Below are 47,961 nucleotides of genomic sequence, written 5' to 3'. Positions count from 1 at the left end.
CAAGAGTGAACCACCTGATCCCTTCCCGAACTCAGAAGTGAAACCTCTTAGCGCTGATGGTAGTGTGGGGTTACCCATGTGAGAGTAAGTCATCGCCAGCTCATTATTCTAAACACCCCCTTCAATACAAGGGGGTGTTTTTTTATATATAAAAATCGAATTTGAAAATTATTTGAGTAGATATCGCGAAATTTTTGGATTCATACTGATGTTTAGTGTACTGCTGAAATTTTCTCTAAAAAATATTTTGTCCTTTCATGTCGCTCTAGTGGCTTATTAAAGAAGTCATCAGTCGGGCAATCCTCTAGAATTTTGCCTTGATCCATAAATATCACTCGATCTGAAACTTTTTTTGCAAATCCCATTTCATGGGTAACACACATCATCGTCATGCCTTCTTTTGCAAGTTGGCTCATGACTTCAAGCACTTCACCCACCATTTCAGGATCTAATGCAGAAGTGGGTTCATCAAAAAGCATACAGACTGGGTCCATACAAAGACCACGTGCAATCGCGACACGTTGTTGTTGACCACCTGATAATTGTCCTGGAAATTTATCTTTGTGTGCTGTCAAACCTACTCGATCCAAATATTGTAAGGCCTTTATTTTAGCGTCTTCAGTTGAGCGATTAAGTACTTTGATTTGTCCTATTGTTAGGTTATCTAACACAGTCATATGAGGAAAAAGTTCAAAATGTTGAAATACCATACCTACTCTAGATCTGAATTTTGCTAGATTCGTTTTAGAGTCTTTTAAAGCGGTACCATCAACGAAAATATTACCTTGTTGAAAAGGTTCTAAAGCATTTACTGTCTTAATAAGTGTAGATTTACCTGAGCCAGATGGACCGCATACAACGACAACTTCACCTTTGTTGATAGTGGTTGAGCATTCGCTAAGTACCTGAAAATCTCCATACCATTTGGATACATCTTGAATTTCAATCATTGGCATTTTGATTCTCCTTATCGAATAATGGCTATTTTTTGATGTAAGCGTTTAACTAGTCGTGAAAGTGCAAATGAAATGACAAAATAGACGACAGCAACAACTAGATAGAAAACGGCTTTGGTTTCCGAACCATAGGTATTAGCTAAAGTATTTGCATTGCCTAAGAAATCTGGTGCACTGATGACATAAACCAAAGACACATCTTGAAAAAGAACAATGGATTGCGTCAATATCACGGGTAACATATTTCTAAAAGCTTGGGGTAAAACTACGTATGACATCGTCTGGCGATAATTAAACCCCAAGGCGTAACCTGCATTCACTTGTCCTTTAGAAACTGATTGAATGCCAGAACGGACAATTTCTGAAAAAAAAGCAGCCTCAAAAATGGCGAAGGTTACTACACTTGAAAATAAAGGTCCCCAATAGGTGTGATATTGGAAATCGAAAAACTTAGGAAGTAAAAAGTAAAAGATAAAAATAACTTGAATGAGGGGAACACCTCGAAAAAAGTCGACATAAAATTTTGCAAATCCACTGGCAATTTTATTATTTGATAGACGCATCATCGCGATTGGTGTACCAAGAAGAATCCCACCAATAATCGAAAGAATGGTTACTGTAACTGTAAATTTAAAACCAGCGATCAAACTTGCAACGACATCGGGATGAGTTAGAACACTAAAGTCCATTTTATTTACCTCCCGAACCTAGACCTGGTACAGCCATCCGTTTCTCAATCCATGCCATCAGGTATTTAATTGAATAAGTGATGATGAGATAAACAGGTGTTGAAAGAATTAAAATGACCACGTCTTGAGAGGTTTCTTCTCGCATTGTTTTGGTATATGCAAAAAAATTCAAAACACTTAAGGCAAAAAGTACGGCTGAATTTTTAAATACATTCATTGCTTCTGATGTCAGTGTTGGCCAAACGATTCGATAAGCCACTGGCAGAATGACATAACGATAACTTTGGTTTAAATTTAAACCAATCGCATAAGCTGCATTTTTTTGACCTTGTGAAACGGTATTAATACCTGCTCGAACCTGCTCAGCAATCCTTGCAGCGGTATATAGACCCAGTGCAAATACACCAATAATTGCTGGATTATTATTTAAAGTATTTTGCCACCATCCGCCAGGAACCATTTCACCACTTCCAGTACTCATACTTAATGGCAGGAGTTGAGGAAAAACGAATGCCCAGAAAAATAATTGAACGATTAAGGGTATATTTCTGAATAACTCTACATAACAAGTCCCAATGAATGAAAGTAACTTATTGGGTAATGTACGCATAATGCCAATAAGTGAACCAAGTAAAAATGCGATGAAAAAGGCAATGACAGCAGTCCAGATCATGGTCCAAATACCTGATCCAAGTATTTGTAACCAGGTCGGTGCATCAGCAACAGCTGAATAACTTGAACCTCCAATCGCACTACAGATAGATTCAGCCCAATCTTTTTTATCAACGCCATATTCGTTGGATGCCAAGCAAAATGACGTCCAATTTAAAGAACCAACAGCCATTGAAATTTCCTGCAATGGTTACGAGAAAAAAGGGCTTAAGTGTTTTTATTTAAGCCCTCATAATTTTTGTTATTTAATCCCTGCATCATTCGGAGATGCTTTTAATTTTTTAAATGAGCTACTCATAGGCATGTTTAGATTGATATTGCGTGGTGGAATAGGTGATAAGAACCATTTTTTATAAAGGGTATCCATTTGACCATTTTTCCACATTCCAGTTACCACACGATCTGCAATCGCTTTAAACTTGGCATCCCCTTTAGGCAGCATAATTCCGTAAGGTTCTGACGAAAGGACTGGACCTACAATTTTAAAATCTTGAGGTTTTGATGATTTGGCAATGAGCCCTGCAAGAATATTGTCATCCATAACAAATGCAGCTGCACGTCCCGAAGCGACCATTGCAAAAGAATCAGCATGATCTTTACCATAGACATTGGTAACTTTTATTTTTTCTCCTCGTGCACCCATTTTAATATATTTATCCGAGGTTGTTCCTTGCGTTGTGGCAACGGCTTTACCATTTAAATCACCTAAATCTTTGAAAGGCGCTGAAGCTTTGACTGCCATACGTACTTCAGTGGCAAAGTAATTTGTAGAGAAGTTGACTTGCTGTTGTCGCTGGACAGAGTTGGTTGTCGTCCCGCATTCCATATCAATGTTTCCAGCGAGCATTTCAGGAATTCGCGTGGAAGAAGTAACCGCTTTATATTCAACTTTTAAGTTGGGGAGTTTTAAGTCTTTTTTTAATTCGTTAGCTACGTTATTACAGATATCGATGGCATATCCCATAGGTTTACCACCCACGATATATGAGATTGGATCAGAAGATTCACGATACCCGATGATCACTTTTCCATTTTTTTTGATTTTCGCAATGGTGTCAGTGGCATTGGCTTGACTCATTGTTCCGCCAGCGATGATGAAGCCTAACGCGCTGAGAAGGACTTTACCAGATAGACTTTTCATCAAGAAATCTCCATGTCTTGTAGTGCATCGTTCTTATAATTTTGACAGTTCTCAAATTTGGTTGAAATCTATTCAAAATAAACTATTAATTATTTTTATACTTTCTATGAGAATAAGTAAAGAATAAAAAATACTCGAAATTCAAATGAATTTAGATTTTTTGATCAACGCGAAATAAATCATGAGCTTATAAAACCTTGATTATGAGTAAGTGGTTTATTTTTAATCAACCATAACTGCAGATAACGCTAAAAAATTATTTTTTTTAATTTAAGCTTGAGTGCTCATATTTTTGAATATTAATTAAAAAAAAGTGATTGAATTATAATGTATTTTATCTCTATTTTTTATTAACAATTAAGACTAATTGATTAACCTAACACTTGAAACTTATGTTATAAGAATTGTAGGCATGATTATTGCATGAATAATAACGATGTTAGGGGGGTAATGATTTATGAAATTAGCGTTAGGACTAAAAGTATCCAATTCTTTGTCTTTGACACCCCAGCTCCAACAAGCGATCCGACTTTTACAATTATCCAGCTTAGAGTTGGAGCAAGAAGTTCAATTGCAGTTGGATAGTAACCCCTTACTTGAAAAGGTGGATGATGATTCTCCAATGCAAAGTTTGGAGGACTTGAATCAGGAAAATTCTGCTAGTGATCTTACTCGAGAATTAAATGCAGATCATTTGCCAAATGATTTACCTGTAGATACGGAATGGGATGATGTATATACCCATCAATCATCATCAATGGAATTACCAGAATATGAAGAACGTGAGGATAATCGATCAATTCAAAATACACTGAAAGATCATATTTTACAGCAAGTTAATCTTCTAAATTTCTCCCAAACTGATCTTTTGATCGCTTATTGCATCGTAGATGGTTTGGATGAAAAAGGCTTTTTAGATGAGAGCGTTGAAGAAATTCACCACGCAGTGCTGACTTTACTCGCACAGATGGATATTGAAGAAGATGTTGAGATTGATGAAATTTTAGTGGTGTTGAAACATATTCAAAGACTAGAGCCGATTGGCGTTGGTTCACGCAATCTTGTGGAATGCTTATATGTTCAGCTTCAAGTTTTGCCTAATACCTTACCATGCCGTAATGACGCGTTATTGTTATTGCAGCATTATGAATTATTGATTGCCAATGACCTAAATAAATTACTGAAGCAAACAGGTTTTAAACTTGAACAGCTAAAAGCAGCGATACAACTTTTAAAATCATTACAACCCTATCCAGGGTTAATGTTTGAAAATAAAGAATCTGAATACCAGGTGCCTGATGTTGTGGTGGCAAAGAAAAATGACAGTTGGCATGTGCACTTAAATCCAGATATTTTGCCAAAATTACGTATCAACCCTTATTACGCAAATATGATTCGTCGAGCTGATCAAAGTGCAGATAATCAATACTTACGCAATCAAATGCTTGATGCTAAAAATTTTATTAAAAGTGTGGATGAGCGCCATAAAACGCTTTTAAAAGTAGCGACATGTATTGTTCAGCATCAACGAGATTTTTTAGAGTTGGGTGCTGAAGGAATGAAACCTTTGGTGTTGAGAGATGTGGCGGAGGAGGTTGAGTTACATGAATCAACAGTATCTCGTGTAACGACCAATAAATATTTGCTTACTCCGAGAGGGTTGTTTGAACTTAAATATTTTTTCTCAAGCCATGTTGGAACAACGTCAGGTGGTGAAGCGTCTTCAACTGCGATCCGAGCAAAAATTAAAAAGTTGATTGCTGAAGAGAACCCAAGAAAACCATTATCTGATAACAGTTTAGCTAAGTTGTTAAATGAGGATGGTATCGATGTTGCACGTCGTACAGTCGCAAAATATCGTGAATCGTTACATATTCCTGCATCATCCGATCGAAAAGTCTTGATCTGAAATTTGAAGTGTGATTATTCTAGAGGTTCATTATGACGAAATAATGAATCTCTTTTTTTTAGTTACACGAGGTTTAGCCAGCATGATTTCATGACTTAAATTTGCAGAATAATTCTATGTTGAATGTTCTGTCATGCAATCACATGGCTTAACTCAATCAAATCCTTTAGAAGGAGAGGGATAGGATTATGCAAATAACAATTCGTGGACATCATTTAAGTATTACTCCTGCAATAGAAGAGAATATTCGTTGTAAATTCGCCGAAATGACCAAGCACCTTGATCAGGTCAATAGTATGCAGGTGAAACTCACAAAGGATCACCAAGTCGATAAGCGTTCGAAAAAAGGAAGTTCGAATCATATCGCTGAAGCAATCGTGCGTTTACCAGGCGTCGAACTTTTTGCTCAGGCATCTGGCGATGATATGTATGCATCAATTAAAAAATTGACTGAGAAAATAAAAAGACAGTTAATGCGATATCGTAAAATGCAAATGGCTTTTCAGCCGCTGCCTATATGACGGTATGTGGCTGAAAATAAAAAAAGAGGTATATTGCCTCTTTTTTTTATAGATAAATTGTATAGCAGATGAATTCATTGAATGAGTTATAGTAAAATAATCCGTTTTTACACAATCGATCGTCCCATGAGAGGTCTTTGCAATGAATAGTGAACAGCTCACTGAAATCTTAAAAGCTGCTTTCCCTTCTGCTGATGTTGCTGTAAGTGGACAAGGTGGGAAATTTGACCTCCGTATTGTAGATGATCTGTTTGAAGGTAAAAGAACAGTTGCTCGTCAACAAGCAGTTTATGCTCCTCTTAACGAATATATTAAAAGTGGTGCAGTTCACGCTGTAACCATACGCGCAATGACAAAAGAAGAATGGCGCAAAGCTAGTCTTTTCGGAGCTTAAGGAATAAATGGATAAATTTCTAATCACTGGTGGTAAAAGACTAGAAGGCGAAGTTCGCATCTCTGGTGCAAAAAATGCTGCATTGCCACTTTTAGCAGCAATGATTCTTGCTGAAACACCAATTACGCTCAGAAATGTACCCAAGCTTAAAGATGTTCATACGCTTGTAAAATTAATTGCAGGTCTTGGGATTACCATGAAGTATGAAGGTGACACTGTTGTCGCTGATACTTCAACCCTTGATAATCAATTTGCACCATATGAACTCGTAAAGACTATGCGAGCGTCTATTTTGGTGCTTGGCCCATTACTGGCGCGCTACGGTAGTGCAAAAGTATCTTTACCTGGTGGTTGTGCTATTGGCTCACGTCCTGTTGACCAGCATTTAAAAGCATTAGAAGCTTTAGGTGCGGAAATTGAAGTCGAAGCAGGCTATGTCAATGCAAAAGTTGATGGTCGCTTAAAAGGCGGTGAAGTTGTTTTCGATATGGTCACTGTAGGTGGGACAGAAAATATCCTCATGGCTGCTGTTTTAGCAGAAGGTGTTACTACCATCCGTAATGCGGCTCGTGAACCTGAAATCACTGATCTTGCACAAATGCTCATTAAGATGGGTGCGAAGATTGAAGGTTTAGATACGGATACATTAATCGTCACTGGTGTAGAAAGTTTGCATGGTTGTGAGTATTCAGTTGTTGCTGACCGTATTGAAACAGGATCTTATTTAGCGGCTGCTGCTATTACGGGTGGACGAGTTAAAACGATACATACAGATCCATTGCTGATGGAATCAGTGTTGGATAAATTTGAAGAAATGGGTGCAGAAGTTACGCGCGGCGATGATTGGATCGAACTCGATATGATGGGTAAGCGTCCTAAGGCTGTTAGTTTCCGTACATTGCCTCATCCAGATTTTCCAACAGATATGCAAGCACAATTGATGGCGGTCAATGCAATCGGTCGTGGGTTTGCAACAATTTCAGAAACGATTTTTGAAAACCGTTTTATGCATGTACCTGAATTGTCACGTATGGGCGCTAATATTCAGGTTGAAGGTAATGATGCAGTTGTAACAGGAGTTGAAAAACTTTCAGCTGCACCTGTTATGGCAACAGATTTGCGTGCTTCATTTTCTTTAGTTTTGGCTGCTTTAGCTGCTGAAGGAGAGACTTTAATTGACCGTATTTATCACATTGATCGCGGTTATGAAGATGTTGAAGCAAAATTACAAGGTTTAGGTGCCCAAATTAAGCGAGTGAGCGAGTAAGTTAATGAGCGATATGAGAAACGATGATCCTAATTTTGACGTAATGGGCAATTTTGATCATGGTTTAACCTTAGCATTAAGTAAAGGTCGTATTTTAAAAGAGACATTGCCATTGCTAGAAACAGCAGGGATTAATCTTTTAGAAGACCCAGATAAATCGCGTAAATTAATTTTTCCTACGACGCATAAACATGTTCGAATTTTAATTTTACGTGCATCTGATGTACCAACTTATGTAGAAAATGGTGCGGCTGATATTGGTGTTGCAGGTAAAGATGTACTGATGGAACATGGTGCACAAAATGTCTATGAACCATTAGATCTTAAAATTGCAAACTGTAAGTTAATGACAGCGGGCAAAGTGGGTATGGAGCGTCCGAAAGGTCGTTTGAAGATCGCGACCAAGTACGTGAATTTGACGCGTCAATACTATGCGAGCTTAGGCGAGCAAGTAGATGTGATTAAACTTTACGGTTCGATGGAGCTTGCACCTTTGGTTGGTTTGGGTGATTACATCGTTGACGTCGTGGACACAGGTAATACACTTCGCGCGAATGGTTTAGAGCCTCTTGAAGAAATTTGCAAAGTGTCTTCAAGACTGATTGTGAACAAAGCGAGCTTTAAGCGTAAGCAAGCCTTACTTAATCCGATTCTTGCACAGCTTGAAAAAGCGGTGGACGAAAGAGAAAAAGCAAAGCAAGTTAAAGCTGTTTAAGTTTCTTTATTTTAAGAACCGCCTGATAGGGCGGTTTTTTTTTATTTGGGCTTGATGACATCCAGAAGTTTTTTAAAAAACTCCTCTAAAGATTCGTAATAATCATTTTTATATGTTTCAAAAGTTTTTTCAGTTGAATTGGTTTGTTTAATTAAGAGGTCAGTGATTTCGATTGTGATTGGTTTAATTGTCATTAAATCATATATATCAGATCTTATACGTAAGAATTCACCATTGGGAATTTTATTTATCGATTTGTTGATGGGATATTTTTTAAAATCTAAATCAACAATTAGAGAGTGTTTGGATTTTTTTAAATTATCGTTGATGAAATCATAATAGTTAGATAAGTAATCTAGTTCGACTTTATCAATAGCAGAAATAAAAAAGTTATAATTTAAAATAAACTTTTTGAAATCATAACCAATTTTTTTGTCTAAGATTTGATTTAAATGTTCGAATTCTGATTCTAATTCTAAGAGTAAGGGATTTTCTAACGAATGATTTGATGAGTTGTTAAGTTCATTGATTGCTATAAATTTTTCTTTAATTAAGTATAAGGGTTTTAATAATTTAAATTTTTGATCAACTTGATGTTTAATTTTATCTAGCAATTTTATTAATTTATCTGCATTAACAACTTCTAATTCATATTGTTTTATATCTCTCCAATCACTATATAAAGTTAACCCTAGAAGTCCAACATAAGCTGTCCCTCCAATAGAGAAAATATCTTTCACAAACGTAATATCTATATCTTCTTTAAAAAAGTATTTCAAAACAATTGAAAGTGCTAAGCAGCATGTAAAAACTATCGCAAATAAACAGATTGCGTTGACTACTCGGTCTTTAAAAATCCTCATATAATCTCCTCGAATAAAAACGAATAATTTTAAGAATATAGCTGGAAAGAAAATTCAATTTAATCAAAAGTTATTTTCAATGATCTCTATACGAGTTGGTTGAATGAAGATGCCCACAAATCAACAGAAAACAGGTAAACTAAAGCTTCCCTTTAATTTCATTGTGGATAAATTGATGCGACGTTTATCGACTCAAGATCAAAACTTCAAGCAAGACTTTGCTGACTTGCTCGCTTTTGAAACCGTGAGTGACCCAGAACTTTTAAAAACAGTAGACCAAATCATTGCCGATGTTCGTCAACATGGTGATGCTCATGTTCTTAAACTTACTCAGCAGTTCGATCGACATCCAGCGCATCAATTTTCAGATTTAGAACTGACACAAGAGCAACTTAAAGCTGCATTTGATCATTTAACGACTGAAGTTCGAGAAGCTTTAGAGTTGGCTGCAAATCGTGTCCGTGAATTCCATCAGGCACAAAAACAAGATGGTTGGACCTATGTTGATGCTTTGGGTAACACCTTAGGTCAAAAAGTGACGCCGCTTGACCGTGTTGGAATTTATGTGCCAGGTGGTTTGGCTTCATACCCATCATCAGTACTCATGAATGCTGTTCCTGCTCACGTCGCAGGCGTACCTGAAATTATTATGGTTGTGCCTGCACCAAATGGTGATTTAAATCCATTGGTGTTGGCAGCTGCGTATTTGGCAGGTGTCACTCGTGTATTTACGATTGGTGGTGCACAAGCGGTTGCAGCATTGGCCTATGGTACTGAAACCATTCCAGCAGTAGACAAAATCACTGGACCTGGCAATCGTTTTGTTGCAGCAGCAAAACGCGCCGTATTTGGTCAGGTAGGTATTGATATGATTGCAGGTCCTTCAGAAATTTTAGTGTATGCTGAAGGGGACAATAATGCAGAATGGCTTGCAATGGATCTTCTGTCTCAAGCGGAGCATGATACTGTTGCTCAAGCTGTATTTATTACGCCAGACGAGCAACTGCTTCATGATGTCGCGATTGCAATTGAAGAGCACTTAAAAGCACTTCCTAAAGCAGAAATCGCACGAACTTCTATTGCTAATCGTGGTGCGCTCGTTTTAGTTAAAGACCGTGCCGAAGGTGCAGAATTGATCAACCAAGTTGCCCCTGAACACTTGATGCTATGTTTAGATGAAGCGCAAGAAATGGCTGAAGGTATTCGCCATGCAGGTGCTATCTTCATGGGGCGTTATACGCCTGAAGCAATTGGTGATTACTGTGCAGGTCCGAATCATGTATTGCCAACCTCGGGTACGGCACGTTTTTCATCACCACTCGGGGTGTATGATTTCCAAAAGCGTTCAAGCCTAATCATGTGTTCGGAAGATGGCGTGAAAACTTTAGCGAAAACAGCAGATATTCTTGCACAGCAAGAAAACTTAGATGCTCACGCTCGTTCAGCGCGATATCGTTATCAGTAATTTAAACCATAAATTTGGTATGAATATTCCTCTCTAAATCTGTTTTTAAGCATTGCTGGAAATCGAAATGCAAGTGAGGTTAGGTGAGGGTAATTAAAAAATCTCTCCCTAACCTCCTTAGTCAGTGAGGGGAATTTAGAGAATTTAAAAATGAATATTACAGTAGAACAAATGCGTTTTTGGAGTCCCGAAGTACGTGAACTAGAGCCATATGTGCCTGGTGAACAACCCAAAATCCAAAATCTTTTAAAATTGAATACCAACGAGAACCCGTATCCACCATCTCCAAAAGTTGTAGAAGCGGTACAACAAGTTTTAGCAAATGGCGCGGATGTTTTACGTTTGTATCCTGACCCTGACGCATCGGAATTAAAGCAAGCAATTGCGAAACAGCAACATGTTCCAGTGGGACACGTGTTTGTTGGTAATGGTTCTGATGAGGTTTTAGCTCATATTTTTAAGGCATTTTTTGTTCAAGATTTGCCAATTCTTTATCCAGATATTACCTACAGTTTCTATCCTGTTTATAGCCAATTTTTTGGTGTGAAAACTCAAATTTTGCCTTTAAACGAAAAATTTGAAATTGTTGTGGATGACTATAAGCAACCAAATGGCGGCATCATTATCACCAATCCAAATGCCCCTACCAGTATTGCACTTGGTTTGTCTGCAATTGAGGAAGTACTTCAATCGAACCCAAATTCAGTGGTTGTGATTGATGAAGCATATGTAGACTTTGGTGCTGAATCTGCAGTGGCTCTCGTAGAAAAATATGACAACTTGGTGGTCTGTCAAACAACTTCGAAATCACGTTCGCTTGCGGGATTAAGGGTCGGGTTTGCGATTGCACAGCCGCATTTAATTGCAGCGTTAGAAGCGGTAAAAAATAGCTTCAATTCATATCCAATGGACCGTTTTGCGATTGCCGCTGCAGTGGCGTCTTTCGAGGATCAAGCCTATTTCGAAGCGCAAAATGCCAAAGTGATTGCTAGTCGTATAAAGTTAGTTGAGCAACTGAAATCCTTAGGGTTTGATGTGTTGCCTTCTGCCGCAAATTTTATATTTGCAACACTGCCTAGCAAAGATGCAGGTCAGCTTGCAAATGAATTGCGAGAGCGTGGCATTATCGTAAGATATTTTAATAAACCACGTATTAATCAGTATTTGCGTATCACCATTGGTACAGATGAGCAAAATCAACGTTTAGTAGACACCTTGAAGAATGACATTTTAAAAGTGTGAGTGCTGCAAATTTTTGTTGTTGAAAAAGCGACCAGATAGGTCGCTTTTTTATGATTCGTACCATTGATTCATCAGTTTTAGCATGGCTTCAACCTTATCAAAACATTCTTGATATTCTGCATCGCAATCTGAACTGATTGTGACACCACCACCAGCCCAAATAGACACATCTTGCTGATATTTTTGAATTGTTCGGATCAAAATATTCCAAGAACCAGTACCATCAAAATTGAAATAACCAATAGAGCCACAGTATGCACCGCGTGGGGACTCTTCAAGTTCTTCAATAATTTCCATCGCTCGAATTTTGGGTGCCCCCGTTATTGAACCGCCGGGGAGCGCTGCGTGTAAAACATCTAATTGATGAACATCGGATTTTAACGTCGCTTCAATTTCACTGACCATGTGGTGGACTTGATTAAAGCTTTCAATGTTAAATAATTTTTGTGTCTTGACAGTGCCAGTTTCTGCATAAATGCTTAAATCATTTCTGAGAAGGTCAACAATCATTAGATTTTCGGCTTTATCTTTCTCAGAGTTGATGAGTGTTTGTTTTGATTCTTGGTCTTTTTGAGGATCTTTAAAGCGTGGCATGGTGCCTTTGATCGGTTTAGTGATCATTTTTTTATTGGGTCTAAACTCGATAAATAACTCAGGTGAACAGCTCAAAAGTTCAAGGTTATCAATTTTAAGATAAGCAGCATAAGGAGCATTTGTGAGTGCCCAAAAAGGTTTAGCTATACTCAGTAGCTCACCTTCAGCTTGTGCTACAAATTCTTGAGTTAGGTTAATTTGGTAACAATCCCCAGCAACAATGTAATCTTGTACTCGTTGAAATGCAGTTCGATATTGTTGTTTAGTCCAACGTGCTTGCATGGGTGAACTGAGTTGAAATGATGATGGACTAGATTGCTGAAAACAGTCTAATAATCGTGTATAAAGGCACTCGGCATTATGTTCAGTGCTATAGAAAACCCAATCATTATTTTCATAAATCAAATAGCTTTCATACAAGCCAAAAAACAATTGTGGTTGTTTTTTTACCTTGGTGTTGATTTGAAAATTTGCTGCAAAATTATAATCATAGTAACCAATGTAACCGCCTCTGAAATAATGGCTTGCAGAATCTGGAAGTGAATTTTCGCTACATTGAACAAAATCTTTGAGTGAAGAAAATTGGCTTTCATACTGATAATTAAAATCAGAGCAACGCACAAATTGACTGAATCCGCCGTTTATATAAACGCAATATTTTTTTGGCAAAAATCCGATAATCGGTAAATCCTGATTTTCAAGATATACCAATCCTGTCAATGAACCAATTTTTTGCAAAAAATCAGCTTTACTTAGTCCTGAAATTTTTAAGTTTTGTTTAAAAAATGAAGCACTTACCATTTGTGACTTGTTACACTCTTTTCAGAAAATTTGCATCACCCATTTAATACTAGTTCACACTTATGCCATTTATCGGGAATAGGTCGAATTTTCTTAACAGATATTGATCATAAGATAACATAAGGTTAACTTAATACTGCAAAGCGAACTGCTCAAGGATGAAGTTTCAGTCGTTAAATTATAAAAACTTCAGAAACACGGAGAGCAGTCAAAAAAATGAAAAAAATGCTCTTGGGAGAGTACATAATGAAATTATTCACAAAATTGGCTTTAGTTTCTTCAATGGCGGTGAGCGTGAATGCTATGGCGATGCAGGCAATGGATGATGCATCACTCAGCGCAACGACTGGTCAAGATGGTATTACTATTGCCATTGATACAACTGCTGGTATCGAAATCGATAAGTTATATATTCATGATAATGATGGTTTTACAAATAGCGCTTTGACATTCGGTGATACGACCATTAATACAGCTGGCACTGCTGATCCAACAATTGGTGCTGGTGCAATCACGGTTAACGGTTTAACGATTTCAAAGGGTACTGGAAATACTCAAAACTTAGCAACGTTGAAAGTTGATGCCGCAGATGTTGGTGGTCAAGCGGTACTTAATGTTCTTGCTGAAACTGGTGCTTTAGACATCAATGTTGGTTCTATTGGGGTTGCAAGCTCTGGCACGTACAGTTCTGATGACAATGTTCGTGGTGTTGTTGAAGGTTCTGAAAAACAAATTATTACAGGTTTAACATTATCATTGGGTGCAACCAAAGCAAACGTTCAATTAGGTAATGCACCTCAAGGCGCTATGATTGTCGTTGATTCTGAAATCACTGGTGGTTTATCTACAAGCTTAACTATTAATGATACATCTACATCGGGTGGTGGTAGCATTGGAATCGAGGGCTTGAAAGTTACAAGTTCAGGCAGTAAAAACCTGAATGCTGACGCCAAAATTGGTGTAACAAAAGATGGATTATATATCAGCCCAGCTCAATCACCATTGAATGCTTACATCCAAAAAGTTTCTTTAGGTGAAGCTAATAAGAGTATCGGTTCAATCGAAGTTCAAGGTTTGAATTTGGGTAGCACTTCAATCAAAATTTCTGGTCACTAAGTTTTTATACAAAAAACGCGTGTTGATCACGCGTTTTTTAAATTTTGCGAATTTGAAATTAAAAAGTAAAAGTACTGTATTTTTAGGATGAAAAAGGTATTCTGAATATAAGAATAAATGTGAGTGCAAACTCCAACTACAGAATCATAAAGGCAAGTACGCCGAACTAGAACAGTTAACATTATGATAGAAATTACTTTAGGCTCTGCAATTATGTATTTTTTTGCGAGTCATGCTCTCGAAATTAAAGAAAAACCACGCGAAGCAGTTTATTACAGTGAGATTGCAGACTCACGACATCTATCTTATACAAAAAATCACCGTGAACCTGTAGCTATCAAGCCGGCTATCGAAAATCAGTTTAGAGGAATAGTTCGTCAAGCGTATGACTATAGTTGTGGTTCTGCGGCGTTGACGACAGTTCTTAATGGTCACGCTGGTCTAAATTTGACAGAACAACAAACCATGGAGGGATTGTTGCGATTTGGCGAGTATGATCGAATCATTGAGCGTAGAAGCTTTTCATTATTGGATATGAAGCGCTTCGTCACTGCTTTAGGTTATGAAAGTGGGGGGTACCGTGGTGAATTCAAAGACCTGATTAAACAGACACAACCTGCTATTGTTCCAATTCACTATGCAGGTTTTAAGCACTTTGTTGTATACAAAGCATATAAAGATGGAAGGGTTTATGTTGCTGACCCTGCATTAGGAAATATCAGTTTTGATGAAGCACGATTTAAAGAAATTTGGGAAAACAATACCTTATTTTTAGTGAACGTTCCTGAATCTCAACAGAAAGATCTATTGGCATTACAAGAAACAGATTTAAGACATGTCGATGATGCAACAATTAACCGTTACGCCTTAGTTGATGCACAATTTTCGTCAAATTATATGAATAAAATCGCAGATAAAGCCTCAACTATGCGTAAAGTATTAGATCTTGATCCCAAATCTCCAACGTATAATCAACCCATTACAACATATATGCGGCTTTACTATAAACGTAAGTAATTTAAATGCAATTAAATTGAATTGAAACAAAATCCAAATAATGAAGAATTGTGGTAGGAAGTAAAATGAATAATCAATGGACGAAAAGAACGCTACTCGCAATCAGTATTCAAATGATTGTCACAGGCGTCTATGCAGCACCCGAAACAGTTGAAGCTCCATCAGAAAGAATATTTCTCAAGATACTCAAAATAATACTGAAAATAGTTCGGCGACCGAGCTTGAACAAGCACAATTAAGTTATACGGCAGAATCTACTGAAAATGTTGATGCAACACCTTCTCTTAAGCCAGGTGTTGAAGGGCAGGCTGCAAATGCGCTCCAACAAAAAGAAGGTGATGCGACGCAAGAGACTAACTTGCAGGAAGTTTTTTCCTCTAATGAGCGACAATATTCACTGATTAAGCGTGGTGAGTTTTCAACGTTCTATGATCTTGATTATTCGTACTATCGGGATTCACAAATAAATGCTTCGATCGATGAAGGACAGTTGTATCAACTTCGTATTGATGAAGATGCAAATCATACGATTACCAATACCATCACAGCGCAATATGGTTTAAGAGATAACATCACGCTAAACGCTTCAATTCCATTGGTTGCAAAGTCTGATAGTGTCAAAGATACGACCACTGCTGGTTTGGGTGATATTAGTTTAGGGGCGCGTTGGGAGCCATTTCCACTGAAAGAAGGTCGTTTGCCACTTATTTTGTTTGGTAATCTATCGACAAAAACAGGTGATAGCCCCTATGAAATTAATCCTTTGACGGATCTCTCAACAGGTAAGGGGTATTATTCAGTTGGTGTTGGTGCAAGTACAAGAAAATATATTGATCCAGTTGTATTGTTTGCGTCAGTATCAACAAATTATGGTTTTAAAGAATCTGGCTTAAATCAAATCCGAGGGGGAGGAAATACTCAAGGTGAAGGTTTAACTGGGCGTAACCGTGTTTTAGATACTTTTGAACCCGGTGTTACGGCTGGATTCTCGTTCGGGTTTGCATATTCATTTAACTATGATGTCTCCTTGACCATGTCTTATCAGCAATCGATGAACATGGGTACCAAATTTACATATGATACAGGTGAATATTACGAGCCTGCGACTCAGACCAGCTCTATGTTTGCGGTGGCACTCGGTGTACGTGTTAGTCCGAAGACGATTGTCAATGGAACGATAGGTATCGGTTTAACTGAAGACTCTCCAGATGTGTCTCTCGGCCTATCGTTCCCATTAGATATACTTGGCTTCGGTAAGAAAAAAGCAAGCTAAAGGAGTTCGGAAATGAGTCAATTCCGTTTGCATCCTTTAGTTACAGCAATTGTTCTGAGTGGATGTAGTACGCAAGTCTTTGCACACCTTGGGCAGAATTTATCTGTAGATGTACGCTCATTATCAATGGGTAATGCTGTCACTGCAGATCCACCCGGGATTAGTGCAATTCACTTTAACCCTGCGGGTTTAACCAAACTCAAAGGGTTACAAACCGACGTTCAAGGCTTAGTTGCTAATTTTGATATTCAGCGTGAATTTTCCGCGCCATCAGGTTATGACGTCTTTGGATATTCTGATGATCCATTAATCTGTAATGATGCGCTTGATAATCCATCAAACCTCTGTACTGATTTTAAGGATTCTGTGAGAGGTGATGTCGAGTACGCATCCTTATATATTCCTGTATTGAAAAAAATGGTGGATTTAGGAGAAGGATGGCCAGTAGCAGCTCCAACTGGAGGGATCTCCTACAATCCACCAGGATCTAAGTTTACTTTCGCTACTGCAGTTTATGCACCTCTGGTTGCAGGTTTCGGTGCAGAAGATGGTAATCCGGGTAACTTCATGGGGCAGCAAGTTGCCATGGAGCGTATTACATATTTATCGCCATCGATTGCTTATCAAGTAAATGATGAACTTTCGATTGGTGCTTCAGTGGGAATGTCTTATCAAGCCATTGCCATGAAAACAGATTTGCGATTTCCAAATGAAATGATAGGTCTTCTTAGGATGGTGGATGAGTCTGTCTGTGCCCCTTTCCGTGGAGGAAATGACAATATTGTCACGAATATTTTGCTATTCGGCTTATGTAATACCAATGAGGGCATGAATCCATTTTCAACCTTTGGAAAGATCAATGTTGAACTGGAGCAGAGTTTATCTCCAAGCTACAACCTAGGTGTCTTGTGGGAACCTACTGAAGAGTTTGGTTTGGGGCTGGTTTACCAAAGCGGTGCTAAAATGCGCTTAAAGGGTAAATATATTGTAGAAAATGGAAACGCATCCCGAGAATTAATCAAAGGACTAAACTCCTCACCTACGGGGCAAGTTTTGGCAACAATACTTGGTTTTCCGAACTATGTACCTGCGATTGAAACTGGTCTAATGTCTATGGATTTAGAATATCCAGCACATTTCCAAGCAGGGATTAAGTACAAAGTATTCCCGGACTTACAGGTAAATTTCGATGTGGGATGGACTGACTATGCGGCTTGGGATAAGTTTAAATTTGAGTTCGATCGTCAAATTTCTGCTCTGAAGATTGCAAAACTGTTATCTAATGATGTGACAGACTCTTCTTTATCTCTGCCTCTAGGTTTTCAATCTCCATGGAGTTGGGGCGTTGGCGTTGAATATTCTGCCAATGACCGTTTGAAATTCCGTGCTGGTTATGAACCTAGAACAAGTGCGATTCCAGATGGAAAGCGGAATACAATGGTACCAATCAATAATGCACAATTGTTTGGATTGGGTATTGGTTACCGTTTTGATGAAGATACAGATATTGATTTATCAGTCGGGTTCCTTCGTAGCCGCGATAGAATTCCAGCGGGATCAAGTAGCCTAGCCAATCTAGACGCCGTGGATAATTTATTACTTAATCCATATGCTGGCTTAAATGTATCGACGAATACCAAAGTTACGATTTTAGGTATAAATTATAGAACGAGATGGTAATGGACTTAAATCTTGAGCAATTTAAACAAATAAAAACAAGAGTGAGCCAGTCTCTCGGTTGTGTTTTATGTGCAGGTTCTTTTTTAGTAAGTCCTACATTGTATGCCCAAGACTTTTACACAATTATAGGTCCAGATGGCAGACCGATTGTCATCGAAAGAGCTGCATCTAGTGCCCAAAACAGCGAATCTATTAAAAATCAAAAATCAGTTCAAAGAGAAAATATTCAGCCAAAAATCATTCAAAAAAAACCAGCAGATGAGCCTAAAAAAATACAGGTTGAAATCGCTCAGCCGAGTATTAAAGCTCCTACAGCGAGCAAATCAGTTGGGCGCAGTCAAAATGACAATGTTGAACAATCAACAGTGAGTGTTGAAAAAAAGACTCAAGATCAAATGACGAAAATTGATCTTGCACAGATTAAAGTCAATACGAAACATGAGCAGTCATTAACAAAAAATAAATCTACACACGATCAAAATTCTAAAGAAAGCGTTCAACGTGTTGAGCAGATTTCAGATAGCAAAAAAGCAGGTGGTTCACTGAAAGCTGAAACAGGAAGTCCTGTAACTCTGATTGATGGTGTTGAATACATTGATCATGAATATCTTGAAGATCGTGAGTTTAATCTGGAAGGAAGAAAACGGTTTTATGTAGTTCCTGATACGCAGGGTGTAGGTGCAGCTCGTTTTGAAACAATTGAGCGACAAAAAGGGATTACCAAAGCCGTTTTATCTCAGTTCCTACAGCCGACAGAGCCTACAGCGAAAGAAGCAATGGCTTTATCGAGTACGTACATGCGTATTGAAGCAAAAGATCTTGCAGAATCTCTGGAACATACATGTTTTCAAGATAAAAAAATTCAGAAAGCTAAGCGATTGAAGGGCGCTCAAAGTGAAATTGGTTTATGGCCAGTTGCGCCATTGAAAGAACGTTTTGCTTACGAGGTGGTGGAGTTAGATGAATCAATTGATCAGATTCAAATTCAATCATTTGCTTCATCTCAAAATAACCCAACTTTTTATTGGCCGATTGCAGTATTTTTGGATCAGCAAGGTTGCATTTTAGAGGGAGCGACTGGTTTTAAAAGTATAAATACTCAAGCCAACGTCACGACCTATTCTGCACTCGAAGGTATATTAAAAAAACCACCTCAAACACGATATTTATTACTCACCCCTTTAGTCGAATCAATTGATATTCAAAATCAAAAACTCGTGAATACTGGTCAGCTAAAGCTCAAGGCCATCAAATAAAAGAGAACTATAATGAAAAAGTCTAATATTATCCCATTCACGTTTTCCACGCTTTTTTTAGCATTGACTGGATGTGGTGGAGAGAGTGCTAAAATAAATGAAGATCCTAACCGTGGTTCCGTTACAACCTCTAATGGTTGTTTAACCTCAAATGATGCTAATTGTCTGGGATTTGTCTTGGACTATCCTGTAGAGGGACTAAAGTTCGATTGTAGTACTGACAAATTGAATCACTATCGAACTGAACTCGATCCTAATGTTGCGATTGGTTCATGCAAAGTGGGAGACAAAGTTACATTTTATATTCAGGGTGAAGCCAGTGCTCGAAAAATTGAGTTAGGGACGGTCGATTTAGGTTCAATTGTGCCTAAGAAAATGAGCGATGTTTATATTCAGATTGGTGTGCAAGATATGGCTCAAGGGCTAACTGGTAAGCCAATTGAAAATTTTAATATGTCCGATCCTACCTATAACGCAATGGTCGGAATTACACGAATTTTGCAAACATTAGGTGTAGATCAAATCAGTAATGTGCCTGGTGATATACAGCAAGTTGTGCTGTCAAAAGACAATTTGGATGGGCTTCAAGTGATCAGCCAAAATATAACGGCCAATGAGTTCAAAAATGGCAGTTATGTTCAGATCCTGAAACCATGGTTAGATGTCGATAAGGTATCAATTGATGATGCGGAAAAAGTAGCACAACAGATCATTAGAATGAGAAGTGTGGGTATTTACCAGGCCAATCACTTACTCTTTATTGGACAAAATACTAATTTCGCAGGGTTTCACGGCTCAAGCCTAAACAATAATCAAGCAATTGCTGATATGAGCGTAATTACTACGCGCGAAGGTTATGCGAGTGGTTATCTCTCACAGTGGAGAGGGAAACCAATTGTTACGGGTAGTAATACTTCAGAAGAGTTAGCACGAGTATTATTAATCAATCAAGTACCACCTGAAAAATTAGATGTCGTTTCTAATTCAAAAGATTGGTTGAATAATATCTCACAAAAAATACAAAAACCTTTAGTTTTTAAAAGTATTGAATCTTCAAATGACAAATTAGAAATCTATAAAGGAACTCTGTTTGGTCAATCCATTATTCCTGGTAATCAGTATGCTTATCAAGGATTCTTAGGCAGCAAGGATACACCTACAAGCACTGAGGTATATGGGGAGTGGCGTCAAGATGTCAATTCTGAGCGCTATACAGGTAAGCTTGATATTCTAAAATACAGTCCAGTGAGCTATTTAGATCGTAAAGTGTTCAAAACACGTAAAAATGTTGAAGCTGGGGATCAAATTATTTTCCCATTATACGCAGATTTAGTGTTTAACTTTAATGATAAAACGATTCCATCACAAACAGTGAGTATCGTCATTGATGAAAATGGAGATATACGAACCAATCGTACTGCATCGAGTTTAAAATCTACCACTTGTCCAAGCATTAAGAATACTTCAACCATGACCGATGAATTGGATGTTCAACAATTCATTATTGGTACGACAGGCACAACATATTCAACTGCAAATGATAAATCTCTGACAATACGTATGATTCTAGCGAATCCAATTTTTGGGAACCTAAATGGGGTCAGAGCTGGACTAAATAACAGACCAGACTTTGGAGTCGATTCTAATAGTGAACTTGTGTCATCTGGAGGTGTACGTTTAAATTTACAAAACTTAATCGTAAATAATGACATAAGAGCGGGTATTAATATCACGAGTTGGGATACTAAGGGCTCTACAGCCGCAGCTGAATGGGTGAATACGCATGCGACATACCAACACACGTACAATTCGATTCCAGAGAATAAACCAACGACTGAACAACTTAATCTAGCAAAGCTTAGAACAGGAACAATTGAAATTGCTTTAACACCTTGTTATCAAATAGGTCGAAAAGCTTAACCAAAAAAACTCCATCTTATGAGATGGAGTTTTTTTTAACCTGTTTGATCAAGTCGAGTACCTAAGGTCTCTAAGTGTGTAGGAAAATGATTCGATTTTCGGTCTTCAAAATAATGACGAAGCGTTCGTTCAACACTTGGGAAAGCTAAACTATCCCATGGAATCTCGTGTTCTTCAAATAAACGACTTTCGATGGTTTCTTCACCAGCTCCAAATTTACCTTCAACAAGGTGAGATTTAAATAATACGTAAATTTGACCAATACGAGGGATATTGTACATACAGTACAATTGCTCAATTTCCACTTCAGCTTCAGCTTCTTCACGAGTTTCACGAGCTGCACCTTGCTCCATTGTCTCGAAGAGTTCCATATATCCTGCTGGTAGCGTCCAAAGACCATAGCGCGGTTCAATCGCTCTACGACATAAGAGTACTTTATCTTCCCAAATCGCTAAGGCTCCACAAATGACCTTCGGATTCACATAGTGAATGGTCTTACAATGCGTACAGACTTGGCGTACTTTATGATCACCTAAAGGAATCTGTTCGGTCGTCGGTTGCCCACAGGCCGTGCAAAAAGGCATATGCTGTCAAGTAAAAATGAGATGATTCAGCATACCCCAAAAAAATAACTTTCGCATCATTTATAGCCTTATGCACAAAATTTCATATATGATGGGATGAGAATAAAAAAGAGAGATCGAGCTATTCAAGATGATGGATCATTCATTAACATTGCAACTGCAACAACACCTTAGGTTTTCTAAACGCATTCAAAAAGCTGATGCTGCAGTATTACTTGCAATCACTAATGAAGATGATCCTAAAATTCTGCTGACGCGTCGCTCTATTTATATGAATAATCATGCGGGTGAAGTGTCATTCCCAGGAGGAAAAAGAGATCCGAACGACACCAGTAATATTGTTGTTGCACTCCGAGAAGCGTGGGAAGAAACGGCTTTGAATCCGTTCGATGTAAAGTTGCTAGGTGATCTGCCTTCAGAGCGCTCGAAAGCGGGTGTTTTAGTAAAACCTGTGGTTGGATTGATACCGCCTAATGTGAAGCTTGTCCCACAACCTACAGAAATCGATCGTATTTTTTTTGCTTCAATCCGCGAAATGATGGATGCTCGCCCAACACCTTATGAAGTTCGATTGGCTAAGCAATCAATCTATTTTCCAAGTTTAAGAGTTGAGAATGAGGTGATATGGGGTCTTACAGCAAGGATCCTGATTTCGTTGTTTCAGTATGGCTTAAATTATAAAAAAAACTGGCCCTTTTTGCTCAATTCCCCAAGTTTTAAATCTTCAATTTTCAAACAACATTAAAATATTAAATGCATAGGATTGCTGCATATGATGTACAAATTTCAAGACAAAACCCCTTCAACGACGATTCAACCATGGAATGGATGGATTGCAGAAAATGCCACTGTGATTGGCGATGTTGAACTTGGACAAGAGGTGAGTGTTTGGTTTGGTGCGGTAATACGCGGGGATAACTGCAAAATTCGTATTGGTGATTTCAGTAATATTCAAGAAAATGCCGTCTTACACACTGATCCCGGCATTGAATTGAATGTTGGGCAATATGTCACCATTGGTCATCAAGCAATGTTACATGGTTGTACGATTGGAGATAATAGTTTGATTGGTATCAACGCCGTCATATTAAATAATGCTGTAATCGGTAAAAATTGCATTATTGGCGCGAATGCGTTGATTCCAGAAGGTAAAATCATCCCAGATAATTCATTGGTGATGGGCTCTCCTGGCAAAGTAATTAAAACATTAGATGAGTTTGCAGAAGCTAAACTCAAAATGAGTGCGATGCATTATGCGCATCATTTCAAAAATTTCACTCAGCTTGAAAAATTTGAATTTTAAATATAAGTGTTGAGATTGATACCAGCGTTCAATAATCACTAAATCTGAACAGATCTGCTCTCGCAGGAATAATTCGAGTGGAGTATGATTAGCACCATTTTTAACGATTTATAGGGGCATGCATGAAATTGCTTGCATTAGAAACTGCCAATGAGCAGTGCTCAGTTTCGTTAATTGATGAGAATCAAGTACTTTTTTATAAACTAGATGATCGTGCAAAAGCGCAGACCCAATCTATCCTCCCAATGATTGAAGCAGCTTTTCAGCAAGCTGAAGTACACGTTTCAGATTTGGATGCGATCGCTTTTAGTCGTGGTCCTGGCTCATTCAGCGGTGTGCGTATTAATGCAGCAGTCACTCAGGCACTTGCATGGTCACATGACGTGCCTGTGATTCCTGTTTCATCCCTTCAAGCTCTGGCACAGGCTGCTTATCGAATGTATCAACTGACAGAAGTTACGGCTGTACTTGATGCAAGAATGAGTGAGGTCTACATCGCAAGTTTTCAGTTAAATGCTCAAGGTTTAATGCAGTTGGTGGATGAAGAGCAATTATTAAATTATGAAAATGCTGCAGCCTATCAAAAGTTTCAAATGATTGGTTCGGGAACAAAATGTATTCATCCCGAATTAAATGATTATTCAAATGTCCAAGCAACTGCTGAGGATATAGCGACGATTGCACGTGAACATGCTTTAAAAAAACACTGGCACAGTGCCGATCTCGCACTACCCGTTTATTTACGTGACAATGCGTGGAAAAAAATTCCAGAACAAGGCAAAGCATAATTAGGAATTTCTATGGATCTTTTACTGCTGCTTAAAGCGGCAATTATGGGTATCGTTGAAGGTATTACTGAGTTTTTACCCATTTCTAGTACAGGCCATTTAATTTTAGCCGCTGAACTCATGAATTTCTGGACCAAGGAAAAAAGTGATGTCTTTGTGATTGCCATTCAAATGGGGGCAATCGCAGCGGTTATTTATGAATATTGGTCGCGCTTATGGGGTGCTGCAACGGGTATGGTCACTGGCGAAGCACAAGGTAGAAGACTCGGATTTGGTTTAATCTTGGCTTCAATCCCAATTGTTGCAATAGGTTTGACCTTTGGGCAAACAGTAAAAGAGCTATTATTTAATAACTACGCGATTGCAATTGGCCTGATTGTGGGTGGTTTAATTATCATTTGGGTAGAAAAAAATCCCCCAAGAATACGTGTCAAAGAAGTTGAAGAGCTCAGTTATAAAGATGCAATTTGGATTGGTTTAATTCAAGTGCTCTCTTTGATCCCAGGTACATCACGTTCTGGTGCTACGATCATCGGGGCAATGTTTTTAGGCGTTTCCCGCAAAGCAGCGACCGAATTTTCATTCTTTCTTGGAATTCCAGTCATTATTGGTGCTGGATTATTAGATTTATATCAAAGCTATGATGTGTTCCAGACTGCTGAAGATTGGGCAGTGTTGACAACTGGGTTGATTGTTTCATTTGTCTCAGCTTTATTACTCATTCGAGCTTTGGTTGCCTATGTCGCAAAACGTGATTTTATGATTTTTGCTTGGTATCGAATTGCTTCAGGTTTAGTGATCCTTCTCTTTGCATTTACAGGTTGGAAATTATGGTAAGCGAAATACGCTTATTTGCTGAACGAGATTTTCTTGAGAAAGCACAGCATTTTAATGCTGTGCTTTCTTCTCGTGGGGTGCAGTCAACAATCGAAGAGGTTGAAAAATTGAATGCTCGATTTTTCAGACATCATCCTGAACTTGCGCTTTGTGTTGATCAAGATGGGTTGTGGCTGTGCGCACAGGGCATGCGTATGCAACCTGATTGGAAAGCCGAAGTCGGTCGCTTAAAACGTGCTAGCTTGAAATCTGAAATGATTGCAAGGGCATGCCAGTTATCTGAAAAACCTCAGCTCATTGATGCCACCGCAGGGCTTGGACATGACAGTTTATTGATGGCACATTTAGGGGCAAATGTTACATTAGTTGAACGACATCCAATTTTATATGCTTTGTTAGAATCTACTCATCAACAAGCGAGTCTTGACCCATTTTTAAAGAGTGTTGTTGCGCGTATTCAGCTGGTTTTTTCAGATTCCGCTGATTATCTTAAGCAATGTGCGAACCAATTCGTCAATGCCGATGTGGTGTATTTAGATCCAATGTTTCCACAGCGCGACCAAAATCAAAATGCCATTAAAAAACAAGCGCAAGTTAAAAAACAAATGCAGCTGTTACATCTTCTGTTACCAGAAGATGGAGAGATGGATTTAGGTGATGAATTATTGGCATTGGCTCAAAGCGTTGCTAAGCGAGTTATTGTAAAGCGACCAAGGCATGCTGTTTATCTCAATGCACAAAAACCTGATCATCAATGGTTAGGTGATGCATGTCGCTTTGATGCCTATTTTCAAACGATTGTTTCTGAGTAGTTTGGTAAATGACTCAAAAATAATCGAAAAATTGTTATATAGTTAAAAGTAGCATTGATAATTATTTAACCGAGCATAAACTTAAAAAAGCTGATCCAAGCACCTACACAGTAATCTTATGATAGACCTTAAACCTTCAATTAACTTTTGGCATGATTTAAAAAGTAACCAGCTTGCAGGGATTTGGTTATTTTTAGGTTCAAGGAAATCACTACAGATTGTAAGGCCATCAATTCTTCAACTTATTTTTTGGGGAATTCTTGGAGGTTCAGCGAGCTCTTTATTTAGCTGGTTGTTATCGAATGGTGCTGGAGAATTTAATTCTCAAGGATTAGTGAGTTATGCGCTCTGGCCATTTATTGCTTTAATTGTTGGGATTTTCCTTTCACAGCGTACTAATAATCCACGTTTGATGTTAGTGCCAGCATTACTTTGGTTAGTACTAGACACACATATTGTGTTGATTCAGTGTCTTATCCAATATTATTTTAATAACTTTGACTATCAACCTAATTTCCTTGTTGATCATTTACAGCACATATTTTCTTTATTGTTTGTTTGGCAAAGTTTAGCTGTTGTTTGGGTTTTTTCGCGTGAATTAAAATGGCCTTGGTGGGAGCGACTGCTCATCATGATCGCCACGTTTTTTACACTTTTTGTGTGGCAGATTTCGTCACAAAGTCAACCAATTTGGAAGGTAGATGAGGCGCCTCCAAGTATTTCAGAACAATCATTTTACGCGCAAAGCAGATTATTAAATCAGGCGCTTGAACAGATCCAATTTGGAGAGTTCGCGAACTCGCATTGGTATTTTATGGGCGTAGCTGGTGCAAGTTATCAAGATGTATTCAAATTGGAAATTCAAAGATTTAAAGATCAATTTGATACGCGTTTCGGAACCTTTGGTCGTTCAATTGCGTTAATTAATAATCCTGCAACTCGCGAAGAATATCCAATTGCGTCAAAGACCAGTATTGATTTGGCATTGCAACGTATTGGCGCTCAGATGAATCGTGAAAGTGATGTCCTGTTTCTTTATATGACTTCCCATGGATTGAGTAACCAATTTCAAATGGAAAATACGCCAATTGATTTGGAAGACATAGATCCAAAATGGTTGCGCCAAACGCTTGATAAATCAGGGATCAGATGGAGAGTCATTGTGATTTCATCATGTTTCTCTGGTAGTTTTATTCCAGCGTTGCAATCGCCAGATACATTAGTCATTACTGCAGCTGCAGCAGATCGAGAGTCTTTTGGTTGTTCAAATGATGCAGACTCGACTTATTTTGGACGTGCTTTCTTTGATTTAGCGATGCGTGAAAAAAATAGCTTACGTGAAGCCTTTGAAGATGCATCAGTTAATATTGCACATTGGGAAAATGCACAAGGGTTTATGCCATCAGAGCCACAATGGGTCATTGGTAAGAATATGGAAATTATGTTGCCGCAACTTGAAAAGAGATTATTTCCTCAGGTGGGATTATCAACCGTAAGTAGTGAACACCAGAGTGATAGTGCTCAGTTTACGAATATGCGATGATGTTTAAAAATTAAATGTGTGAGGCAGTGCAATGGAATTGGTTCAAAAGAATAAATGTTTTGACGGTGAACAACGTGTTTATCAGATCAATTCAAAGTTTTTGAAAAATCCCACTAAATTTTCTGTATTTTTACCTTCACAGGCACTCGAAGGTCAAAAATGTATTGCGTTGTACTATCTTGCAGGTTTGACTTGTACTGAAGAAACTTTTGTCATCAAAGCACACGCACAACGTTTAGCTGCGCAATTGGGAATTATCTTGATTGCTCCAGATACATCGCCTCGTGGTGACGACGTGGCTGTCGGGGATTCTTGGGATATAGGGCAAGGTGCTGGATTCTATTTAAACGCAACTCAAGCACCTTGGGCTGAGCATTATCAGATGGAGTCGTATCTTATACAGGAGTTGTATCCTTTAGTTCTTACATCGTTTCCTGTACAGGATGATGGGATTGGTATTTTTGGTCACAGCATGGGAGGGCACGGTACACTCACGCTTGCTTGGAAGTATCCAGACTTATTCAAGTCAGTCTCAGCATTTGCACCGATTTGTGCGCCCTCAATTTGCCCATGGGGTGAAAAGGCATTTTCAGCTTACCTCGGAGAAGATCGTGAGTTATGGAAAGCACATGATGCGAATGAGCTCGTGAAAGCTAAGGGTGCTCTATATCACGAAGTTTTAATTGATCAGGGTGTTGCAGATCAGTTTTATGCTCAACTTAATCCAGCACTATTTGCTGAATCATGTAAAGCCGTAGGGCAAAAGCTCACATTGCGTGAGCACGAGGGTTATGATCATGGATACTTCTTTATCCAAAGTTTTATTGATGATCATCTGCAATTCCATGCTTTACAATTGCAAAATTAATCTCATTTGAATTTTAAGATATTCATACTTAAGTTCGTTATAATGTGTGCGATATCACATTTAAACCATGTTGAATGATGACATCTCTCGGGATGTCATTTTTTATAATCAGAGAAAATAATAATGAATTCATCAGAACACTCCGCTGAACAAGCACCCTTACCATTGATCAACGATCCATTTCCATTATCTGATGCAGATGAAAATCGACCGATTTATATGGGGAAAGTATTTAAATTTAAATTTCATGGCAATGCGATGGAGTACTTTGGCATATGGATCGTCAACATTCTGTTGACGATTGCGACATTGAGCCTATATGCGCCATGGGCGAAAGTACGTCGTTTAAGATATTTTTATAACAATACCGAATTTTTTCATCGCTTTTTTGATTTTACTGGTTTACCGACTAAAATTTTGATTGGTCGACTGATAGCCATTGGCATTTGGGCAATATTTGCGATTGCCTCATATATGGATATGACGATAGCAGCATTTGGTGGTCTGATTATTTATATCGCTCTTCCATGGTTGGTTCGTGCCACAGTACGATTTAATGCGCGCAACAGTAAATTTGGGAACAGTCGTTTTTATTTTTCTGGCACGAATAAAGAAGCCTATAAGCAATTTTTACTTGCACTTGCTATCACCATTTTCACATTAGGTATATTTAGCCCTGTCGCAATTTGGATTTATAAAAAATATACGCTTAATCATTTATATGTTGGACAACTCAAATTTCAATTAAACAATGACTGGCCCAGTTATATGCGAGCAGTATATGTTCCCATGATTCTCTTTGTATTGATTCTTATGCTCATTGGATTTGGTGGTTCGACATTATCAATACTCAGTGGTCATGGAATGGATATGATGCTGATGATGATCTTTGCCGTTTATGCGATTGGAATGTTGTTTATTGGTCCGTTAATACAGGCACGAATTTTTATTACTACGTGGAATAGCACAACACTCAACAGCAGTCAGTTTAAGACCAGTTGTAATCAATGGCGCTATGCATGGATTGTTGCGAGTAATTGGATCGCTAGAATCTTAAGTTTAGGATTATTGTCAGCATGGGCTGCTATTCGCATTTATAGATACCAACTTGAATCGATGAGCTTAGAATTAAATGATGATCCAAACCTGATGATGAATATTGCGCAAAGTGATCATAGTGCGATCGCGGAAGAAATTAGTGATATTTTTGATATTGATATTTCACTTTAGGAGTTAATTCAATGAATGAACCTCTCACAGTGACATATTATGATGGTGTTCTTTCTAAGCCTTTTACAGCACAGATTCGCCCTGTTAATCAAGACAGTATCGCTGTCAGTTATACAGAACAAGGCGAAGTGAAAACAGTCTACTATCATGCAGATGAAATGGTATTGCTTGGTAAAATTGGTCGACGTAATCCAGCATTAGAGTTAACACATGACGCTAGAATTGAATTTCATGAGCGTCAGCTTCCTGAATGGTTGCCTGTTGAGCATAAAAATTTTCATCAAAAAGTATGGAAACTTGAACGTACACCATCGTTGATTATTTTTAGTGTTATTTTCGTGGTCGCACTTGGTTTCTCCGTCATTAAATGGGGAATACCGACGGCATCGCACATTGTTGCTTTCCAGCTGCCAGAAAATACGCTGAATCGTTTGGGTGGTCAGGCAGAAGTTTATTTAGCCGAATACACTAAACCTTCTCAGTTATCACAGCAAAGACAGGATCGGATTCTCGCGGATTATCTGAAATATGTTGCTGATGGTCATCCCGCTCAGTTGAAATTTAGGGAAGGTGCCTCGCTTGGAGCCAATGCGCTCGCATTGCCAAACAATACAATTTATCTCACCGATGAATTAGTGAAGCTCGCCAAGAATGATCAGGAAATTATCGGCGTTTTGGCACATGAACAAGCACATTTATTAAAACGTCATAGCTTACAACAAGGTCTTTCGAGCCTAGGATTCAGCGTACTTTATATTGCCATCACTGGTGATGGATCGGATTTAATTGCGACTTTGCCAGTTGCCATGATTGGTGCAGGGTATTCACGGAAGTTTGAGTTAGAATCAGATCAGTATGCGCTAGAACTCATGCATAAACATGAAATGGATACAGTGCATTTTGCAAACTTTTTAAAACGTATGAGTGATGATATGGGAGAAGACGAGGATCAATCAAAAATTCTTGATCTTTTTGCAAGTCATCCTGCCACTGAAGAACGAATTCGCCGTGTTACTGAATTTAAACAGCAACAATAATGAAAAGCCGACTTTATGTCGGTTTTTCTTTAACTTTCTCTAGACCATATAACTTGATAGTCAGCTTGAACCATGCGATTGATATGATCAAGCACGACATTTTCTAGTCGTATTAATTCTTCTAATGATATTTCTTCTTTATTCACAATACTGACATGAAGTTGATCAGGTTGTATTGATAATTCAACTGTCACTTTTGGCATAAAAATTTGATATTGGTCATCGGTATTGGCGACATCAAATTTATGTTTCCAATGATTGCTTAATCGTTTAGCGATACGTAATGCTTCGGAGCTTTCTATCGTTGTGGTTGTTTTCATTATTTACCGTAATACTTGAAATTCATTGTATCTTAACATTCATCTCACTATAAGGTTGTTCCGAATATGCAACATAGCTTTGCATAAGTCATATTCCGTCCTTGAATACTTTTTAATCAACGATTTGCATTTTGAGTTGAAATTTAAATAGCAGTAATTTCGAAGGAATGAATAAACGAAGTTTTGCTATAATCATCTTTTGAATTCTAATTTCCCGCCAGGTCCTGACATGTCCAAGCCATTCTTAATTGCTCCATCGATTTTATCTGCTGATTTCGCTCGCTTAGGTGAAGAAGTCGAAAACGTACTTGAAGCAGGTGCAGATGTGGTCCATTTCGATGTAATGGACAATCATTATGTACCAAATTTAACTTTTGGTGCTGGTGTATGTAAGGCACTTAAAAAATATGGTATTCAGGCCCCAATTGACGTTCATCTTATGGTGAAACCAGTCGATCGTATGATCGGAGATTTCTTAGAAGCGGGTGCAGATATCATCACTTTTCATCCAGAAGCATCAGACCATATCGACCGTTCATTGCAGCTGATTAAAGCTGGTGGTGCTAAAGCAGGTTTAGTTTTTAACCCTGCAACGCCTTTACATTACCTTGATTATGTACTGGATAAAGTGGATCAAGTCTTATTAATGAGCGTCAACCCTGGCTTCGGTGGACAAAAATTTATCCCAAAGACACTAGATAAGCTTCGTGAAGCACGCAAAATTATTGATGCATCTGGTAAAGATATTCGCTTAGAAGTTGATGGTGGTGTTGGTCCAGCAAATATTCGTGAAATCGCTGAAGCTGGTGCTGATATGTTTGTGGCTGGTTCTGCCATTTTCGGAAAGCCAGATTATAAAGCTGTAATTGATGAAATGCGTGCAGAGTTGGCGAAAGTAGGTTCAATTAACGTTTGATCCGAAACATGTATAACACTACACACATCTGTGGATAAGTTTATGGATAACTTGGTGGATATCTGTGTTGATAACAGTCTGGATAATTTGATTAGATTATAATCATATTTAGTTCAATGGTTTGTTTATTAGACAATAAATGTATAAAAAGGACTCATTTGAGTCCTTTTTTACAAAAAATGGATCTTCTTATCCTTTCTGTTGAATTGTTTGGGGGAGAAATTTTCGTTGCTCATTATTTGGCTTATCTTCGTGAATAAGTCTTAAAAGAGCGAGATAAAAAATCAATTTAAATTTAAACATCCTAGACCAGTGATTTTCTATAGTGCAGTGAAGTATTCTAATTTGGTGCGGATTTATTCTTCCATCTGACAATAGCGATCGCCTTCGCAATGCAATAGCCTAAAAATGCAGAAATAATCTAGAAAAGCTAGTCCAATAATGACCTATTTTTTGTAGGTGTATTTTGGGTCAAAAATTGTAAAATTGCGCCTATTTTGTGCGTGTGTTGATATAATTCAACCATCATTTGGAGGAACGACCTCCCTCATTTCTATGAGAAAAATCGTCAGGACGGCCTGACTCTTAAATTATTTTAATTGGGAGCAGGCATCATGGCTTGGTTTATTCTTATTCTCGCGGGTTTATTTGAGATCGTTTGGGCATATAGTATGAAAATGTCTGAAGGATTTACTAAATTCACACCCACTGCAATTACTCTATTTTTTATGGTTCTCAGTTTTGGGTTGTTGGCACATGCCATGAAAGCATTACCTCTGGGAACTGCCTATACGATTTGGACGGGGATTGGTGCAGTAGGGTCTTTTTTAGTCGGCATTTTTATTCTGGGTGAGCCTGCGACAGCAATGCGGATGATTGCGGCTATTCTGATTATTTCAGGTTTAGTCATGATGAAATTAGCATCAGCGTAAGATTTAAGGCAGCGTATCCATACGCTGCTTTTTTTAATTGAGAGAGGGTTTATTTTGGCTTGGTTAGTCTTGATTGTTGCAGGGTTGTTGGAAGTGGTCTGGGCCTATTTTATGAAAGTTTCAGATGGATTCACCAAATTGACACCCAGTATTTTGACGATCGTTTTCATGATCGCAAGTTTTGCTTTACTTTCCCATGCGATGAAAACTTTGCCACTCGGGACAGCTTATACCGTATGGACAGGCATAGGCGCTGTAGGTTCATTTGTGGTTGGGATTTTTATTCTTGGAGAACCTGCAAATGCAATGAGAATGATCGCTGCAGTATTGATTATTTCGGGTTTGGTCTTGATGAAGTTATCATCAACATAGTTAGATGATTCAACTTTCAGGCGATTAAAAAATGACTCAATTTTATTTAAAAAAAATAATGACACCTGTCGGTGAACTTCAATTGGTTGCTCATGATCGAGCATTGATTGTTGTCGCTTGGGAGAATGCACTTCCTCAGTTTATCCGAAATCAAATCGTAATTCAGCGGGATGATCACGAGATTTTATGCATTGCCGAAACACAGCTTCGCGAATATTTTTTAAAACAACGTCAGGTATTTGATTTGCCCATAGAACTTTATGGGACAGAATTCCAACGCTCGGTATGGAATGCGCTGTTAAAAATTCCTTTTGGAGAGTCTAGAACGTATAAGCAAATTGCTGAGGATGTTGGGAATGTAAAAGCGGTTCGAGCGGTAGGCTTGGCCAATGGGAAAAATCCTATCGCGATCATTGTACCCTGTCATCGTGTAATAGGTGTCAATGGCAAGCTGGTCGGATTTTCAGGAGGTGTGGAAAATAAGCTTAAGCTGCTGCAGCTTGAAGATGATAAGTGGTGATGTTATAACAGCATAAACATATGAAATACAAAAATTATGTCTAATGAAAATCCTATAATTACAATTGTTTTTAATCTCATATCGCAGTTATGGTGGTTGATCTTAATTCTAGCAATCATCCCTGTATTCAAAATGTTTGTACCTTATATCAAAGGAAAATTGGGTGAATACATTGTCCAATATCATGCAAAAAAATTTTTGAATGAGGACTATATTTTACTGAATGATCTAACATTTTTGGATCAGGACAATCAGACCACACAGATTGACCATATTTTATTGAGTCCTTATGGAATATTTGTGATTGAGACCAAAAACTATAAAGGTTGGATTTTTGGCTCATCACATCAAAAAATGTGGACTCAAAAAATTTATAAATCTAGCCATAAATTTCAAAATCCATTGCACCAAAACTACAAGCATATAAAGGTTTTAGAGGGATTGTTAAAAGATTTAATCGATTCAAATCTGTCGATACATGGGTTAATAGTTTTCGTGCCTAATTGTGAGTTTAAAACACCAATTCCTGTACATGTTCATTGGGGTAAAAGTTGGATTGAAGAAGTTAAAAGCTACCAAATGAAAGTGATTGATGATCGTAGACTACAGAGAATTAAATATCGTATTGAAAAAGCAGCGCTTCAAAAATCGTGGAAAACCAATAGAGAACATATCCGATCAGTCAAAGAAAGACTAAAAGATTAATAAAAAAAAACCCACAGTCAGTGGGCTTTTTATTTAGAAGCGTTTTGGAATTCTTTGGCCACCTTCAACTGGGATTTCAGCACGTTTTAATACACCAAATAGCCATGTTTCCGCATGGTGAACTGCATTTTTAATTTGATCACCTTGTGCCAACCTCCCTGCAATAAAACTAGCAAGAGAACAGCCTGAACCATGATACTCACCTTCAAGACGAGGACATTTTGTTTCAGAGACCATATCACCGTTGATGTAGAGTGCATTTCTAATATAAGTCGGTGTGTCTTCGTGACCACCTTTGACTAATACAGCTTTAGCACCCATTTCAAATAACTTCTGTGTAGCTTGATCTAAATCTTCACAGCCTGTTAATGCGCGAAGTTCAACGGTATTCGGTGTAAGAATCGTAGCAAGAGGAATCAATTCAACAAAAGCCTTGACCAATGTTGCTTGATTTCCTAATGAGCCACCACTATTGGCAACCAAAACTGGATCGAGTACGTATTGAAAATCAGGATGTGCTCTTAGGAATTCTGCCAAAGCGGCGATATTGTCGGTAGTGCCGAGCATGCCAGATTTCACTACTTTGATAGGAAGATCGTTCACTACAGCATTCGCTTGAGCCAGCAGTAAATCTTTTGAGGTTGCTTCAAATCCAAAAACTTGTTGAGAGTTTTGAATGGTTAACGCTGTACATGCGATTGCTGCATGAGCACCACTTTGGCCGATCGCTTCAATATCTGCTTGTAAGCCAGCACCACCAGATGGATCTAAACCAGAAAAGCACAATACAGTAGGGCGCACAACAATGTCCTTCATCGATCAATTTGGAGTAGTATAGGCAAGTTTCTGAGAAGTCTCGATAGCATTTCTAAAAAAGGTACAGCATGATTAAAAATATTCTCATTGATTTAGATGGAACGCTAACTGATCCTAAAGTGGGTATTACGACTTCTGCACGTTATGGTTTAGAAAAAGTAGGTCATCTTATCGCGGAGGATGAGAATATTGATTGGATTATTGGACCACCTTTAAAAGCCTCGTTGGCCAAAATTTTGAAGGTTGATGTGAATGATGATTTGGCGGAACAGGCTTTACTTGGTTATCGTGAACGCTTTGCTGTAAAAGGTTTATTTGAAAATTTATTATTTGAAGATGTAGCAGAGACATTGGCAACACTTAAGAACAAAGGTTACAGATTGTTTTTAGCTACTGCAAAGCCTGAGGTGTATGCCCAGAAAATTCTTGAACATTTCAATCTCATACCGTATTTTGATTATGCCTATGGCAGTGAGTTAAATGGTGACCGCACCAATAAAGCTGAACTTATTGCATATATTTTAGAGCGAGAAAAAATTAAGCCAGAAACCTGTTTAATGGTAGGGGACCGAGAGCATGACATTATCGGTGCTCGAAAAAATGGGATTGAAACGATTGCGGTGGAATACGGTTATGGCAGTGATGCAGAGTTAGCCGCTGCTGCACCCAAAGCCAGAATTCAAGCTTTCCATCAAATTTTAAATTACGTTGATTAATCTAAGCCGAAATTTGGGCTCAAGAGCAACTCTCAAGAGATTGCTCTTCGTAGCTTAGCTTAGATCCAAGTACAAGGACTCTTTGACCTCTTCCATCACGATGTAACTATGGGAGGATGCAGAGGAGGGAAGCATTTTAAGCAGGTCACCCAGTAGTTGGCGATAAGCACTCATTTCTTTTAGTCTCGCTTTCACCAAGTAATCGAATTCACCTGAAATTAAATGACACTCTAATACCTCAGGTATCTCAACTAAATTCTTGGCGACTTGATCAAAAACATCTCCAGATTTCGCCGATAACTTAATTTCTAGAAAGACGAGTAAATTACGCTCCAATAACTCCGGATTTAATCGGGCGTAATAGCCCATAATAATGCTATCTCGTTCTAGTCTTTTCACTCTTTCCGAGCATGGGGTTGTAGAAAGATTTACTTTTGCAGCCAGTTCACTAATGGCAATACGACCGTCCTTTTGCAGAATATCTAAAATCATACGATCAGTGCGATCTAATTTCCGCATGAATAATTTCCTTATTTTTTAATTTTTTCAGGATAAAACCCTTAAATTACCTAAATTATAACGATTAAAAGAGTGAAAAAAACTATTAAAGCAAAAATATACTAGTGAAATAAACTACACAGTGCTGAGGGATAGTTCATGCGCGTTATTGTATTAGGTAGTGGTGTCATTGGTGTTGCAAGTGCGTATTACCTAGCGCAACAAGGAGCAAGCGTCACTGTATTAGATCGTCAATCAGGTCCTGCCGAAGAAACGAGTTTTGGCAATGCAGGACAGATTTCTCCTGGGTATTCTACACCATGGGCCGCACCAGGAATTCCATTTAAAGCGGTTAAATGGATGTTTCAACATCATGCACCATTAGCAATTAATGTAGATGGAAGCTTGTGGCAGCTGAAATGGATGGCTCAAATGTTGAAGAACTGCAATGCGGCACATTACGCCATCAATAAAGAGCGTATGGTACGTGTTGCTGAATACAGTCGAGATTGTTTAAGAGAATTACGCGAAAATATTGGCATATCTTATGAGAATCGTTCAAAAGGAACATTACAAATTTTTCGTAAGGATGCGCAATTAGACGCAGTTCAACGAGACATTGAAGTTTTAAAAGAAACAGGTGTCGAATTTGAGTTATTAGATCGTGAAGGTCTAGGTCGAGTTGAACCTGCATTAGCGGAAGTTAAAGACAAATTAGTCGGTGGCTTACATCTTCCAAATGATGAGACTGGTGATTGCTATATCTTTACCAACGCGCTTGCTGAATATGCAAAAGGTATTGGTGTTGAGTTTAAATTTAATCAAAATGTTGAAAAACTCGTAGTTGAGGGCGACGAAATTAAAGGCGTTATTGTAGACGGTCAGGTACTCACGGCAGATCGTTATGTACTTGCCTTCGGTAGCTATTCACGAGATTTTATTAAACCATTAGGTCTAGATTTGCCCATTTATCCTGTAAAGGGATATTCATTAACTATACCTATCGTGGATGCGCAATATGCTCCTCAATCAACTGTCTTAGATGAAACTTACAAGATTGCAATAACTCGTTTTGATCAACGAATTCGTGTTGGTGGGATGGCTGAGTTAAGTGGTTTTAATAAAGAGTTAAATGAGGATCGCCGTGGCACCTTAGAGATGGTAACACGTGATTTGTTCCCAGGTGGAGATATGGCACAAGCCAGTTTCTGGACGGGACTACGACCGATGACACCAGACAGTACGCCTATTATCGGTGCGACGAAATATAAGAATCTATTTTTAAATACTGGACATGGCACGCTCGGCTGGACCATGGCATGTGGTTCTGGAAAGCTGATTAGTGATTTAGTGCTGAATCGGACTCCAGAGATTAGTACCGATGGACTTTCAATTCAACGTTATAACCACGCAGCTTAAAGGCTGCGTGGTTTGCTATTAAAAAATAAATAATAGGACAAGGAATATGTCTCGCCCAATACAGGCTGTTATTCACTTAAACGCGATCAAGCATAATTTGAAAGTTGCTAAGCAACATGTACCGAATGCCCAAGTTTTTGCTGTTGTTAAAGCTAATGCTTATGGTCATGGGATCGAGCGCATTTATTCAGCCTTAGTGGATGCAGATGGAATTGCACTTCTAGAGCTGAGTGAAGCACAACGAGTTCGAGATTTAGGTTGGAAAGGCCCAATTTTGCTTTTGGAAGGTATCTTTCAAGAAGCGGACTTACAGTTGTGTCACGATTTGGATCTTCAATTTACCGTTCATAACGAGATTCAAGTCGAATGGATTAAGCGGTTTAGTCTTGATGCTCATTTTAATATTTTTTTGAAAATGAACAGTGGTATGAACCGTTTAGGATTCCAACCTCAACGTTACCCTGAAATTTGGAGTCTGTTAACTGAATTGCCACAAGTGGCATCAATCACTCACATGACACATTTTTCTGATGCTGATGGCGAGCGCTTGAATAAGGTTGGGGTTGACTATCAAATTTCAGTATTCAATCAAATCATCAGCGTTTTAGGTGGTCCTTGTTCACTAAGTAATAGCGCAGCCATTCTTAGACATGCCAATCATGTCCACTCTAACATTGTACGTAGTGGCATTATGTTGTATGGGAGTTCACCGGATTATCCAACCCATACTATTCAAGATTGGGACTTAAAACCAACAATGTCTTTAAGAAGTGAATTGATTGCAATTCAAGAAATTAATCCTCAGCAAAGTATTGGCTATGGATCGACATTTTTTGCAGAACAAGCTATGAAAATTGGCATTGTCGCTTGTGGATATGCAGATGGATATCAACGGATTACTCAATCTGACACAACAGTGCTTGTGAATGGACAAAAAACTTCTTTGATTGGTCGTGTAAGTATGGACATGCTAGCTGTTGATATCACGCATATTGAAGATGCAAAAATTGGCAGTGAAGTCGTACTGTGGGGCGTCTCAAAGTACGGAAGTTTGTTACCGATTGATGAGGTCGCTGCAGGAGCGAGTACTGTGGGATATGAGTTAATGTGTGGCGTAACGACGCGGGTTCCATTTGTTCTAGAAATTTAATGTTAAAAATTCAACGATCAACACTAGGATCGATACTGAGTAATCAAGGAATTAATATGCAAAATCAGGATATTCAAAAATTCAATAGTAATGGCGTGATGAGTGCAGTTACAGTCTTTAATCAAGTGGCTTATCTTTCTGGTCAAGTACCTAAGATTACGACGCCTGATATCGCCTTACAAACGAAAGATGTGCTGAATACGATCGACGCTCTTTTGGCTCAAGTAGGCACAGATAAATCTCGTTTATTGTCAGCACAAGTTTTCGTGAAGAATTTGGAAGATTTTCAAATCTTCAATCAAATTTGGATTGAATGGATGGAGGATTCAATACCACCATCACGAGCAACCATTCAGGCTGACCTCGTTAATCCAGAATGGTTAATTGAAATCGCAGTGATTGCTGCATTGAAATAACTGAATATAAGTAAGACTTCACGAGGAAGAGTCATTTATGGCTCCTCTCATAATAACAAAATCTCTTGAATCTCAGTTTGAAGCGGAATTTAGGCTGATCGATTAGATTAGATGGTGTAAAAGGATGTTGAATAATGACAACCACAAATATTGATGAACAATCATCTCCCAATGAATTACAGCGTAAGCTTTCAAATCGACATTTACAACTCATCGCCATCGGTGGAGCGATTGGTACAGGGTTGTTTATGGGCTCAGGAAAAACGATTTCACTTGCAGGACCTTCAATCATCATCATTTATATGATTATTGGTGCCATGTTTTTTTTCTTGATGCGTGCCCTTGGTGAAATTCTTTTATCTAATCTGCACTACAAATCATTTATTGATATGGCACATGATCTCATTGGACCAGGTGCAGGGTATTATATTGGTTGGTCCTATTGGCTGGGATGGATTTTGGTCGGTATTGCTGATTTAGCAGCAATTATCAATTATCTCAGTTTTTGGTTACCTCCAGATCAAATGTTTACCCCAATGGGGCAAGCAGCGATTAGTGCAGGATGTGTCTTATTCATACTCGCAATTAACTTAGTCACTGTAAAACTTTTTGGTGAAATTGAGTTTTGGTTTGCATTAATCAAAATTCTAGCCATTATTGGATTGATCTTGGTGGGAGCCTTCATGGTGTTTACGAGTTTTCAGTCACCAAGTGGTGCTGTTGCAAGCTTCAGTAACATTTGGTCTCATGGTGGAATGTTCCCGAAAGGAACCATGGGCTTTTTGGCAGGCTTTCAAATCGCAATGTTTGCCTTTGTTGGTGTAGAGTTACTCGGGACGATGGCTGCGGAAACCAAAGATCCTGAAAAAAATTTACCAAAAGCGGTTAATGCTATTCCGACACGTATTATTATTTTCTATGTGCTTTCGTTGATCATGATTATGTCTGTGACACCTTGGATCAATATCCCAGCAGATCAAAGTCCATTTGTCACATTATTCTTATTTGCGGGTATTGGTTCAGCTGCTGTGATTATGAACCTAGTGGTTTTGTCTTCTGTGATGTCTTCCATGAACAGTGGTGTCTTTTCTACCAGTCGAATGTTATTTGGATTGGCCCGTGACGGCCAAGCCCCTCAAAAGCTAGCAGAACTTTCAAGTCGTGCCGTACCTGCTAAGGGATTAATCTTTTCATGTACATTTATTATGGCCGGTGCAGCATTTCAGTATTTTGTGCCAAATACGATGGAAGCTTTTACATTAGCAAGTTCGCTGTGCGTGATTCTTTTCATTAGTATTTGGGCGATTATCATGGTGTGCTATATACGCTAACGTAAATTGCGACCTGAGCTACATGAAAAGTCGAATTTTAAAATGCCGGGTGGAGTGGTAATGTCATACGTTGTATTGGCATTTTTGCTATTTGCATTAATCATTTTAAGTTTAGAGCCAGACACGCTGAAAGCTTTGATGATTAGTCCAATCTGGTTAATTCTGTTGGCTGTAACATATCGTGTTCTTTATAAACCACGTATGCGTAAGCGTAACCATAATTAATTTTTAGAGAAAGAAAAAACCTCCACGAATGGAGGTTTTTTTATATTCCTTAGAATGTAGGTTTGACCACAACTAAAATCACAACTGCAAACAAGATCAATGTGGGCATTTCGTTGAAATAGCGCCAGAACTTATGACTTTTATAGTGTGCATTATCAATGAGTTTTTTACGGTAATATCCACACATTAGGTGGTATATGACCAGTAATCCGACTAAACCAACTTTTAAATAAAACCATAAAGCTTCATGATAATGTCGAGTTGCATCACCCCAGTCCACTAAAAAATGTGCAGTGATCAATGTTGCGATCATCGCAGGCCACATAATGCCACGATAAAGCTTACGTTCCATGACTTCAAAGCGTTGATGACTTATGGCATCGTCACTCATCGCATGATAAACATAAAGCCGTGGTAGATAGAACAAAGCAGCGAACCAACATACCACAGCAATAATATGTAATGCTTTTACCCATAGGAAAGCATCTGAAGGAGCATCCATCTAATCACCCATTATGGGCGGAATTAAATTAGCCTTCCCATTTCTTGAAAATGAGGCAGGCATTTACGCCGCCGAAACCAAAACTGTTACTCATTACAGTATTCAGTTTTGTATCGCGTTTTTCAAGTACGATATCAAATGGTTTTGCACCTTCATCAAGCTCAGTAACGTTGATATTTGGTGCAATAAAGTCATTCTGCATCATGAGAATAGAGTAAATCGCTTCTTGTACACCTGCAGCGCCTAAGCTATGACCTGTCATAGATTTTGTTGAACTTAAAGGTGGTACTTGACCTTCACCGAATGCGCGTTCCATTGCTTTCAATTCAGTCACATCACCAGCTGGTGTAGATGTGCCGTGTGTATTTACATAATCAATTTTTTCAACACCATGCTGTTTTGCTTCATCAAGTGCCATCAAGATGCAACGTGTTGCACCTTCACCTGATGGTGCGACCATATCAGCACCATCAGAGTTGGCTGCATAGGCAACGACTTCAGCAAGAATATTTGCACCGCGCGCTTGAGCATGCTCAAGAGATTCAAGTACCACGAAACCACCGCCGCCAGCAATGACAAAACCATCACGATCAGCAGAGTAAGGGCGAGAAGCGGTTTCTGGTGAGTCATTATATTTTGAGCATAAAGCACCCATTGCATCAAATAATAGGCTTTGTGACCAATGGTCTTCTTCACCACCACCAGCGAGCATTAGATCCTGTTTGCCAAGTTGAATCAGGTTGTATGCGTAACCAATGGCATCAGCTGAGGTTGCACAAGCACTTGTAATAGAGTGAGCGATACCTTGTAATTTGAATGCCACACCAACGTTAGCTGTAATAGTATTTGACATATTGCGTGGAACAAAGAAAGGGCCAATTTTACGTGCGCCTTTCTCTTCAAGAAGTTCAATCATTTCAGCGACAGAAGCTGTAGAGTTGCCGCCTGAACCACCCGCAATCCCATAACGAGGATTGCCCGCAAGATCTTCAGCGGTTAGACCCGCATTTTCAACCGCAGCGACTGCAGCGTTATAGGCATACATCGCACATACACCCATGAAGCGTTTCAGTTTACGGTCAATACCGTCAAAATTTTGTTCTGCTGCAGCACTAACATGACTTTTAAAATTAAGTTCAGCATAAGTTGGGTTAAAACGTGTGCCTGAAATACCATTTTGTAAGGCATGATTTACATCTTCTAATGTATTACCAATGCATGAGTTAATGCCCATACCAGTGATTACAACACGTTTCATTTACAATTCCCTATTATGGTGAAGTCATTTTATGGAAAAATTCACATCGATTTGATTGGATGTAAAAGACCATAAGATCTTGTCAAAAATTCGTATCATGATATCAGAATCTATTTTAAATTCTTATGGCAAATCAATATCGCAGCGTTAAAACGCTTATTGGCAGATATGTTCACTATATTGCAACCGAATAAAACACGATAAAGTTGAGATAACTCTTGACTGCACATAGAATTTTAAACATAAGTGATAAATGCGAAGGAGGGTTGTAAATGGCAAATTCTAATAATAAGCAATCTAGCGGACTGGTATCAAAAGCATTTGGAGTGGCTAAAAAGCTCAGTGCTACTGGATTTGAACTGGCACAACATGTTGCACCAGGATCAATTGCGAAATTGACGCAACAACCTGATCCACAAAAAATTATTGACATAACTTTAGATGAGAGAAAAATGACTGAACAAAAAAAGTACGAAACCCCTCAACAATTATTTCGTGATCATGTCCCTCAAATTTCTCAAAAAATTTTTGGTCGTCATTACAGTAAATTAAATAATGTTGCTTCTTTTATCTCTCCGGACTTAAACAACAAAGTTGCAGATTATTTTTTTGATAAATTAAATGATTTTGTTTCTGAGTTAAGTTCAGTTGAGCATGTATTAAAGGAAGTTGGTGCAAAAAGCTTGGATGAACTTAAATCAAGCCCTGATCGTGCGAATCGTATCGGTGAAGCATTAGCCAATCAAAATAAGTTGATTGCAGCGGTTCAGGGGGCAGTGTCTGGTGCGACAGGCGTAGTTGGTACGGCCATCGATATTCCTTTCTCGTTGGCATTTACGTTGCGTAGTATTTACCAAGAAGGGCGCGCGCACGGTTTTGAACTTAATCATCGTCAAGAGCAAGAGATCGTTGAGTATGTATTCAAACAAGTCGATTTAGGTGTTATTGCGGAAAAGCAAACACTTTTAGTGGCATTAAGAACAGTCGCAAATTTATTGGAAACACAAGATACTCATCAGCTACAAACCCTATTGGGCTCTAGTAACGACTTCACGGCTTTAAAAAATTGGCTGAGTAATCCTGAAGGTGGTTATAAATGGAATTGGTTGAATCAGATTCCTCAAATTTCAATTTTATCTAAATTAGCACCTGTGGCTGGTGCTGGTATTGGTGCAGTATATAGCTGGCGTTTGGTGGAAGAGGCTCATTCTAAAGCTAGAGCTGTTTTTTCAGGAGCACAGCAGTACATTCTCCAACATCCAGATGAGCAGGTATCTGTTCAGGAGGCCTTTGAGCGCGGTACAGAATTATTAAAGCAATCTTCACTCGCATTGAATTCCACAGTGTCAATCAATAATGAGTTAGTGGTTGAGGTTGAAGAGTTTGCAAAAAAACTTGAAGGAGAAGAGTCTATTCAAGTTGATGAGTCTGCAGTTCATAATGATTCAATTTCAGCAATTAAAATTGAAGCAAAATCTGCCGAGTCTGAAAAAGAAGAAGCGGTCAGTGTTGAGGATGGTCTTAAGGCCTTAGCTGAAAAACATGTGGAATCGGCTTCTAATGAAAGTGTTCAAGACGCTGATAAAGACCAGCCTCAAGGCGAACCTGTTGTGCAGGTAAAAGCGCCCCCTAAGCGTCGTAATTCAAAAAAGAAAGACGAAGCAGCAAACTCACTACCTACGTCACAGAAAAAACAATAAATTTAGTTATGAATGGTTGATCAAATCATTCTGAAAATTTCGTTGTAAGCACACAATGGTCAATATTTGATGTCATGTTGAATGTTGACCATTTTTACTTCTTGGCTTACAATTGCATGCCCTCAAAAAGTAGTATTTTTTGGGGCTTTTTATTAACGGGAGAATTGCCACATGGCAACAACAAATCAGTTGATCCGTAAGGGTCGTACGACTTTGATTGAAAAATCAAAAGTTCCTGCGTTGAAGGCTTGTCCACAACGTCGTGGTGTTTGTACACGTGTTTACACAACTACACCTAAAAAACCTAACTCAGCAATGCGTAAAGTTTGCCGTGTTCGCTTAACTTCAGGTTTTGAAGTATCTAGCTATATCGGTGGTGAAGGCCATAACCTACAAGAGCACAGTGTTGTTCTTATCCGTGGTGGTCGTGTTAAAGACTTACCAGGTGTACGTTACCATACCGTTCGTGGTTCTTTAGACTGTGCTGGTGTTAAAGATCGTAACCAGTCTCGTTCTAAATACGGTACTAAGCGTCCTAAGAAATAATCTAACTAGATCATTTTCTTAAACGTATAGAACTGCAATCCTTTATCGTCTCGCTTGTCTGATTTCTGCATTTAATTTTGTGAAATTCAAGCGACGTGTAGTAAGGCCAGCGAATAGTACATGACACTTTGTACTGCTGCTGGATAAACCTGAAGTGTCATATTTATAGGTAGTATTAAAATGCCAAGACGTCGCGTAGTCGCTGCTCGTGAAATCCTTCCGGATCCTAAGTTCGGCAGCCAAACAATCGCTAAGTTCATGAACCACGTAATGCAAGATGGTAAAAAATCTATTGCTGAAAGTATCGTTTACGGTGCTTTAGACCGCGTTCAAGAAAAATCTAAAGTAGACCCAGTTGAATTTTTCGAGACTACTCTTGAAAAAGTTCGTCCTATGGTCGAAGTAAAAGCACGCCGTGTTGGTGGTGCTACATACCAAGTTCCTATGGAAGTACGCCCATCCCGTCGTACTGCTCTAGCGATGCGTTGGTTAGTAGATGCTGCTGCTAAGCGTTCTGAAAAAACTATGGCGTTACGCCTTGCTGGTGAGTTGCTTGACGCAGCTGAAGGTAAAGGTTCAGCGATCAAGAAACGTGAAGATGTGCATCGTATGGCTGAAGCCAACAAAGCCTTCTCTCACTACCGTTTCTAAGCGGATAAAACAGCCCCTATTCAGGAGGGTGGTAAGTCGGGTTTCACTGATTTGTCATCGAATCGCTTTAAGCTGCTCAGCAGCTTAAAGCGTCCTGTTTTAAACAACAAAATTTAGGAATGCAAGAAATCATGGCTCGTCAAACCCCAATTTCTCGTTACCGTAACATTGGTATCTCAGCACACATTGATGCTGGTAAAACAACGACTTCTGAACGTATTTTGTTCTACACAGGTGAGAGCCACAAACTAGGTGAAACTCACGAAGGTTCAGCAACAACTGACTGGATGGAACAAGAGCAAGAACGTGGTATTACCATTACTTCAGCAGCAGTAACTTGCTTCTGGAAAGGTATGGGTAACCAGTTCGAACAACACCGTATTAACGTAATTGACACACCGGGACACGTTGACTTCACGATCGAAGTTGAGCGTTCTATGCGTGTTCTTGACGGCGCGTGCATGGTTTACTGTGCTGTAGGTGGTGTACAACCTCAGTCAGAAACTGTATGGCGTCAAGCAAATAAATATAAAGTACCTCGTATTGCGTTCGTTAACAAAATGGACCGTACTGGTGCAAACTTCTTCCGTGCTGTTGAACAAGTAAAAACACGTCTTGGTGGTAATCCAGTGCCAATCGTGATTCCTGTTGGCGCAGAAGAAAACTTCCAAGGTGTAGTAGACCTTATCGAAATGAAAGCGATTATCTGGGATGAAGCATCTCAAGGTATGAAGTTTGAATACGGTGAAATTCCTGCTGACCTTGTTGAGCTTGCTCAAGAATGGCGTACGAACATGGTTGAAGCTGCTGCAGAAGCATCAGAAGAACTCATGGATAAGTACCTAGAAGAAGGTGATTTGACTAAAGAAGAAATCATCGGTGGTCTTCGTGCACGTACATTGTTGAATGAAATTCAACCAATGCTTTGTGGTTCAGCGTTCAAAAACAAAGGTGTTCAACGTATGTTGGATGCTGTTATTGAATTCTTACCAGCACCTACTGACGTTGAAGCAATTAAAGGTATCTTAGACGACAAAGATGAGACAGAAGGTTCTCGTGAAGCGTCTGATGAAGCACCGTTTGCTGCGCTTGCGTTCAAAATTATGAACGACAAATTCGTTGGTAACTTGACATTCGTTCGTGTTTACTCAGGTGTTCTAAAAGCTGGTAGTGCAGTTTATAACCCTGTTAAATCTAAACGTGAACGTGTTGGTCGTATTGTACAGATGCACGCTAATGACCGTCATGACATCGAAGAAATTCGTGCGGGCGATATCGCGGCATGTGTAGGTCTTAAAGATACGACTACAGGTGATACACTTTGTGATGAAAACAACGTGATCACATTGGAGCGTATGGAATTCCCAGAGCCAGTAATTGCACTTGCAGTTGAACCTAAAACTAAAGCTGACCAAGAAAAAATGTCAGTTGCTTTGGGCCGCTTGGCGAAAGAAGATCCATCATTCCGCGTTCGTACTGATGAAGAATCTGGTCAGACTATTATTGCTGGTATGGGTGAGCTTCACCTTGACATCATCGTTGACCGTATGAAGCGTGAATTCGGTGTTGAAGCGAACATTGGTAAACCAATGGTTGCTTACCGCGAAACGATTAAAAAATCTGTTGAGCAAGAAGGTAAGTTTGTTCGTCAAACTGGTGGTAAAGGTAAATTCGGTCACGTATATGTACGTTTAGAGCCAATGGATCCTGAAGCTGGTAAAGACTACGAGTTCGCTGAAGAAGTTGTTGGTGGTGTTGTACCTAAAGAATTCTTTGGTGCTGTAGACAAAGGTATTCAAGAACGTATGAAGAATGGTGTCCTAGCTGGTTACCCAGTTGTTGGCATCAAAGCGACATTGTTCGATGGTTCTTACCATGATGTCGACTCTGACGAATTATCGTTCAAAATGGCGGGTTCTTACGCATTCCGTGATGGTTTCATGAAAGCAGATCCTGTTCTTCTTGAACCTATCATGAAAGTTGAAGTAGAAACTCCAGAAGACTACATGGGCGATATCATGGGTGACTTAAACCGTCGTCGTGGTATGGTTCAAGGTATGGACGATTTACCTGGCGGTACTAAAGCAATCCGTGCTGAAGTTCCACTTTCTGAGATGTTCGGTTACGCAACACACATGCGTTCTATGTCTCAAGGTCGTGCGACTTACTCTATGGAATTTGCTAAATATGCTGAAACTCCACGTAACGTGGCTGAAGGCATCATTGCTAAGTTCCAAGCTGGTGGTAAAAAAGGTGACGACGAGTAATCTTTCGATTACTATAAGCCCAACTAATTCATAGTTTAAAACCAAGTGCTCATGGAGTGATCCTCCATGAGTAGTTTAAAAAGGAAGATCTCATGGCTAAGGCTAAGTTTGAACGTAATAAGCCACACGTTAACGTGGGCACAATCGGTCACGTTGACCATGGTAAAACAACTTTAACTGCTGCTATCGCAACTGTATGTGCGAAGAA

At 38.8% G+C, this 47,961-nt stretch carries 47 protein-coding genes, 1 rRNA gene and 2 pseudogenes; 38 read left to right on the top strand and 12 right to left on the bottom strand.

What is annotated here, in order from left to right; genetic code table 11:
* Nucleotides 1-101, top strand: a 5S ribosomal RNA gene (rrf, locus tag FTV32_RS11790); the annotation flags it as partial.
* 111 nt (nt 102-212) lie between these two features.
* Here rrf and FTV32_RS11785 read toward each other — a convergent pair.
* The 4 genes from FTV32_RS11785 to FTV32_RS11770 all read right to left on the bottom strand — a co-directional run bounded on the left by FTV32_RS11785 (nt 213) and on the right by FTV32_RS11770 (nt 3,458).
* A complete protein-coding gene (locus tag FTV32_RS11785) occupies nt 213-956 on the bottom strand; it encodes an amino acid ABC transporter ATP-binding protein (protein WP_180028742.1) in 744 nt (247 codons plus the stop codon).
* A gap of 11 nt (nt 957-967) precedes the next feature.
* Complete coding sequence (locus FTV32_RS11780) at nt 968-1,645, bottom strand: amino acid ABC transporter permease (RefSeq protein WP_180028741.1); 678 nt, start codon at nt 1,643-1,645, stop codon at nt 968-970.
* A gap of 1 nt (nt 1,646) precedes the next feature.
* Nucleotides 1,647-2,489 (bottom strand): amino acid ABC transporter permease, encoded by an 843-nt coding sequence (locus FTV32_RS11775; RefSeq protein ID WP_180028740.1) that lies wholly within the window; start codon nt 2,487-2,489, stop codon nt 1,647-1,649.
* Nucleotides 2,490-2,558: 69 nt separating this feature from the next.
* Nucleotides 2,559-3,458 carry an amino acid ABC transporter substrate-binding protein gene (locus FTV32_RS11770; protein WP_180028739.1) on the bottom strand — a complete coding sequence of 300 codons (900 nt, stop codon included), beginning with the start codon at nt 3,456-3,458 and terminating at the stop codon, nt 2,559-2,561.
* Between the two features lie 457 nt (nt 3,459-3,915).
* Between FTV32_RS11770 and FTV32_RS11765 the strand changes: the two genes are divergently transcribed.
* From FTV32_RS11765 to hisG, 5 genes are all read left to right on the top strand, one after another.
* Nucleotides 3,916-5,367, top strand: a complete 1,452-nt coding sequence (locus FTV32_RS11765) for an RNA polymerase factor sigma-54 (protein ID WP_180028738.1) — start codon at nt 3,916-3,918, stop codon at nt 5,365-5,367.
* Nucleotides 5,368-5,555: 188 nt separating this feature from the next.
* On the top strand, nt 5,556-5,888 hold the full coding sequence (gene hpf, locus FTV32_RS11760; protein ID WP_035268921.1) for a ribosome hibernation-promoting factor, HPF/YfiA family: 333 nt from the start codon (nt 5,556-5,558) through the stop codon (nt 5,886-5,888).
* Between the two features lie 142 nt (nt 5,889-6,030).
* Nucleotides 6,031-6,282, top strand: coding sequence for a BolA family iron metabolism protein IbaG (ibaG, locus tag FTV32_RS11755; protein ID WP_180000146.1), 252 nt, complete (start codon nt 6,031-6,033; stop codon nt 6,280-6,282).
* Between the two features lie 7 nt (nt 6,283-6,289).
* Nucleotides 6,290-7,549: a UDP-N-acetylglucosamine 1-carboxyvinyltransferase gene (murA, locus tag FTV32_RS11750; protein WP_180028737.1), complete on the top strand. Its 1,260-nt coding sequence runs from the start codon at nt 6,290-6,292 to the stop codon at nt 7,547-7,549.
* Between the two features lie 4 nt (nt 7,550-7,553).
* Nucleotides 7,554-8,264 (top strand): ATP phosphoribosyltransferase, encoded by a 711-nt coding sequence (gene hisG / locus FTV32_RS11745; RefSeq protein ID WP_180028736.1) that lies wholly within the window; start codon nt 7,554-7,556, stop codon nt 8,262-8,264.
* A gap of 41 nt (nt 8,265-8,305) precedes the next feature.
* On the opposite strand, the gene FTV32_RS11740 is transcribed toward hisG, so the two are convergent.
* Nucleotides 8,306-9,127 carry a hypothetical protein gene (locus tag FTV32_RS11740; protein WP_180028735.1) on the bottom strand — a complete coding sequence of 274 codons (822 nt, stop codon included), beginning with the start codon at nt 9,125-9,127 and terminating at the stop codon, nt 8,306-8,308.
* A gap of 163 nt (nt 9,128-9,290) precedes the next feature.
* Between FTV32_RS11740 and hisD the strand changes: the two genes are divergently transcribed.
* The gene (gene hisD, locus FTV32_RS11735; protein ID WP_171076792.1) at nt 9,291-10,592 is read left to right on the top strand and encodes a histidinol dehydrogenase; all 1,302 of its coding nucleotides are present in this window, start codon (nt 9,291-9,293) and stop codon (nt 10,590-10,592) included.
* 150 nt (nt 10,593-10,742) lie between these two features.
* On the top strand, nt 10,743-11,834 hold the full coding sequence (hisC, locus tag FTV32_RS11730; protein WP_035268929.1) for a histidinol-phosphate transaminase: 1,092 nt from the start codon (nt 10,743-10,745) through the stop codon (nt 11,832-11,834).
* A 48-nt stretch (nt 11,835-11,882) separates the two neighbouring features.
* Here the strand turns inward: hisC and pabB are convergent, their stop codons facing one another.
* A complete protein-coding gene (pabB, locus tag FTV32_RS11725; protein ID WP_180028734.1) occupies nt 11,883-13,229 on the bottom strand; it encodes an aminodeoxychorismate synthase component I in 1,347 nt (448 codons plus the stop codon).
* A 246-nt stretch (nt 13,230-13,475) separates the two neighbouring features.
* On the opposite strand from pabB, the gene FTV32_RS11720 reads away from it, so the two are divergent.
* The 6 genes and pseudogenes from FTV32_RS11720 (at nt 13,476) to FTV32_RS11695 (ending at nt 21,491) form a co-directional block, all read left to right on the top strand.
* A complete protein-coding gene (locus FTV32_RS11720; protein WP_092768589.1) occupies nt 13,476-14,345 on the top strand; it encodes a DUF6160 family protein in 870 nt (289 codons plus the stop codon).
* A gap of 183 nt (nt 14,346-14,528) precedes the next feature.
* Nucleotides 14,529-15,362 carry a C39 family peptidase gene (locus FTV32_RS11715; RefSeq protein WP_180028733.1) on the top strand — a complete coding sequence of 278 codons (834 nt, stop codon included), beginning with the start codon at nt 14,529-14,531 and terminating at the stop codon, nt 15,360-15,362.
* A 65-nt stretch (nt 15,363-15,427) separates the two neighbouring features.
* Nucleotides 15,428-16,635: pseudogene (locus tag FTV32_RS11710) on the top strand (hypothetical protein).
* A gap of 12 nt (nt 16,636-16,647) precedes the next feature.
* Nucleotides 16,648-18,315, top strand: a complete 1,668-nt coding sequence (locus FTV32_RS11705) for an OmpP1/FadL family transporter (protein WP_180028732.1) — start codon at nt 16,648-16,650, stop codon at nt 18,313-18,315.
* Nucleotides 18,315-19,571, top strand: coding sequence for a putative pilus assembly protein FilE (gene filE, locus FTV32_RS11700; RefSeq protein WP_180028731.1), 1,257 nt, complete (start codon nt 18,315-18,317; stop codon nt 19,569-19,571). The genes FTV32_RS11705 and filE overlap by 1 nt, the downstream gene beginning before the upstream one ends.
* Nucleotides 19,572-19,583: 12 nt before the next feature.
* On the top strand, nt 19,584-21,491 hold the full coding sequence (locus FTV32_RS11695) for a hypothetical protein (protein WP_180000168.1): 1,908 nt from the start codon (nt 19,584-19,586) through the stop codon (nt 21,489-21,491).
* A gap of 35 nt (nt 21,492-21,526) precedes the next feature.
* On the opposite strand, the gene FTV32_RS11690 is transcribed toward FTV32_RS11695, so the two are convergent.
* A complete protein-coding gene (locus tag FTV32_RS11690; RefSeq protein ID WP_035268253.1) occupies nt 21,527-22,075 on the bottom strand; it encodes an NUDIX hydrolase in 549 nt (182 codons plus the stop codon).
* Nucleotides 22,076-22,205: 130 nt separating this feature from the next.
* Between FTV32_RS11690 and FTV32_RS11685 the strand changes: the two genes are divergently transcribed.
* The 9 genes from FTV32_RS11685 (at nt 22,206) to FTV32_RS11645 (ending at nt 30,493) form a co-directional block, all read left to right on the top strand.
* The gene (locus FTV32_RS11685; RefSeq protein WP_035268255.1) at nt 22,206-22,820 is read left to right on the top strand and encodes a CoA pyrophosphatase; all 615 of its coding nucleotides are present in this window, start codon (nt 22,206-22,208) and stop codon (nt 22,818-22,820) included.
* 27 nt (nt 22,821-22,847) lie between these two features.
* Nucleotides 22,848-23,378, top strand: coding sequence for a gamma carbonic anhydrase family protein (locus FTV32_RS11680; RefSeq protein ID WP_035268256.1), 531 nt, complete (start codon nt 22,848-22,850; stop codon nt 23,376-23,378).
* A gap of 122 nt (nt 23,379-23,500) precedes the next feature.
* A complete protein-coding gene (gene tsaB, locus FTV32_RS11675) occupies nt 23,501-24,166 on the top strand; it encodes a tRNA (adenosine(37)-N6)-threonylcarbamoyltransferase complex dimerization subunit type 1 TsaB (protein WP_180028730.1) in 666 nt (221 codons plus the stop codon).
* A gap of 12 nt (nt 24,167-24,178) precedes the next feature.
* The gene (locus FTV32_RS11670; protein ID WP_035268259.1) at nt 24,179-25,003 is read left to right on the top strand and encodes an undecaprenyl-diphosphate phosphatase; all 825 of its coding nucleotides are present in this window, start codon (nt 24,179-24,181) and stop codon (nt 25,001-25,003) included.
* The gene (locus tag FTV32_RS11665; RefSeq protein ID WP_180028729.1) at nt 24,997-25,815 is read left to right on the top strand and encodes a class I SAM-dependent methyltransferase; all 819 of its coding nucleotides are present in this window, start codon (nt 24,997-24,999) and stop codon (nt 25,813-25,815) included. The genes FTV32_RS11670 and FTV32_RS11665 overlap by 7 nt, the downstream gene beginning before the upstream one ends.
* A gap of 118 nt (nt 25,816-25,933) precedes the next feature.
* Entirely contained in the window at nt 25,934-27,358 is a 1,425-nt protein-coding gene (locus FTV32_RS11660) for a C13 family peptidase (protein ID WP_180028728.1), read from the top strand.
* A 31-nt stretch (nt 27,359-27,389) separates the two neighbouring features.
* A complete protein-coding gene (fghA, locus tag FTV32_RS11655) occupies nt 27,390-28,226 on the top strand; it encodes an S-formylglutathione hydrolase (protein ID WP_180028727.1) in 837 nt (278 codons plus the stop codon).
* Nucleotides 28,227-28,445: 219 nt separating this feature from the next.
* Nucleotides 28,446-29,456 (top strand): YjgN family protein, encoded by a 1,011-nt coding sequence (locus tag FTV32_RS11650; protein WP_257227626.1) that lies wholly within the window; start codon nt 28,446-28,448, stop codon nt 29,454-29,456.
* An 11-nt stretch (nt 29,457-29,467) separates the two neighbouring features.
* The gene (locus FTV32_RS11645) at nt 29,468-30,493 is read left to right on the top strand and encodes a M48 family metallopeptidase (RefSeq protein ID WP_180028725.1); all 1,026 of its coding nucleotides are present in this window, start codon (nt 29,468-29,470) and stop codon (nt 30,491-30,493) included.
* Between the two features lie 29 nt (nt 30,494-30,522).
* On the opposite strand, the gene FTV32_RS11640 is transcribed toward FTV32_RS11645, so the two are convergent.
* Nucleotides 30,523-30,813 (bottom strand): DUF2218 domain-containing protein, encoded by a 291-nt coding sequence (locus FTV32_RS11640; protein ID WP_180028724.1) that lies wholly within the window; start codon nt 30,811-30,813, stop codon nt 30,523-30,525.
* Nucleotides 30,814-31,042: 229 nt separating this feature from the next.
* Here FTV32_RS11640 and rpe point away from each other — a divergent pair, with 229 nt between their 5' ends.
* The 5 genes from rpe (at nt 31,043) to FTV32_RS11615 (ending at nt 34,258) form a co-directional block, all read left to right on the top strand.
* Entirely contained in the window at nt 31,043-31,729 is a 687-nt protein-coding gene (gene rpe, locus FTV32_RS11635; protein ID WP_035268285.1) for a ribulose-phosphate 3-epimerase, read from the top strand.
* 614 nt (nt 31,730-32,343) lie between these two features.
* The gene (locus tag FTV32_RS11630) at nt 32,344-32,661 is read left to right on the top strand and encodes a multidrug efflux SMR transporter (RefSeq protein WP_180028723.1); all 318 of its coding nucleotides are present in this window, start codon (nt 32,344-32,346) and stop codon (nt 32,659-32,661) included.
* 54 nt (nt 32,662-32,715) lie between these two features.
* Nucleotides 32,716-33,033, top strand: coding sequence for a quaternary ammonium compound efflux SMR transporter SugE (gene sugE, locus FTV32_RS11625; protein WP_180000188.1), 318 nt, complete (start codon nt 32,716-32,718; stop codon nt 33,031-33,033).
* A gap of 31 nt (nt 33,034-33,064) precedes the next feature.
* Entirely contained in the window at nt 33,065-33,553 is a 489-nt protein-coding gene (locus FTV32_RS11620) for a methylated-DNA--[protein]-cysteine S-methyltransferase (RefSeq protein ID WP_180028722.1), read from the top strand.
* A 36-nt stretch (nt 33,554-33,589) separates the two neighbouring features.
* Entirely contained in the window at nt 33,590-34,258 is a 669-nt protein-coding gene (locus FTV32_RS11615) for a nuclease-related domain-containing protein (RefSeq protein ID WP_180028721.1), read from the top strand.
* Between the two features lie 33 nt (nt 34,259-34,291).
* Here the strand turns inward: FTV32_RS11615 and FTV32_RS11610 are convergent, their stop codons facing one another.
* The gene (locus tag FTV32_RS11610; protein WP_035268321.1) at nt 34,292-35,059 is read right to left on the bottom strand and encodes a hydroxymethylpyrimidine/phosphomethylpyrimidine kinase; all 768 of its coding nucleotides are present in this window, start codon (nt 35,057-35,059) and stop codon (nt 34,292-34,294) included.
* A gap of 83 nt (nt 35,060-35,142) precedes the next feature.
* Here FTV32_RS11610 and FTV32_RS11605 point away from each other — a divergent pair, with 83 nt between their 5' ends.
* On the top strand, nt 35,143-35,790 hold the full coding sequence (locus tag FTV32_RS11605; RefSeq protein ID WP_180028720.1) for an HAD-IA family hydrolase: 648 nt from the start codon (nt 35,143-35,145) through the stop codon (nt 35,788-35,790).
* Nucleotides 35,791-35,844: 54 nt separating this feature from the next.
* On the opposite strand, the gene FTV32_RS11600 is transcribed toward FTV32_RS11605, so the two are convergent.
* Nucleotides 35,845-36,309, bottom strand: coding sequence for an Lrp/AsnC ligand binding domain-containing protein (locus tag FTV32_RS11600; RefSeq protein ID WP_035268295.1), 465 nt, complete (start codon nt 36,307-36,309; stop codon nt 35,845-35,847).
* Between the two features lie 138 nt (nt 36,310-36,447).
* On the opposite strand from FTV32_RS11600, the gene FTV32_RS11595 reads away from it, so the two are divergent.
* The 4 genes and pseudogenes from FTV32_RS11595 to FTV32_RS11580 all read left to right on the top strand — a co-directional run bounded on the left by FTV32_RS11595 (nt 36,448) and on the right by FTV32_RS11580 (nt 40,829).
* Complete coding sequence (locus FTV32_RS11595) at nt 36,448-37,707, top strand: D-amino acid dehydrogenase (RefSeq protein ID WP_035268298.1); 1,260 nt, start codon at nt 36,448-36,450, stop codon at nt 37,705-37,707.
* A 46-nt stretch (nt 37,708-37,753) separates the two neighbouring features.
* Nucleotides 37,754-38,857, top strand: a complete 1,104-nt coding sequence (gene alr, locus FTV32_RS11590; RefSeq protein WP_180028719.1) for an alanine racemase — start codon at nt 37,754-37,756, stop codon at nt 38,855-38,857.
* Nucleotides 38,858-38,913: 56 nt separating this feature from the next.
* The gene (locus FTV32_RS11585) at nt 38,914-39,273 is read left to right on the top strand and encodes a RidA family protein (protein ID WP_035268302.1); all 360 of its coding nucleotides are present in this window, start codon (nt 38,914-38,916) and stop codon (nt 39,271-39,273) included.
* A 134-nt stretch (nt 39,274-39,407) separates the two neighbouring features.
* Nucleotides 39,408-40,829 (top strand): annotated as a pseudogene (locus FTV32_RS11580) (amino acid permease).
* Between the two features lie 49 nt (nt 40,830-40,878).
* Here the strand turns inward: FTV32_RS11580 and FTV32_RS11575 are convergent.
* Both FTV32_RS11575 and FTV32_RS11570 read right to left on the bottom strand, forming a co-directional pair.
* The gene (locus FTV32_RS11575; protein WP_035268308.1) at nt 40,879-41,331 is read right to left on the bottom strand and encodes a CopD family protein; all 453 of its coding nucleotides are present in this window, start codon (nt 41,329-41,331) and stop codon (nt 40,879-40,881) included.
* Between the two features lie 28 nt (nt 41,332-41,359).
* On the bottom strand, nt 41,360-42,589 hold the full coding sequence (locus tag FTV32_RS11570) for a beta-ketoacyl synthase N-terminal-like domain-containing protein (protein WP_035268310.1): 1,230 nt from the start codon (nt 42,587-42,589) through the stop codon (nt 41,360-41,362).
* 272 nt (nt 42,590-42,861) lie between these two features.
* Between FTV32_RS11570 and FTV32_RS11565 the strand changes: the two genes are divergently transcribed.
* The 5 genes from FTV32_RS11565 to FTV32_RS11545 all read left to right on the top strand — a co-directional run.
* The gene (locus FTV32_RS11565; RefSeq protein ID WP_180028718.1) at nt 42,862-44,289 is read left to right on the top strand and encodes an EcsC family protein; all 1,428 of its coding nucleotides are present in this window, start codon (nt 42,862-42,864) and stop codon (nt 44,287-44,289) included.
* Between the two features lie 171 nt (nt 44,290-44,460).
* Nucleotides 44,461-44,835, top strand: coding sequence for a 30S ribosomal protein S12 (rpsL, locus tag FTV32_RS11560; protein ID WP_004648013.1), 375 nt, complete (start codon nt 44,461-44,463; stop codon nt 44,833-44,835).
* A 180-nt stretch (nt 44,836-45,015) separates the two neighbouring features.
* Entirely contained in the window at nt 45,016-45,486 is a 471-nt protein-coding gene (gene rpsG, locus FTV32_RS11555) for a 30S ribosomal protein S7 (RefSeq protein WP_004648014.1), read from the top strand.
* A gap of 131 nt (nt 45,487-45,617) precedes the next feature.
* Complete coding sequence (fusA, locus tag FTV32_RS11550; protein ID WP_035268315.1) at nt 45,618-47,753, top strand: elongation factor G; 2,136 nt, start codon at nt 45,618-45,620, stop codon at nt 47,751-47,753.
* Nucleotides 47,754-47,845: 92 nt separating this feature from the next.
* On the top strand, nt 47,846-47,961 hold a 116-nt coding region (locus tag FTV32_RS11545; protein ID WP_244782822.1), incomplete at its 3' end, for a GTP-binding protein.

It is taken from the genome of Acinetobacter sp. YH16032 (genome assembly GCF_013417345.1).
Lineage (GTDB): Bacteria > Pseudomonadota > Gammaproteobacteria > Pseudomonadales > Moraxellaceae > Acinetobacter.
This window is presented reverse-complemented; position numbering and strand designations above follow the sequence as displayed.

Excerpts from the sequence above, each read along its gene's own strand:
- hisG (WP_180028736.1), top strand. The coding sequence starts at position 7,554 with ATGAGCGATATGAGAAACGATGATCCTAATTTTGACGTAATGGGCAAT.
- FTV32_RS11650 (WP_257227626.1), top strand. The coding sequence starts at position 28,446 with ATGGGGAAAGTATTTAAATTTAAATTTCATGGCAATGCGATGGAGTAC.
- filE (WP_180028731.1), top strand. The coding sequence starts at position 18,315 with ATGGACTTAAATCTTGAGCAATTTAAACAAATAAAAACAAGAGTGAGC.
- fusA (WP_035268315.1), top strand. The coding sequence starts at position 45,618 with ATGGCTCGTCAAACCCCAATTTCTCGTTACCGTAACATTGGTATCTCA.
- fghA (WP_180028727.1), top strand. The coding sequence starts at position 27,390 with ATGGAATTGGTTCAAAAGAATAAATGTTTTGACGGTGAACAACGTGTT.
- FTV32_RS11565 (WP_180028718.1), top strand. The coding sequence starts at position 42,862 with ATGGCAAATTCTAATAATAAGCAATCTAGCGGACTGGTATCAAAAGCA.
- FTV32_RS11765 (WP_180028738.1), top strand. The coding sequence starts at position 3,916 with ATGAAATTAGCGTTAGGACTAAAAGTATCCAATTCTTTGTCTTTGACA.
- FTV32_RS11645 (WP_180028725.1), top strand. The coding sequence starts at position 29,468 with ATGAATGAACCTCTCACAGTGACATATTATGATGGTGTTCTTTCTAAG.
- FTV32_RS11600 (WP_035268295.1), bottom strand. The coding sequence starts at position 36,309 with ATGCGGAAATTAGATCGCACTGATCGTATGATTTTAGATATTCTGCAA.
- FTV32_RS11720 (WP_092768589.1), top strand. The coding sequence starts at position 13,476 with ATGAAATTATTCACAAAATTGGCTTTAGTTTCTTCAATGGCGGTGAGC.
- pabB (WP_180028734.1), bottom strand. The coding sequence starts at position 13,229 with ATGGTAAGTGCTTCATTTTTTAAACAAAACTTAAAAATTTCAGGACTA.
- FTV32_RS11615 (WP_180028721.1), top strand. The coding sequence starts at position 33,590 with ATGTCTAATGAAAATCCTATAATTACAATTGTTTTTAATCTCATATCG.
- FTV32_RS11685 (WP_035268255.1), top strand. The coding sequence starts at position 22,206 with ATGATGGATCATTCATTAACATTGCAACTGCAACAACACCTTAGGTTT.
- FTV32_RS11690 (WP_035268253.1), bottom strand. The coding sequence starts at position 22,075 with ATGCCTTTTTGCACGGCCTGTGGGCAACCGACGACCGAACAGATTCCT.
- FTV32_RS11640 (WP_180028724.1), bottom strand. The coding sequence starts at position 30,813 with ATGAAAACAACCACAACGATAGAAAGCTCCGAAGCATTACGTATCGCT.
- hpf (WP_035268921.1), top strand. The coding sequence starts at position 5,556 with ATGCAAATAACAATTCGTGGACATCATTTAAGTATTACTCCTGCAATA.
- murA (WP_180028737.1), top strand. The coding sequence starts at position 6,290 with ATGGATAAATTTCTAATCACTGGTGGTAAAAGACTAGAAGGCGAAGTT.
- FTV32_RS11570 (WP_035268310.1), bottom strand. The coding sequence starts at position 42,589 with ATGAAACGTGTTGTAATCACTGGTATGGGCATTAACTCATGCATTGGT.
- FTV32_RS11605 (WP_180028720.1), top strand. The coding sequence starts at position 35,143 with ATGATTAAAAATATTCTCATTGATTTAGATGGAACGCTAACTGATCCT.
- ibaG (WP_180000146.1), top strand. The coding sequence starts at position 6,031 with ATGAATAGTGAACAGCTCACTGAAATCTTAAAAGCTGCTTTCCCTTCT.
- FTV32_RS11620 (WP_180028722.1), top strand. The coding sequence starts at position 33,065 with ATGACTCAATTTTATTTAAAAAAAATAATGACACCTGTCGGTGAACTT.
- FTV32_RS11785 (WP_180028742.1), bottom strand. The coding sequence starts at position 956 with ATGCCAATGATTGAAATTCAAGATGTATCCAAATGGTATGGAGATTTT.
- tsaB (WP_180028730.1), top strand. The coding sequence starts at position 23,501 with ATGAAATTGCTTGCATTAGAAACTGCCAATGAGCAGTGCTCAGTTTCG.
- FTV32_RS11680 (WP_035268256.1), top strand. The coding sequence starts at position 22,848 with ATGATGTACAAATTTCAAGACAAAACCCCTTCAACGACGATTCAACCA.
- rpsL (WP_004648013.1), top strand. The coding sequence starts at position 44,461 with ATGGCAACAACAAATCAGTTGATCCGTAAGGGTCGTACGACTTTGATT.
- rpsG (WP_004648014.1), top strand. The coding sequence starts at position 45,016 with ATGCCAAGACGTCGCGTAGTCGCTGCTCGTGAAATCCTTCCGGATCCT.
- FTV32_RS11715 (WP_180028733.1), top strand. The coding sequence starts at position 14,529 with ATGATAGAAATTACTTTAGGCTCTGCAATTATGTATTTTTTTGCGAGT.
- rpe (WP_035268285.1), top strand. The coding sequence starts at position 31,043 with ATGTCCAAGCCATTCTTAATTGCTCCATCGATTTTATCTGCTGATTTC.
- FTV32_RS11595 (WP_035268298.1), top strand. The coding sequence starts at position 36,448 with ATGCGCGTTATTGTATTAGGTAGTGGTGTCATTGGTGTTGCAAGTGCG.
- FTV32_RS11665 (WP_180028729.1), top strand. The coding sequence starts at position 24,997 with ATGGTAAGCGAAATACGCTTATTTGCTGAACGAGATTTTCTTGAGAAA.
- hisC (WP_035268929.1), top strand. The coding sequence starts at position 10,743 with ATGAATATTACAGTAGAACAAATGCGTTTTTGGAGTCCCGAAGTACGT.
- FTV32_RS11660 (WP_180028728.1), top strand. The coding sequence starts at position 25,934 with ATGATAGACCTTAAACCTTCAATTAACTTTTGGCATGATTTAAAAAGT.
- FTV32_RS11670 (WP_035268259.1), top strand. The coding sequence starts at position 24,179 with ATGGATCTTTTACTGCTGCTTAAAGCGGCAATTATGGGTATCGTTGAA.
- FTV32_RS11740 (WP_180028735.1), bottom strand. The coding sequence starts at position 9,127 with ATGAGGATTTTTAAAGACCGAGTAGTCAACGCAATCTGTTTATTTGCG.
- FTV32_RS11775 (WP_180028740.1), bottom strand. The coding sequence starts at position 2,489 with ATGGCTGTTGGTTCTTTAAATTGGACGTCATTTTGCTTGGCATCCAAC.
- alr (WP_180028719.1), top strand. The coding sequence starts at position 37,754 with ATGTCTCGCCCAATACAGGCTGTTATTCACTTAAACGCGATCAAGCAT.
- FTV32_RS11575 (WP_035268308.1), bottom strand. The coding sequence starts at position 41,331 with ATGGATGCTCCTTCAGATGCTTTCCTATGGGTAAAAGCATTACATATT.
- FTV32_RS11585 (WP_035268302.1), top strand. The coding sequence starts at position 38,914 with ATGCAAAATCAGGATATTCAAAAATTCAATAGTAATGGCGTGATGAGT.
- FTV32_RS11705 (WP_180028732.1), top strand. The coding sequence starts at position 16,648 with ATGAGTCAATTCCGTTTGCATCCTTTAGTTACAGCAATTGTTCTGAGT.
- FTV32_RS11780 (WP_180028741.1), bottom strand. The coding sequence starts at position 1,645 with ATGGACTTTAGTGTTCTAACTCATCCCGATGTCGTTGCAAGTTTGATC.
- FTV32_RS11630 (WP_180028723.1), top strand. The coding sequence starts at position 32,344 with ATGGCTTGGTTTATTCTTATTCTCGCGGGTTTATTTGAGATCGTTTGG.
- FTV32_RS11770 (WP_180028739.1), bottom strand. The coding sequence starts at position 3,458 with ATGAAAAGTCTATCTGGTAAAGTCCTTCTCAGCGCGTTAGGCTTCATC.
- FTV32_RS11695 (WP_180000168.1), top strand. The coding sequence starts at position 19,584 with ATGAAAAAGTCTAATATTATCCCATTCACGTTTTCCACGCTTTTTTTA.